The sequence below is a fragment of the Sanguibacter biliveldensis genome, from assembly GCF_033798665.1.
GTDB classification, from domain to species: domain Bacteria; phylum Actinomycetota; class Actinomycetes; order Actinomycetales; family Cellulomonadaceae; genus Sanguibacter; species Sanguibacter inulinus.
In genome coordinates this window covers 2,292,298-2,349,968 of record NZ_CP138359.1, presented here as the reverse complement: position 1 = coordinate 2,349,968, position 57,671 = coordinate 2,292,298, and the positions used below count along the sequence as shown (strand labels likewise).

Sequence of the window (57,671 nt, the reverse complement as noted above, 5' to 3'; positions counted from 1 at the left end):
GCCGTCCTCGACCACGAACCATCGCGCCTCGGCGCGGGCGACGGCCGAGCCGGGTGTGGTCTCGTGCCAGCCGTCGGAGACGCGCTCGACGGTGCGACGGACGGAGACCGGGGGCTGTGGGCTGACCATGCCTGCATTCTGGACCACGCACGGCGCGGCGCGCGCCCGGTCGGCGACGTCGTACGGGACCGACCGCACACCCAGCGGGCGGGCGCCTGGGGGTGCCCGGCTCGGGATACTGTTGGACCGTGCTCACCTGGCCTGCCCCACAGATCCCCGAACTCCCCGGCCGCGGCGACGTCGTCCGCGTCCACGACAGCTCGACCGGCCGGCTGGTCGTCGCCTCGCAGGGGCCGTCGGCGTCGCTGTACGTCTGCGGCATCACCCCCTATGACGCGACCCACATCGGGCACGCCGCCACCTATGTCGCCTTCGACCTCCTCGGGCGGGCGTGGCGCGACGCCGGTCAGGACGTCACCTACGCGTCCAACGTCACCGACGTCGACGACCCGCTGCTCGAGCGTGCGACGGCGACAGGTGTCGACTGGCGCGACCTCGCCGTCGAGCAGACTGCGCTCTTCGCCGAGGACATGACGGCGCTCGGCGTGATCCCCCCTGACGTGTACCTCGGGGCCGTCGAGACCATTCCGCCGGTGGCCGCCGCGGTCGAAGAGCTCGTCGCTGCCGGAGCCGCGTACAGGGTGCCGCTCGAGGACGGCGCGGGCGGCGACGCCCCCGAGCTCGGAGACGTCTACGCCGACGTGACCGCCGACAGCGCCTTCGGCCAGGTGTCACGCCTCGACGAGGCGACGATGCTCGAGCTCTTCGCCGAGCGCGGGGGCGACCCCGAGCGTGCCGGCAAGCGCAACGCCCTCGACCCGCTGCTGTGGCGCCGTGAGCGTCCGGGCGAGCCGGCCTGGGAGGCCGGGAGCCTCGGGACCGGGCGCCCTGGGTGGCACATCGAGTGTGCCGTGATCGCTCGTGCAGGGCTCGGGCTGCCCTTCGACGTCCAGGGCGGTGGTTCCGACCTGCTGTTCCCGCACCACGAGATGAGCACGTCGCACGCCCGCCTCATCGGCGACGGCGAGGTCCACGGAGCCGGTGCGGCCACGCACGTCCACGCCGGGCTCGTCGCCTACCAGGGCGAGAAGATGAGCAAGTCTCGCGGCAACCTCGTGTTCGTGTCGCGCCTGCGCGCCGAGGGCGTCGAGCCGATGGCCATCCGTCTCGCTCTTCTCGCCCACCACTACCGCTCCGACTGGGAGTGGACCGACGCGAGCCTCACCGAGGGTGTGCAGCGTTTCGAGACGTGGCGCTCGGCTGTCTCGGGCAACGGCGGCCCCGACGCCGACGCGACGCTCGCGGAGATCCGCGCGGCGCTGGCGGACGACCTCGACGCGCCCCGCGCGCTGGCCGCCGTCGACAGGTGGGCCGAGCTGTCGCTCGCCGGCACCGCCGAGCCTGTCGAGGGCGCGCCCGGAGTGATCTCACGAGCGGTCAACGCGCTGCTCGGCGTCCGGCTCTGACGCGCCGCACGACGTCATCGCCGAACGACGACATCGCCGAACGACGACATCGCCGCACGAGGTCACCGCTGGATAACTGACGCGGACAGACGACGAGCCGGGACCCGCCTCTGGGTCCCGGCTCGTGGCGTCTATGCGTCACTCCCTGCGTGAGGAGCTGCTGCTCCCCGCGAGGGACGTCGCTCAGAGATCCTTGTCGCGTCGCTTGAGGTACTGCTCGAACTCCCGCGCGATCGCCTCGCCGCTCGCCTCGGGAAGCTCGGCGGTGTCCTTCGCCTCTTCGAGCTGCTTCACGTACTCCGCGATCTCGGTGTCCTCGGTCATGAGCTTGTCGACACCGTTCTGCCACGCCTCCGCGTCTTCCTCGAGGTCCTTGAGGGCGACGGGCTCGGCGAGGAAGGCCTCGAGACGTCCGAGGATCGCCGCCGTGGCCTTGGGCGACGGTGGGTGCGCGACGTAGTGCGGCACGGCGGCCCACACGCTGAGCGAGTGGAAGCCGGCCTCGTGCGCGGCGCTGTGCAGCACCCCGACGATCCCCGTCGGACCCTCGTAGGTGTTCGCCTCGACCTCGAGCAGGTGCTGGACAGCCGGGTCGTCGGAGGTCACCGACACCGGGATCGGCCGGGTGTGCGGCACGTCGGCGAGCAGCGCGCCGAGGGTCACGACTGTCGTCACACCGAGGCTCTGGGCGATCTCGAGCAGCTCGGTGCAGTAGGACTTCCAGCGCAGCGACGGCTCGATCCCGTGGACCAGGACCACCCGGCGGCGGGTCATGGGCGGCTCGACGACCGAGATCGTGGTCGTCGGCCAGGCGAGGTGCCGGGTGCCGTCGGCCGCGGTCGAGACCATCGGCCGGTTCTCCTGGAAGTCGTGGTACTCCTCAGGGTCTAGCTCGTCGATCTTCTCGGCGCCCCACACGTCGATGAGGTGCAGCAGGGCCGAGCTCGCAGCGCTGCCGGCGTCGTTCCAGCCCTCGAAGGCCGCGAACATGATGGCGTCTTCTGCAGGGCTCGCGTCGCCGGTGTCGGGGGTGGCCTCGGAGGGGGTCTCGTCCGTCATCCCACCAGCGTAGTTGGCCCGCGCCGCCAGGACCGCGCCGGCCGCCGCCCAGCCCGCCCGGACCGACCAGCCTGCCCAGGCTGACCCGCCCGGACCACCCGACCCGTGCTGCTCAGGGCCACCCCACCCAGAGACCGCCGATACGATGGACGGGTGCCCCCCTCACCTGATCTGAGTCCTGTCCCCGCGCCTGCCGCCGCCCCGTCCGCAGCTGCCTCCACGTCTGCGACCTCCGCCACGTCTGACATCGCGGAGGCCTCCGCCGAGGCCCGTGACGCTGCCGGCAGCGAGGTCGTGCTGCCCGCGGCCGTCCTGTGGGACATGGACGGCACGCTCATCAACTCCGAGCCGTACTGGATGGCGGCCGAGGGTGAGCTCACCCGTGAGCACGGCGTCCCGTGGACGCACGAGGACGGTCTGCAGCTGGTCGGACGTGCCCTCGTCGACTCTGCGGCGATCATGCAGCGCGCCGGTGTGCGCCTGGAGGTCCCGGAGATCATCGAGTACCTCATCTCACGGGTGATCGCCCAGGTGAAGATCGAGGTCCCGTGGCAGGACGGCGCCGTCGAGACCCTGGCGTCGGTCCGGGCTGCTGGCATCCCGTGCGCTCTCGTGACCATGTCCTACAGGTCCTTCGCTGACGCCTTCGTCGCGCAGGCTGCCGAGGGCACCTTCGACGTGATCGTGACGGGTGACGAGGTCGCTCGCGGCAAGCCCGACCCCGAGGCCTACCTGCGGGCCGCGCAGATGCTCGGGGTCCGCATCGAGGACTGCGTCGTGGTCGAAGACTCTCCGTCCGGCATCGCGTCGGGTCTCGCATCAGGCGCACCGACCGTCGGCATCGAGGTCATGGTGCCCGTCGAGCCGCAGCCCGGGCTGAGCCGCATCCGGTCTCTGCGCTCGCTCACGCTCGAGACCCTCGGTCGGCTCGCAGCCGGTGAGGTCATCGACGAGATCGGCGTGCCCGAGACTGCCTCTCGAGCCTGAGCGCACGCTGGCACCGCGCCTCGGCTGACCGGGGCTGGAGGGGTGACAGACCTGGTCTGGCACCCGGCCCGTCCCGTTCTGATCGGGGACCGGCCTGGTCCTCGATTCTCGCTGGTCTCGACCTGGCCCGGGACCCATCCCGGCCGCGCTGTCAGGCGGCCGGGCGCACACCTGTCGCGCGCTCGACGGCGTCCGGGTCGATCTCGGGCGGCGTCCCGCCGAACTCGGGGCAGATGCTCTGGTGCGCGCACCACCCGCACAGCTTGGACCGACGCGGTGCCCAGGTCCCGGTGGTCGCGGCGGTCTCGATGCTCGACCAGATCGTCCGCACCTTCTGCTCGGTCGCGAGCAGCTCACGCTCGGTCGGCTCGCTGCGCAGCACCTGCCCGTCGCCCAGGTAGACGAGCTGGAGCATCTTGGGCATCTCGCCGCGCTCGCGCCACAGGACCAGACCGTAGAACCGCATCTGGAACACCGCTGAGCTCTCGTACCCCGGCCGGGGAGACTTGCCAGACTTGTAGTCGACCACCCGCACGGCGCCGTTCGGGGCCACGTCGACGCGGTCGACGATGCCCCGCATCAGCGGCCCGCCGTCGAGCTGGGACTCCACGAACATCTCGCGCGACTCCGGCTCGAGCCTGTTCGGGTCTTCGAGGGTGAAGTATGTCGAGACCAGCCGGCCGGCGCTGTCGAGCCAGGTGTCGAGCGCAGCGGCGTCGGTGAAGAGCTCCGCGTACTCAGGTGACGCCTCGCGGAGCCTGTCCCACTCGCCCGGGATCATGCCCTGCGCGAGCTCGACGGTCCGCTCGCCGAGAGGTGCGTCGTAGAGCCTCTCGAGGACCGAGTGCACCAGGGTCCCGCGTGCTGCGGCAGAGCTGGGCGGCTCGGGGAGCTTGTCGACCACGCGGAACCTGAACAGCAGCGGGCACTGCATGAAGTCGTTGGCACGCGACGGCGAGAGCCCTGGCCGGCGCGGGGACCGGATGACCTCGGCGACCACCCCGTCCGCAGCAGGCACGACGGCTTGTCCGTCGACCGGAGCGGTGCCGACGGCGGACGGGAGTGCTGGGGGAGTGACCGAGTGCTGCATGGAGACGAGCCTAGGGTGCGTCACCGACAGCGGTGGCACGTAGGGTGACGCCTGTGGACAAGAGCACAGGATGGGTCGTCGGCCGGATCGCGGGAGCACCGGTCCTGCTCAAGCCCTCTGCCCTGGTCATGGTCGGGGTCCTCACGCTGCTGTTCGTCCCGACGGTCCGGACGGTGAGCCCCGAGCTCGGGTCGCAGACCCTCCTGGGTGCCTTCGTCGTGGTCGTCATGCTCATGGTGTCGGTGTTCTTGCACGAGCTCGCGCACGCCCTCGCGGCGCGCGCCCACGGCATGGTCGTCCAAGAGCTCGCCCTCACGCTCTGGGGCGGGCACACGGCCTACACGGACACGAGGTCCACGCCCCGCAGCTCAGCGGTCATCGCCGTGGTCGGCCCGCTCACCAACGTCGTCCTCGCCGGGCTCGCCTGGTTCGGCTACCAGGCACAGGCCGGGTCGTCGTCGGTCGCCCTGCTCCTCTACGTCTCCGCCTACGCCAACGCCGCCGTCGCGATCTTCAACCTGCTGCCCGGGCTCCCGCTCGACGGCGGGCAGGTCACCGAGGCGCTCGTCTGGGCTGTCACCGGCTCGCGGCTGCGCGGCACCGTCGTCGCGGCCTGGACGGGGCGGGTCCTCGCGGTCGCCCTCGTCGCAGCAGCCATCGCGGTCCCCAGCCTGAGCGGTCGCCGCGTCGAGCTCCTCATGGTCGTGTGGGCCGCGCTCATCGGTTCGTTCATGTGGAGCTCGGCCTCGGCGGCGCTGGCCCAGAGCCGCCGCCGCGCGAAGATCGACGCCCTCGACCCGCGCCTGCTGGCTCGTCCCGCGGTCGCCGTGAGTGCGGACGTCACCGTCGCGCAGGCCCGCCAGATCGCCGAGGACCTCGGCGGCGACGACGCCCAGGTCCAGCTCGTCCTCGTGGCCGGGCCACAGCCGACGGCGGGGGTCGCGACAGGACAGCCCGTCGGGCTCGTCGACCATCTCGCCCTCGCAGACGTCCCGGAGAACGCCGCCGCGACGGCGCCCGTCTGGTCGGTCTCCGTCGCCCTGCCGACGGTCGCCGTGGTCGACGCGGCCCTCGCGGGGGAGCAGCTGTTCTCGGCGGTCCTGCGCGCCGCCCCGCACGCCCCGGTGTGCATCCTCGTCCTCGGCGAGCACGTCGTCGGTGCCCTCTACGCCACGGACGTCGCCCGCGCGATCTAGACTGGCGCGTTGTGACCGACGAACTGAGCCCCGCCGCACCGAGCACCTCCGCCCCCTCCGCGCCTGGCGCACCGACCGCCGTCCCCGCCGGGACCAGCGCCACCGGGCGTCCTGAACCGACCGGAGCCCAGGTCCGCCGCGGTCCGTTCCGCCCGGGGGACCGTGTCCAGCTGACGGACCCGCGCGGCCGTCTGCACACCATCACCCTCACCGCGGGAGCTGCCTTCCACACGCACCGCGGGTACTTCCAGCACGACGAGATCATCGGCCAGACCGAGGGATCGGTCGTCACGACCACCTCGGGGATCGAGTACCTCGCCCTGCGCCCCCTGCTGAGCGACTACACGCTCTCCATGCCGCGCGGCGCCGCGGTGGTCTACCCCAAGGACGCGGGCCAGATCGTCGCGATGGCCGACATCTACCCCGGTGCGCGGGTGATCGAGGCCGGGGTCGGCTCCGGGGCGCTGACCCTGTCGCTGCTCCGTGCTGTCGGCGACGGCGGCTCGCTGCACTCGATCGAGCGTCGCGAGGACTTCGCCGACATCGCCCGAGCGAACGTCGAGCTGTTCTTCGGCGCCCCGCACCCCGCGTGGGAGCTCTCGATCGGCGACCTCTCCGACGTCCTCCCGACGGTCGCCGAGCCCGGCTCGGTCGACCGCGTGGTCCTCGACATGCTCGCCCCGTGGGAGAACCTCGAGGCCGTCGCGGGTGCGCTCGCGCCCGGCGGTGTCCTCGTCTGCTACGTCGCGACGACCACCCAGCTGTCCCGCCTCGCCGAAGACCTCCGCGACGACGGCCGCTTCACCGAGCCCGAGGCGTGGGAGACGATGGTGCGCGGCTGGCACCTCGAAGGACTCGCCGTCAGACCCCAGCACCGCATGGTCGGGCACACGGGCTTCTTGCTGACCACCCGCCGGATGGCTGACGGCATCGACGCGCCCGTGCGGCGTCGCCGCCCGTCCAAGGGCTCCTACCCTGTCGTCGAGGAGGAGTGGAGCGCCGAGGACCTCGGTGAGCGTGCCGTCTCGGACAAGAAGGTCCGCAGGGTCCGTCGTGACGTCACCGCGGCTGCCGCCGAGAGCGGCGTGACCGGATCGTCACAGGACGTCCCCGCGGACACAGGGGCGCACGACGACGATCTGTGACATCGTCGGACCTCACGCAGCGGAAGGGGCTCAGCATGAGCGACTCGACACCCGACACCCCCCGGAGCACACCTGAGGACACCGCCCGACGTCTTGCCGTGCTCTCTGCGCAGAACGAGCGCCTGGCCCAGGTGCTCGGCGAGGCCCGCGGCAAGATCGTCGAGCTCCAGCAGCAGATCGAGGAGTTCGCGAAGCCTCCGGGCACCTTCGCGGTGTTCCTGGAGGAGCACGGCGACGGCACCCTCGACGTCATGTCTGCGGGGCGCAAGATGCACGTCGGCGCCAGCCCGTCGGTCGACCTCTCGCAGCTGCGCCCCGGCCAGGAGGTCAGCCTCAACGAGGCCTTCGTCGTCGTGGCCGCCGGCGGGTACGAGCCCGTCGGCGAGATCGTGACCGTCAAAGAGCTGCTCGACGACGGCCGAGCCCTCGTGGTCGGCCGCTCGGACGAGGAGCGGGTCGTGCGTCTCGCCGGGTCGCTCGTGGGCGCGCCGCTGCGCGCGGGCGACGCGCTCACCGTCGACACGCGGTCGGGCTTCGTCTACGAGCGCATCCCGAAGGCCGAGGTCGAAGACCTCGTGCTCGAAGAGGTCCCGGACATCGACTACAGCGACATCGGCGGTCTCGGGCCGCAGATCGAGCAGATCCGCGACGCCGTCGAGCTGCCCTTCAACCACCCCGACCTCTTCCGCGAGCACGGGCTGCGCCCGCCCAAGGGCATCTTGCTCTACGGCCCGCCCGGCTGCGGCAAGACGCTCATCGCCAAGGCTGTCGCCAACTCCCTCGCTGCAGCCGTGGCACGACGCGCGGCGGCCGCAGCGGCAGACGGCCCGGTCGACGGTGTCCCGGCGATCGTCGAGACCGCCAACCAGGCGAAGAGCTATTTCCTCAACGTCAAGGGCCCCGAGCTGCTCAACAAGTACGTGGGGGAGACCGAGCGGCACATCCGGCTGATCTTCTCCCGTGCTCGCGAGAAGGCCTCGCAGGGCTACCCGGTCGTGGTGTTCTTCGACGAGATGGAGTCGCTGTTCCGCACCCGCGGGACGGGGCTGTCCTCGGACGTCGAGACGACGATCGTCCCGCAGCTGCTGAGCGAGATCGACGGCGTCGAGCGTCTCGACAACGTCATCGTCATCGGGGCGTCCAACCGTGAGGACATGATCGACCCGGCGATCCTGCGCCCCGGCCGCCTCGACGTGAAGATCAAGATCGAGAGGCCCGACCCTGAGGGTGCCCGCGAGATCTTCGCGAAGTACCTCACGAGCGACCTTCCGATCCACGCGGACGACCTCGCCGAGCACCAGGGCGACACGGCGGCCGTGGTCGACGGCATGATCCAGCGGGTCGTCGAGCGGATGTACGCCGACACCGAGGAGAACCAGTTCCTCGAGGTGACCTATGCCTCCGGGGACAAGGAGACGCTGTACTTCAAGGACTTCAACTCCGGCGCGATGATCCAGAACATCGTCGACAGGGCGAAGAAGTCGGCGATCAAGGACTTCCTCGCGACCGGGCAGCGCGGCATCCGCGTGGAGCACCTGGTGACGGCCTGCGTCGACGAGTTCAAGGAGAACGAAGACCTGCCCAACACCACCAACCCCGACGACTGGGCGCGGATCTCGGGCAAGAAGGGCGAGCGCATCGTCTTCATCCGCACGATCGTCCAGGACAAGAACGGCTCGGGTCGCACGGCTGCCGGCCGGACCATCGAGACGGCGACGAGCACCGGGCAGTACCTGTAGCGCGCCGACCCTGGCCCCGGCACCCCTGACCTGCGTGCCGGGGCTAGGGTTGGTCGCGTGACTGTGCGACGCGTGATGGGGATCGAGACCGAGTACGGCGTCCTCCAGCAGGGCAACCCGATGGCCAACCCGATGCTCATGTCGAGCCAGGTGGTGACCGCCTACAGGGCGATCAGCTCCTCGGCCCGCTCGAGGGCACGGTGGGACTACGACGACGAAGACCCCTTGCTCGACGCCCGGGGCTTCCACGTGCGCCGGGCCTCGGCGCACCCGTCGCTGCTCACCGACGACCCCAGCCGCCCCGCGCCGTCGGGCCCCACCGCGGGCGAGGCGCAGGTCCAGAGCATCGAGCGTCCGACCACCGAGGCCTACGACGACCCGAGCGCAGCGAACGCGATCCTCACCAACGGCGCCAGGCTGTACGTCGACCACGCGCACCCCGAGTACTCCTCGCCCGAGGTCACCAACCCTCTCGACGGCGTGCGCTGGGACGTGGCGGGGGAGCGCGTCATGGTCGCCGCCGCCCGCGAGGTCGCCGCGCACATGGGGGTCGACCTCCAGCTGTACAAGAACAACGTCGACGGCAAGGGCGCGAGCTACGGCACCCACGAGAACTATCTCGTCGACCGTCAGGTCCCCTTCGGCATCATCACCGAGCTGCTGACCACCTTCCTCGTCACGCGCACTGTGTTCACAGGCTCCGGTCGTGTGGGGCTGGGGCCCGTCGGCCAGGAGGCCGGCTTCCAGATGTCGCAGCGCGCGGACTACATGGAGGCCGAGGTCGGCCTCGAGACGACGCTGCGACGCCCGATCGTCAACACCCGCGACGAGCCGCACGCAGACCGCAGCCGATGGCGCCGTCTGCACCTGATCATCGGAGACGCGAACCTCTTCGAGACCGCGACGTACCTCAAGCTCGGCACGACGTCGGCTGTCCTGTGGGTGCTCGAGCACCTGGACGAGATCCCCGGCGCGCAGGCCGCGCTCGCCGCGCTGCGCCTCCGCGACCCCGTCGCCGCGGTCTCGCAGGTGAGCCGCGACCTCGAGCTCGGCTACGGGCTCGAGCTCGCGGACGGTCGGCGGATGACGGCCGTCGCGCTCCAGCACGCCTACCTCGAGGTGGTGAGGGCGGGTGTCGAGGCCCTCGGCTCTGGTGACACCGTGACCGACGACGTGCTCGACCGCTGGGGCAGCGTCCTGGACCGGCTCGTCACCGACAGGGCGTCGTGCGCCCGCGACGTCGAGTGGGTCGCGAAGCTGCGTCTGCTCGAAGGCCTGCGCCGACGCGACAACCTCGCCTGGGACCACCCCCGGCTGCGTGCGATGGACCTGCAGTGGTCGGACGTGCGCCCCGAGCGCAGCATCTACCACCGCCTGCTCGCCAAGGGCGCAGTCGAGCGCCTCGTCACGGAGGAGTCGGTCATGGCTGCGGTCGCACACCCGCCGACGGACACCCGCGCCTACTTCCGCGGAGAGGTCATGGCGCGCTTCCCCGCGATGGTCTCGGCGGCGAGCTGGGACTCCGTCATCTTCGACCTGCCCGGGTCCCCGTCCCTGCAGCGGGTCCCGATGATGGACCCGTGGCGTGGCACCGAGCAGCACGTCGGCCGGCTGTTCGCCGAGCGGCCCGACGCCGAGGAGTTCCTCGCCGCGCTGCTCGGCTGAGCCGCCGACCTGCGACGCCACCTGTGGACTCGCCGCTCGTCGGACGCGCTGATGTGGTGAGATGGGAGTCTGTCGACGCCCTCGGGGTGACGCACTGAGGCAAGGAGGACCACATGGCCGGCCAGGAACGCCAGCAGCACTCGCCGCAGGACCGCGAGCCCGACGACGCAGCACCGGCGCCAGCCCCCGCGGCGGCCCAGGCGCGCGACGCTGAGGTCGACGCGCTGCTCGACGAGATCGACGACGTGCTCGAGACGAACGCCGAGTCCTTCGTCCGTGGATTTGTGCAGAAGGGTGGGCAGTGACCCGCCATGACGGCTGAGCACCCTGCACGGCTCCCGAGCTCGTTCATGACGCCGGGCAGCTCGTCCTTCGTCGAGTTCCTCGCCGCGCACGACCCTTCGCTCCTGCCGTCGTCGCGCACGCTCCCGTCAGGTACTGCGCCGCCAGCGCCTCACGGGACGACCATCGTCGCCGCGTCCTTCGAGGGCGGCGTCGTCATGGCCGGGGACCGCCGCGCGACCGCCGGCTCGATGATCGCGCACCGCGAGATCGAGAAGGTGTTCCCTGCGGACGAGTACTCGGCCGTCGGGATCGCGGGGACCGCCGGGCTCGCCCTCGAGCTCGTCAGGCTGTTCCAGCTCGAGCTCGAGCACTACGAGAAGATCGAGGGCACGCTGCTCTCCCTCGACGGCAAGGCGAACCGCCTGTCGACCATGATCCGCGGCAACCTAGGGCTCGCGATGCAGGGCCTCGCCGTCGTGCCGCTCTTCGCAGGTTTTGACCTCGTCGCGCGTCGCGGCCGCATCTTCTCCTACGACGTCACCGGTGGACGGTACGAAGAGCTCGACCACCACAGCGTGGGGTCGGGCTCGGTGTTCGCCCGGGGGGCCCTGAAGAAGCTGTGGCGGCCCGGTCTCGACGCCCAGGGCGCCGTGCGGGTGGTCGTGGAGGCGCTCTTCGACGCCGCCGACGACGACTCGGCCACCGGGGGACCCGACGCGGTCCGCCAGATCTGGCCCGTGGTCGCCACGGTCAGCGAGGCGGGGTACCTGCGTCTGGCAGACGACGAGCTCGAGAGCGTCGTCGACGACATCTCGCTCGAGCGGACCAGGCAGGCCCGCTCGTCGCGCACCCGCCACGGATCGCTCGGAGGAGACCTGCGATGAGCATGCCGTTCTACGTCTCGCCCGAGCAGCTGATGAAGGACCGCGCGGACTACGCCCGCAAGGGCATCGCCCGCGGCAGGTCTGTCGTCGTCGCCGCCTACGAGGGTGGCATCGCCTTCGCGACCGAGAACCCCTCGCGTGCGCTGCACAAGATCTCCGAGATCTACGACCGCATCGCCTTCGCGGCCGTCGGCAAGTACAACGAGTTCGAGAACCTGCGGGTCGCCGGTGTCAGGTACGCAGACCTGCGCGGCTACTCCTACGACCGCTCGGACGTCGACGCGCGCGGCCTCGCCAACGCCTACGCCCAGACGCTCGGCACGGTGTTCACGACAGAGTCGAAACCCCTCGAGGTCGAGATCGTCGTCGCCCAGGTGGGGACGACCTCCGAGCACGACCAGATCTACAGGCTCTCCTACGACGGGTCGGTGGCCGACGAGCACGGGTTCGTCGTGATGGGCGGGCAGGCCGAGCAGCTCGGGACAGCGATGTCCGAGCGCTGGCGCCCGGGTCTGACCCTGGCCGAGGTCCTCGTGCTCGTGCGCGAGGTGCTCGGCGGGCCTGCTGCCCCTGACGGTGAGCCCCGCGAGATCCCCGCTGCTCACCTCGAGGTCGCGGTGCTCGACCGCAGCCGACCGCGCCGTGCCTTCCGCAGGCTCTCGGGCGACGTGCTCGACAACCTCCTGGCGGTCGAGGCGTCCCTCCCGGCAGGTGCTGGGCCTGATTCATCAGAACCGGCCGGACCGGCTCCCACGACCGACCCCTCAGGAGACCCCGCATGAGCACCCGCAGGATCTTCGGCCTCGAGACCGAGTACGGCATCACCTGCGCAGCGCCCGCAGGCCAGCAGGGACTCTCCGCGGACGAGGTGGCCCGCTACCTGTTCCGCAAGGTGGTCGCGTGGGGCCGGTCCTCGAACGTGTTCCTGCGCAACGGTTCCAGGCTCTACCTGGACGTCGGCTCGCACCCCGAGTACGCGACGGCCGAGTGCGACGACATCCGCCAGCTCATCACCTACGACCGCGGCGGGGAGCGCATCCTCGAAGGGCTCGTGGCGGACGCCCAGCAGCGCCTCGAGGTCGAGGGCATCCCGGGCTCGATCCACCTGTTCAAGAACAACACCGACTCGGCCGGCAACTCCTACGGCTGCCACGAGAACTACCTCGTGCGCCGGCAGGGGGACTTCACGCGCCTGGCTGACATCCTCGTGCCCTTCCTCATCACCCGGCAGGTCCTCACCGGTGCCGGCAAGATCCTCCCCACCCCGGGCGGCGCGACCTTCTGCCTGTCCCAGCGGGCCGACCACATCTGGGAGTCGGTGTCGAGCGCGACCACCCGGTCGCGGCCCATCATCAACACCCGCGACGAGCCGCACGCCGACGCCGAGCTGTACAGGCGCCTGCACGTGATCGTCGGCGACTCGACGATGGCCGAGCCCACGGCGATGCTCAAGGTCGGCGCGACCGACATGGTGCTGCGCATGATCGAGGCCGGCGTGCCGATGCGCGACATGGCGCTCGAGAACCCCATGCGTGCCATCCGTGAGATCAGCCACGACATGACGGGCAAGGCGCCCGTCACGCTGGCTTCGGGCCGGACCGTCACTGCGATCGACCTCCAGCAGGAATATCTCGTGCGGGTCCGCGACTTCGTCGAGGCGTCGGGGGAGATCTCCGAGACCGACCGCAAGGTCTTCGACCTCTGGGAGCGCGGGCTGCTCGCGCTCCAGTCGGGTGATCTCACGAGCGTCGAGCGCGAGCTCGACTGGGTGATCAAGCACAGGCTCATCCGCCGCTACCAGGAGAAGCACTCCCTTGAGTTGACCGATCCTCGCATCGCACGGCTCGACCTGGCGTACCACGACATCTCGCGCACCGAGGGACTGTACAACCTGCTGGCCGCACGTGGACTGGTCGAGCGCGTGACGAGCGACGTGGAGGTGCTCGAGTCGACGGCCGTCCCGCCGCAGACCACCCGGGCCAGGCTGCGCGGCGAGTTCGTCCGCAAGGCTCAGGAGGCCAAGCGCGACTACACGGTCGACTGGGTGCACCTCAAGCTCAACGACCAGGCGCAGCGCACCGTGCTGTGCAAGGACCCGTTCCAGAGCGTCGACGAGAGGGTCGACAGGCTCATCGAGAGCATGTGAGGGGAGCCACGTCCGCCGCAGCCGTCTGGGCAGGCGTGCTCCACGAGTCCTCCACGACCGCTCGATACGATGACGGGATGCCCCGAGACCACCGCCGCAGCACCACGTCCAGGATCCGTACCGCCTGGGCGGCGCCGGCCCTCGCCCTCGTGCTCGCACTCACGGCCTGCGGACCCGGCGACGACGAGGCCCCGGCACCCGTCCCGACCGCCGAGCCGACGATCGGTGTCACCGGGACCGGCGGCACCGTCCCCACGCTCGACTTCCAGGCCCCGCTGACACTCTCGGACCCCGTCGAAGAGGTCGTCTGGGAAGGCGCCGGCGACCCGTTGGTCGACGGAGGACCCGTCCTGCTCCGCGTGTACACGGTGAGCGGGACCGACGGCAGCGTCGTCCGGGACGACTTCGCGTCTGTGCCGGCCGCCTACCTCATGACCCCCGACTCGATCGGCTCCGAGCTCTACACGGTCCTCGAGGGGCACTCCGTCGGGGCGCGCATCATGTACGCCGCAGCGACCGACGGCACGCCGCTCGTCTCGACGATCGACATCTTGCCGACGAGCGCCTCGGGTGACATCAGCGACCCCGAGGCCGGTCTGCCGAGCGTCGAGCACGGTGAGGGTGGCGTCCCCACGGTGACCATCCCCGAGGGGACCGAGCCGCCTGCCGAGCCTGTCGTGCGCCAGATCATCCGCGGCACGGGTGGGCAGGTGGCGAGCGGCCAGCAGGTCGTCATCCAATTCGTCGCCGTGAAGTGGTCGACGGGTGAGGTCTTCGACACGACCTGGGGGGAGGGTCGCCTGCCCCAGACCGTCACGCTCGGCACCGACCAGCTGATCGAGGGCTTCGACGAGGGTCTTGTCGACCTGCCCGTCGGCAGCGAGGTCATGCTCGTCGTCCCGCCTGGCCTGGCCTTCGGCCCGAGCGGCAACGAGCTCGCGTCCGAGACCCTCGTCTACGTGGTCGATATACTCGCGGTGTCTCCTCCGGCCTGACCGCGGGAGCTGTCCGCGGCCCTGAGCCCGGACGAGTCCCCAGGAAGCAGGAGTGCATGTCTGTCTCGGTCCGCGTCATCCCGTGCCTCGACGTCGACGCCGGTCGTGTCGTCAAGGGAGTCAACTTCGAGAACCTGCGCGACGCCGGTGACCCCGTCGAGCTCGCGCGGACCTATGACGCCGCTGGTGCCGACGAGCTGACCTTCCTCGACGTCTCGGCGTCCTCGGGCAACCGCGAGACCACCTACGACGTGGTCCGCCGGACCGCCGAGCAGGTCTTCATCCCGTTGACGGTCGGCGGCGGCGTCCGCACGGTCGAGGACGTCGACAGGCTGCTGCGCGCCGGAGCGGACAAGGTCGGGGTGAACACTGCGGCGATCGCGCGTCCCGAGCTCATCTCCGAGATCGCCGACAGGTTCGGCAGCCAGGTCCTCGTGCTCTCGGTCGACGCACGACGCGTCCGCGACGGCGTCGAGACCGCCTCGGGCTACGAGGTGACCACGCACGGCGGCAGGCAGGGAACGGGCATCGACGCCGTCGAGTGGGCCGCACGCGCGGCGACGCTCGGTGCCGGCGAGATCTTGCTCAACTCGATGGACGCCGACGGCACCTACGACGGCTACGACCTCGAGATGTTCGCGCAGGTGCGGTCCGAGGTGCGCGTCCCGCTCATCGCGAGCGGCGGGGCGAGCAGCCCTGCAGACTTCTCGGCGGCGGCGAAGGCCGGGGCCGACGCCGTCCTGGCTGCGAGCGTCTTCCACTTCGGGCGGCTGACGATCGACCAGGTGAAGCAGGCCATGGCCGCGGACGGGGTCCCCGTCCGCCTGTGACCGCCGTGCCCCGGTGACGGTGGGCCAGAGACCACGACGAAGCCAGGATGCCCTCCCGCAGGTGGCTTCGTGCTTCGTGCTTCGTGCTTCGTGCTCAGGCTTGGCTCGACGTGCCGCCCGGCCCGGGGAACCTCGCGAGGAGCGCCCGGACGTCGGCGGCGTCCCCCTGGAAGGTCAGGTCTGTGCTGGTCCCGCGGCCGAAGGCGAAGAGGATCACGTCGGCCAGCTCTCCGGTCACGACCACGGTGCCGGCCCCCGACCGCGGCTTGCGCGCGACGACCCGCGGGCCGTCGGTCACGACGAGGACGACCCCGACAGGTGCCGGACGGAGCAGCAGCCTCGAGAACAGCCGGAACTGCTTCCACAGCGCCTTCGCGTAGTCGGGGGCGATCTCGGTCGACCGCGCGCCGTCAGGTCCGGCGCGGCGGACGTCCTCGGAGTGGACGAACAGCTCGAGCAGGTTCATCTGCTCGGAGAACCAGTACCCCGGGCTGAGGCGCCCGGGCCCCTCGGCGACCTGCGCGACCAGGGCGGCGTAGCCCTGCGGGTCGGCAGACGTCGCCGCGACAGACTCGAGCCGACCTGGGGACATCCGCCACGGGGTCCTGTCGCGGAGCACCAGGTGCGCGGCGAGGTGCTGCGTCTGCCAGCCCGCGCACAGCGTCGGGGCTCCGGGGCCCGCTGCGAGCAAGGTCTGGGCGAGGTCCGCGCGCTCGGTGGCGCTCCAGGTCTGGGTCATGGCCCCATCCTGGCACGACGCCCGCGGCCAGGCATGCTGCGGCGCCAGCCTGTGGACCCGCGTCGCAGCAGGTGGCGACGGTGACAGCCCTCGACCAGCCAGGGCCTGTGTCGGTGGCTTGTGAGAACATTGTTCACTCCCTCTGGAAGGACCCTCTCCGTGACCTCGCACGCCCTCACGGGTTCACGCACACGCCGTTCTGCCGTCCTCATCGGTCGCGGTCTGCGCACCGAACCCGTCGTCTACTTCTGGGCCATCGGGGCCTCGGCGCTCTTCGGCGGACTCACCGTCGCGATCAGCCAGGTCCTCGGACGGGTCACCGACACGATCGTCGTCCCGGCCCTCGACGGGTCGAGCCCGGCCGGCCGGGCCTGGATCGGTGGCCTCGTGCTCGCCGCCGTGGGCCTCGGTCTCGCGCTGAGCGTCGCGGCCCGCCGCATCTACGCGGGCATCGGGCTGTCCAACCTGCAGGCCCACCACAGGCGCGCGGTCACCCGGCGGTACCTCGAGCTGCCGATGTCCTGGCACCGGGCGCACCCCACGGGGCAGCTCTTGTCGAACGTCAGCTCCGACGTCGAGGCAGCCACAGGTGTCTTCACGCCGCTGCCCTTCGCACTCGGCGTCTGCGTGATGATCGTCATCGCCGCCGTAGCCCTGTTGAGCATCGACGTCTGGCTCGCCGCCGCAGCCCTCGTGGTGCTGCCTCTCGCGGTCCTGGTCAACCTCGTCTTCCAGAAGTACATGTCACCGGCGATCACCCGCGCGCAGCAGCTGCGCGCCGAGGTGGCCGACGTCGCCCACGAGAGCTTCGAGGCAGCGCTGCTCGTCAAGGCCCTGGGGACCGAAGACCGCGAAGAGGCACGCTTCGCCGAGAAGGCCGGCGAGCTGCGGGCCGCGAACATCAAGGTCGGCAAGGTCCGGGCGTCCTTCGACCCGATCATCGAGTTCTTGCCCTCTGTCGGCACCCTCCTCGTGCTCCTCGTGGGGACCTCGCGGGTCTCGGGCGGGTACGTCGACACGGGCCAGGTGGTCTCCGCGGCCTACCTGCTGACGATGATGGCTGTCCCGGTCCGAGCCTTCGGCTGGGTCCTCGGTGAGCTGCCGCGCGGGCTCGTCGGCCACGACCGCATCGCGCAGGTCCTCGACGCACCGGGCGCGCTCTCGGTCGGCACCAGGACCCGGCCTGCGCGGGCCACCGGCCCGGACGGCGCGCCGGCAGGGCTCCAGGTCCGCATGGACGGTGTCGGTGTCCAGGTCCCCGGCTCGAACGGACCGATCACCATCCTCGAGGGCGTCGACCTCGTGGTCGAGCCTGGGGAGACCCTCGCCGTGGTCGGACCGACAGGCTCGGGCAAGACGACCCTCGTGTCGCTGCTCAGCCGACTCTCCGACCCCAGCAGCGGACGCGTCCTGCTCGACGGCGTCGACGCCCGCGAGCTGACGGCCGAGGCCGTCACCGGAGCCGTCGCCTTCGTCTCGCAGACCACCTTCATCTTCGAAGACACGATCCGCGGCAACATCACGCTCGCCGAAGTGGGGGACCAGGGGTCCTACACCGACGACGAGGTGTGGCAGGCCCTCGAGCTGGCTCGTGTCGCCGACGTGGTGCGCGCGCTGCCCGGTGGCCTCGACGCCCCGCTCGGCGAGCGGGGCGCGAACCTCTCCGGCGGTCAGCGCCAGCGCGTCGCGATCGCGCGGGCTCTCGTGCGCCGACCGAGCCTCCTGGTGCTCGACGACGCGACGTCGGCCGTCGACCCCGAGGTCGAGCAGGCCATCCTCGCCGGTCTGCGGGCCGGCGCAGGGACGACCGTGGTCATGGTCGCCTACCGCATGTCGAGCGTCTCGCTCGCCGACAGGGTGGCCCACCTCGAGTCCGGGCGCGTCGTCGACGTCGGCACCGCGGCCGAGCTCCTGACCCGCGACGAAGGATTCCAAGACCTCGCACTCGCGTACCAGCGCGAGGCGACCCGACGAGAGGACGAGGCGTGAGCGCCGACAGCACGACGGGCGCCGGCTCGAGAGGGAAGGGCTCGAGACGGAAGGGCGCGACGGGGAAGAGTGCGGAGGAGCGGGGTTCCGAGGCACCGGTCTCCGGTGCTCCCGACTCCGACAGCCACAGCTCGATCGCCTCGGCCAGCGAGCTCGGGGTCTTCGCGACCCTGCGCCGCGGGGTCCAGGTCTCGCCCGAGATCCTGCACGGCGCGACGCTGACCTTCATCCTCGCCGTCTTCGCCGCGGCAGGACGCATCGTCGTCCCGCTCGCCGTCCAGCAGACCGTCGACACCGGCATCCTCGCGCCTGGCGGGGTCGACATGACCCGGGTGGTCTGGCTCGTCAGCGCCGCAGCGGTGGTCCTCGTCATCGCGGGCACCTGCTCCGCGCTCGTCAACGTGCGGCTCTTCACCAGCACCGAGACAGGTCTCGCCTCGCTGCGGGTCAAGGCCTTCAGGCACGTGCACGACCTCTCGGTCCTGTCTCAGAACACCGAGCGACGCGGTTCCCTCGTGTCTCGCGTGACCTCGGACGTCGACACCATCTCGCTGTTCGTGCAGTGGGGCGGCATCATGCTGCTCGTCTCGATGCTCCAGATCCTCGCGGCCACGGGCCTCATGCTCTGGTACTCGTGGCAGCTGACCATCGTCGTGTGGGTCTGCTTCGTGCCGCTGTTCTTCGTGCTGCGTCCGGCGCAGAAGAGGGTCAACCAGGCCTACACGGCTGTCCGCGCCAAGGTCGGCGCGATGCTCGGTGCGATCTCCGAGGCCGTCGTCGGTGCCGAGACCATCCGTGCCTACGGTGTCGGCCGCCGGACCGAGCGTCGCATCGACGCCTCGATCGACGACCACCGCCACGCGGCGATCCGCGCGCAGAAGCTCGTCTCGATCGTCTTCTCGAGCGGTGTCATGGTCGCCAACCTCGTGCTGAGCGCCGTCGTGGTGGCCGGGACGTACCTGGGCGTGGGCGGCGGTCTGAGCGTCGGTCAGCTCCTCGCCTTCCTCTTCCTCGTCCAGCTGTTCACAGGTCCGGTCCAGATGGCCACCGAGATTCTCAACGAGCTGCAGAACGCCGTCGCCGGCTGGCGCCGCGTGCTCGCCGTGCTGGAGACCCCGGTGATGGTCGCCGACCCGGGCGACGACGGGGTCCACAGCCCTCGTGGCGCTGCGGCCGTCGAGTTCCGCGGCGTGAGCTTCGCCTACCCGGGCGGGGCCCCGGTCCTGCACGGCGTCGACCTCGCGCTGCCCCCGCGCACCAAGGTCGCGGTGGTGGGTGCCACGGGATCGGGCAAGACGACGATCGCCAAGCTCGCCACCCGTCTCATGGACCCGACCGAGGGCACGGTGCTGCTCGACGGCACCGACGTCCGGACAATCCGGGCGGCGAGCCTGCGCCAGCGCATCGTCATGGTCCCGCAGGAGGGCTTCCTCTTCGACGGGACCCTCGCGGACAACATCGCCTACGGCCACAGGCCCGAGCTCGACGACCCTGACGCGCCCTTCTCGCACGACCACCTGCAGCCCGGCCGGTCGGCTGGTCGCGACAGGGACCCGCGCCTGGCCGCAGACCTGGAGCGTGCGGTGACCGAGCTCGGTCTGGCCGACTGGGTCGCAGACCTGCCCGACGGTCTCGACACCTCGGTCGGGCAGCGTGGAGAGTCGCTGTCGGCGGGGGAGCGCCAGCTCGTCGCGATCGCCCGCGCCTACCTCGCCCAGGCCGACCTGCTCGTGCTCGACGAGGCCACCAGCGCTGTCGACCCCGCGACCGAGGTCCGCATCGCGCGGGCCCTCGACTCGCTCACCCACGGCCGGAGCACGATCACCATCGCGCACAGGCTCTCGACGGCCGAGGCAGCCGACCTGGTGGTCGTGGTCGACGCGGGACGGATCGCGCAGGTCGGGCCGCACGCCGAGCTCGTCGAGGTCGACGGGCACTACGCCCGCATGCACGAGGCCTGGGTCTCCCAGGTTCGCTGACAGGCTGCCCGGCGGGCAGGCTGCCCGTCGCAGCGAGGGCGGCTGGCGGGCTCTGGCCGGTCGTGACGTGCAGGGGCTCGAGACGGGGGCCCGGTCTGTCCGCGAGACGCACCCGAGGCGCGGCGCGGCACCGCAGCATGGGAAGATGCTGCGGTGCCTGCCCAGTCTTCAGCCCCCGTCCCCACCAGCGCCCTCGACCCGGAGATCGCCGCCCGCCTCAAGCGCGACCCGGCCGGCCTCGTCGCCGCGATCGTGCAGCAGCACGACACCCGTGAGGTGCTCATGCTCGGCTGGATGGACGACGAGGCGCTGTCACGCACGCTGACCGAAGGACGCGTGACGTTCTACTCGCGGTCCCGGCAGGAGTACTGGCGCAAGGGCGACACCTCCGGCCACGTCCAGTGGGTCCGCTCGGTCTCGATCGACTGCGACGGCGACGCGCTGCTGGTCGAGGTCGACCAGGTCGGCGCAGCCTGCCACACGGGGGAGCGCACCTGCTTCATCAGCGGCGGCGACCTCGGCGCTGTCGTAGCCGGCGCGGCCGAGCCCACGGCCGCCGACCGCTCGGCCGACCTTTCGACAGACCACCCGGCCGACCTCACGACCAACCTCTCGACCCCTGCCGCGGCAGAGCAGACAACCCCAGGACGTCCCGACAGCAAGGAGACCTCGGCATGACCACGTCACCGCACCCCGTGAGCACCCCCCGTACCGTCGGGTCGCTGCCGTGGGGCCAGACGTGGCCGGGGCTCCCGGAGTTCCGCGAGCTCGCTGCCGACCGCCGCGTGGTGCCGGTCGTCCGCAGGCTGCTCGCCGACGACCTCACCCCTGTCGCGCTGTACCGCCGGCTGGCCCAGGGGCGTCCGGGGACCTTCATCATGGAGTCTGCCGAGATCGGTGGCGGATGGTCGCGCTACTCCTTCGTCGGGGTGACCTCGCGCGCCACGCTGACGGTCGCGGACGACCGCGCCGTGTGGCGCGGTGACGTGCCCGCTGGCATCCCGACGGACGGCGAGCCTCTCGAGGTCCTCGACGCGACGCTGCGCGTCCTGCACACCGAGGCGATCGACGGGCTGCCGCCTCTCACGGGTGGTCTTGTCGGAGCCCTCGGGTGGGACGTCGTGCGCCGCTGGGAGCCCACGCTGCCCAAGACGGCTCCTGACGAGCTCGGCGTCCCCGAGATGACGCTCTGCCTGGCCAGCGACCTCGCTGTCGTCGACCACGTGGACGGCTCGGTCTGGCTCATCGCCAACGCCATCAACTTCGACGCGAGCGACGAGCGCGTCGACGAGGCCCACGCCGATGCGGTGGCGCGGCTCGACGCGATGGAGGCCAGCCTCGTGGCGCCCCCGTCGCCCGCCGACGCCGCCGCGGTCCGTCGGGTGCTCGTCGACGAGCCCGAGCCGGCGCTGGCCTTCAGGACCGAGCGATCGACCTTCGAGCAGTCGGTCCTGGCCGGCAAAGAGGCCATCCGTGACGGCGAGGTCTTCCAGGTGGTGCTCTCGCAGCGCCTCGACCTCGAGTGCACGGCGGACCCTCTCGACGTCTACAGGGTGCTGCGCACGATCAACCCGAGCCCGTACATGTACTACTTCCAGCTCACGGACGCCGACGGCCACGACTTCGCGGTGGTCGGATCGAGCCCGGAGACCCTCGCCAAGGTCGCCGACCGTCGGGTCGTCACCTTCCCGATCGCCGGCTCGCGTCCCCGCGGCGCGACCCCCGAGGAGGACACCCGCCTGGCCGAAGAGCTGCTGGTCGACCCGAAGGAGTGCGCCGAGCACATCATGCTCGTCGATCTCTCGCGCAACGACCTGGCCAAGGTCTGCGACCCCACGAGCGTCGAGGTCGTCGAGTTCATGGCCATCAAGCGCTTCAGCCACATCATGCACATGAGCTCGACCGTGGTCGGTGCCCTGCGCCCCGAGGCGACGGCGCTCGGCGTCCTCACGGCGACCTTCCCGGCGGGCACGCTCTCCGGGGCGCCCAAGACGCGCGCGATCGCGCTCATCGACGAGATCGAGCCTGCGGGCCGCGGCATCTACGGCGGCACCGTCGGGTACTTCGGCTTCGACGGGACCATGGACATGGCCATCGCGATCCGCACGGCGCTCATCCGCGACGGACGGGCCAGCGTCCAGGCGGGCGGTGGCATCGTCGCCGACTCCGACCCCGCGCTCGAGTACGAAGAGTCGCGGAACAAGGCCGCGGCCGCCGTCCGCGCGGTCCAGGTCGCGAGCCGTCTGCGAGCCCGCCCGTGACCGGCCAGCGCGGCCAGACCGGCCCTGACAGCTCTGCCAGCGCTGACAGCCCTGACAGCACTGCCGCACGCCGCACGACGCCGCGACGGACCGTGGTGATGACGCTCCTGCTGCTCGGCGGGCTCAGCCTGCTGAGCGCCGTGCCCACGTGGCTCTCGACCACCGCATCGACCGCGCTCGATGCCTCGGTCGACGTCACGGTCTCGGGGACGACAGCCGCACCGGGGGTGAGTGCCGCAGCCCTCGTGGTCGTCGCGGCGGCCCTGTCCCTCGGGCTCGTCGGCCGCGCGGCCCGGTGGGTCTCGCTGCTCGTCGTGGCTCTCGGTGGCGCGGTCATCGGCGGCTCGGCGCTGTCCTTCGTCCTGTCCCCGGACGCGGCGGCCCGCTCCGGGGTCGCCGAGGCGACAGGCGTGGCCAGGTCGGGCGCGGCGGTCGACATCTCGGTCGCCCCCTACGTCACCGTCGTCCTCGGCGCTGTCGTGGTGGTCGTCGCAGCCTGGGCGGCCTTCGCCCCGGTCGACTGGGGCAAGCGGTCCCGCCGCTACGACGCCCCGTCGGCTCCGCACGGCAGCGGTCCGCAGGCTGCTCGACCAGGGGAGAAGAGCACCCAGGTCGCACCCGGCCATGCCTCAGGTGCCGCAGGCACCGCGACGACCCCGGCTGCCACCGATGCCCCAGGATCCCCCGTAGAGGACCAGACGACGTCTCCTGGGGCCTCCACCGCCCCGGCCCTCGACGAGCGTGACACCTGGGACTCGCTCACCCAGGGTGACGACCCCACCTGACCTCGCAGCTCTCCCTCCGACCCGCGCAGACGCCCCAGGACGTGCCAGACACGGCCGACAGACGCTCCGTGGCCACCTCGAGCACCAGCAGTGGTTAGGCTGGGACCACATTTTCGTGAAAGGCAGTTCCATGGCTGACAGCTCAGTGAAGCGTGACGACACCTACCTCCCGCCGTCCGCGCCCCCGACCAACCACGGTCACACCACCGCGGCGTGGTTCACCACGATCGTCGTGGTGCTCGGCGCCGCGGTCGCCGGGGTCGCGATGTGCTTCGCGCTCGTCTGGCTCGTGATCGTAGGGGCGGTCATCGTCGTCGCCGGTCTCGTGGGCGGCAAGCTCCTCTCGGTCGCCGGGCACGGACAGCCGGCTGCTGCAGGTCGCGGCGCCTCGCGCTCCTGACCCTTCGGGACGGTCACCCGTCTCACATGCGTGACGCCGGTCGGTGGACCCGCACGGCGGCTCTACGATGGCTGTGCAGGTGCCTCGACGGCGCGGACGACCCGCGCCAGAGGTGTCCCTGCTCGGTGCGGGTCCATGCTGCTGGGGAGAAGAGACGTCATGACGGTGCTCGACGACATCATCGCCGGGGTGCGTGAAGACCTTGCCGTGCGCGAGGCGGCCACCCCGCTCGCTGTGCTCAAGGAGAAGGCCCAGCGCCAGACGAACGCCCTCGAGTGCGTGAGCCGCCTGAGCGGTGAGGACGCTGTCGCGGTCATCGCCGAGGTCAAGCGCTCGAGCCCGAGCAAGGGATCGCTGGCCTCGATCGACGACCCTGCGGCGCTGGCCCGCGAGTACGAGAAGGGCGGCGCCTCGGTCATCTCCGTCCTCACAGAGGAACGGCGGTTCAAGGGCAGCCTGGCCGACCTGCGTGCTGTCCGCGCAGCCGTCGACATCCCTGTGCTCCGCAAGGACTTCGTGGTCACGCCCTACCAGGTGTGGGAGGCGCGGGCCTTCGGCGCCGACCTCGTCCTGCTCATCGTCGCGGCCCTCGAGCAGACTGTCCTCGAGTCGCTCCTCGACCGTGTGCACTCGCTCGGCATGACGGCGCTCGTCGAGGTCCACACCGTCGACGAGGTGACCCGCGCGGTCGACGCCGGCGCACGCCTCGTCGGTGTCAACGCCCGCAACCTCAAGACCCTCGAGGTCGACCGCACGACCTTCGCCAGGCTCGCCCCCGCGATCCCCGAGGGTGTCGTCCGCATCGCCGAGTCGGGTGTCCGCGGACCGCACGACGTCATGGACTACGCCCGCTCGGGTGCGCACGCCGTCCTCGTCGGCGAGGCCCTCGTCACGGGGGAGTCGCCGCGCTCCTCGGTCGCCGACCTCGTCGCCGCAGGCTCGCACCCGTCGCTGCGCGCCGTCCGCCACTAGAACCTGCTCCGGTCCCGCCCGCGCGTCTGCGCGGGCGCAGGACCCCTCTCACCGACATCCGCCCCGTGCGCGGCGACGAGCCCTGCTCGCCGTGGCGCCGGGGCGCTCAGCATCCCTCAGGAGGCCATCTCGTGCCCGAGTCCCTGCAGAACCTTCAAGGCCCGTACTTCGGTGAGTTCGGCGGCCGCTACGTCCCCGAGGCGCTCGTCGCCGCACTCGACGAGCTCGACGTCGCCTACCAGGCCGCCGTCGCCGACCCCGTCTTCCAGTCCCAGCTCGCCGAGCTGCACCGCTCCTACAGCGGCCGCCCGAGCATCATCACCGAGGTCCCGCGCTTCGCGGAGCACGCCGGTGGTGCCCGGGTCATCCTCAAGCGCGAAGACCTCAACCACACGGGCTCGCACAAGATCAACAACGTGCTCGGCCAGGCGCTGCTCACCAAGCGCATCGGCAAGAAGCGCGTCATCGCCGAGACCGGCGCCGGCCAGCACGGCGTGGCCACAGCGACCGCCGCTGCGCTCTTCGACCTCGAGTGCGTCGTCTACATGGGCGAAGAAGACACCCAGCGCCAGGCGCTCAACGTCGCCCGGATGCGCCTGCTCGGCGCCGAGGTCATCCCGGTGACCACGGGCTCGCGCACCCTCAAGGACGCGATCAACGAGGCCATGCGCGACTGGGTCACCAACGTCGACACGACCAACTACGTCTTCGGCACGGCTGCTGGCCCCCACCCGTTCCCAGCCATGGTCCGCGACTTCCAGCGCATCATCGGCGTCGAGGCACGCCAGCAGGTCCTCGACCTCGTCGGTCGCCTCCCTGACGTGGTGGCCGCGTGCGTCGGTGGCGGGTCCAACGCGATCGGCATCTTCGACGCCTTCCTGGACGACGAGTCGGTGCGTCTGGTCGGCCTCGAGGCCGGCGGCGACGGCGTCGAGACAGGTCGCCACGCCTCGAGCATCACCGGCGGCGCGACGGGTGTGCTCCACGGAGCGCGCTCCTACCTGCTGCAGGACGAGGACGGCCAGACGAAGGACAGCCACTCGATCTCGGCGGGCCTCGACTACCCGGGCGTCGGCCCGCAGCACTCCTTCCTGTCGAGCATCGGCCGGGCCGAGTACCAGCCCGTGACCGATACCGACGCCATGGAGGCGCTGCGTCTGCTGTGCCGCACCGAGGGCATCATCCCGGCCATCGAGTCGGCCCACGCCCTCGCCGGCGCGATCCGCCTCGGCAAGGAGGCTGCGGCCGCCGGCCGCACGGACGAGGTCATCCTCGTGAACCTCTCCGGGCGCGGGGACAAGGACGTCGCGACAGCGGCGCGCTGGTTCGAGCTGGTCGACGCGGACGCCGACCTCGGCGCAGAAGGAGCAGACGCGTGAGCGCCACCGAACGTCGTATCGACGAGCTCAAGGCCCAGGGGAGGGCGGCCCTCGTCGGCTACCTGCCTGTCGGCTTCCCGACGGTCGACCAGTCGATCGAGGCCGCACGCGCCCTCGTCGAGGCCGGGGCCGACATCGTCGAGCTCGGCATCCCGTACAGCGACCCCGTGATGGACGGGGCGATCATCCAGCAGGCCGTCGACCAGGCGCTGAGCTCGGGCGCCCGCGTGCGCGACGTGTTCAGGGTCGTCGAGGCCGTCGCCGACCTGGGTGCGCCCGTGCTGGTCATGACGTACTTCAACCCTGTCCTGCGCTACGGCGTCGACGCCTTCGCGCGCGACCTCGCGGCAGCCGGTGGCAGCGGCCTGATCACGCCGGACCTCATCCCCGACGAGGGCTCGGAGTGGATCGAGGCCGCGGACTCCCGCGACCTCGACAAGGTGTTCCTCGTCGCCCCGAGCTCGACCCCGGAGCGCCTCGAGATGACCGCCAAGGCCTCGCGCGGCTTCGTCTACGCAGCCTCGACCATGGGTGTCACGGGGGAGCGGGCGACTGTCGGGACGCGCGCTGAAGAGCTCGTCGCGGCGACCCGCGCCGCAGGAGCGTCCCGCGTCTGCGTCGGCCTCGGGGTGTCTCGCCCCGAGCAGGCCGCCGAGGTCGGCCGCTACGCGGACGGCGTCATCGTCGGCTCCGCCTTCGTCAAGCCTCTGCTCGGCGACACCCCCTTCGCCGACAGGGTGGCGAGCATGCAGTCGGTCGTCTCCGGTCTCGCCGCCGGTGTGCGCTCGGCCCGCTCTGGTGCGGCCGCGTCATGACCGGCGTCCTCGCCCAGGGGGTCGTGCTCGCCTCGATCCCCAGCCCGAGCACCGGGGTCTGGCACCTCGGTCCGCTCCCGCTGCGCGCCTACGCCTTCGCGATCCTCGCCGGCATCTTCGTCGCCGCCTGGATGACCGGGAAGCGCTGGGAGGCCCGCGGCGGCTCGATCGACGACATGTACACGATCGTCTACTGGGCCGTCCCCTTCGGGATCATCGGTGGACGGATCTACCACGTCATCAGCTCGCCCGACGCGTACTTCGGAGAGGGCGGTGACCCGCTCAAGGCCTTCGCGATCTGGGAAGGTGGCCTCGGCATCTGGGGTGCGATCGCCTTCGGTGCCGTCGGCGCCTACATCGGGTGCCGCCGGACGGGTGTGCGGTTCAGCTCCTTCGCGGACGCCGTCGCCCCGGGCCTGCTCGTCGCGCAGGCGATCGGCCGCCTCGGCAACTGGTTCAACCAGGAGCTCTTCGGCGGTCCGACGACCCTGCCCTGGGGCCTCGAGATCAGCCCGGACCGTCTCCCCGCAGGCTACGAGGTCGGTACGCTCTTCCACCCGACCTTCCTCTACGAGCTGCTGTGGAACCTCGCCGCCGCAGCGCTGCTCGTGTTCCTGGACAGGCGGTTCAGGCTCGGTCACGGACGCGTATTCTGGTTGTACGTCGTCTTCTACACGGTCGGCCGACTCTGGATCGAGCTCTTGCGGATCGACCCCGCAGAGCAGGTCTTCGGCCTCCGCCTCAACGTCTGGACCTCGATCCTCGTGGGTCTGGTCGGTGTCGCGGCCTTCGTGGTGCAGGGACGCCGGCACGCCGGACGCGAAGACTCGGTCTTCGTGGACGGGGACCGTCAAGTCCCCGCGCCGGTCGGAGCCGGCGCGAGCGCAGCAGGAGACGAAGCCGTCGTGACCGACCACCCCACCGGTCACGACGACCCGACGGACACCGTCGAAGAAGGTCAAGACCAGCCCAAGTTGTGACCCAGGTCACATCGGTTGGTAACGTCGTCGAAACACGAGCGACGTAGTGTCGTAATGTTTGGGCCGACGACGTCCCGCAACCCCCCAAGTCAAGTCAAGTCTGCGTCAAGCAGGCTCCCCGTGAGGACGGTGTCGATGACCACGCCGCTGCACAGCGCAACCAGCTCCGCGATGTCCGCGGCGCCCGCCGCCCAAGGCCTGTACGACCCCCGGGCCGAGCACGACGCGTGCGGTGTCGCCTTCGTCGCGACGCTGCGTGGTACCCCCGGCCGCGACATCGTCGACGCCGGTCTGACCGCACTGCTCAACCTCGACCACCGCGGCGCCGTCGGCGCCGAGGAGAACAGCGGCGACGGCGCAGGGATCCTCACCCAGATCCCCGACGCCTTCATCCGTGACGTCGTCGCGGTCGACCTGCCCCCTGTCGGCAGCTACGCGATCGGCATGGCCTTCCTCCCGCAGGACGCCGCCGAGGCGGCCGAGGTGGTCGGGGCCGTCGAGCTCATCGCAGCCCAGGAGCGCCTCGAGGTGCTCGCCTGGCGCGACGTCCCCGTGACGGCCGACCTCGTCGGCCCGAGCGCCCGGGCCTCGATGCCCACCTTCCGTCAGCTCGTGGTCGCCGACCCCGAGCGGAAGCTGTCCGGCATCGAGCTCGACCGCCGCACCTACAGGCTGCGCAAGCGCTCGGAGAACGAGCTCGGGCTCTTCTTCGCCTCGCTCTCCGCCCGCACCCTGACCTACAAGGGGATGCTCACGACGGCTCAGCTGGAGCCGTTCTTCCCCGACCTGTCAGACCCGCGCTACGCCTCCGAGCTCGCGCTCGTGCACTCGCGGTTCTCGACCAACACCTTCCCGTCCTGGCCGCTCGCCCAGCCCTTCCGGATGATCGCTCACAACGGTGAGATCAACACCGTCCGCGGCAACCGCAACTGGATGGCGGCGCGCCAGGGCAAGCTCGCGAGCGAGCACCTCGGCGACCTCGCCCCGCTGCTGCCCGTGTGCTCCGACGGTGCGAGCGACTCGGCGTCCTTCGACGAGGTCCTCGAGCTGCTGCACCTCGGTGGACGCTCGCTGCCGCACGCCGTGCTGATGATGGTGCCCGAGGCGTGGGAGAACCACGCCGAGATGTCGCCCGAGCGCCGTGCCTTCTACGAGTTCCACGCCAACCTCATCGAGGCGTGGGACGGGCCGGCCTGCCTCAACTTCACCGACGGCACCCTGATCGGGGCGGTCCTGGACCGCAACGGTCTGCGCCCGGGTCGCTTCTGGGTGACCGAGGACGGCCTCGTCGTCCTCGCGAGCGAGGCCGGCGTGCTCGACATCGACCCCGCGACTGTCGTGCAGAAGGGGCGCCTCGAACCCGGCCGCATGTTCCTCGTGGACACCGCCGCAGGCCGGATCGTCCCCGACGACGAGATCAAGTCCCAGCTCGCCGCGCAGCGCCCGTACAAGCAGTGGGTCGAGGAGAACTCCGTGTTCCTCGACGCGCTGCCCGACCGCGAGCACGTGGTCCACAGCCCGGCCTCGGTCCAGCGTCGCCAGCGCGCCTTCGGGTACACCGAGGAAGAGGTCAAGATCCTCCTCACCCCGATGGCCAACACGGCCGCCGAGCCCCTCGGCGCCATGGGCACGGACACCCCGATCGCGGTGCTGTCCTCGCGCCCGCGCCTGCTCTTCGACTACTTCACGCAGATGTTCGCCCAGGTGACGAACCCGCCGCTCGACGCCATCCGTGAAGAGCTGGTCACGTCGATCGGCGGGGCGATCGGCCCCGAGCCGAACCTGCTCTCCGACACCGCCGAGCACGCCCGCAAGGTCGTGCTCTCCTTCCCGGTCATCGACAACGACGACCTGGCGAAGATCATCAACATCCACAAGGCGCCCTCTCTCGGCGGCACCTTCGACGCGACGACCATCCGTGGTCTGTTCCGCGTCGACGGTGGCGGCGAGGGCCTGCGCGACAGGCTCGAGGAGATCTTCGACGAGGTCGACCTGGCGGTCGCCCAGGGCACGAGCTTCATCGTGCTCTCGGACCGCGACTCCTACCAGGACTACGCCCCGATCCCGTCGCTGCTGCTCGTCAGCGCCGTCCACCACCACCTCCTGCGCAAGCACACCCGCACCCAGGTGTCGCTCATCGTCGAGGCCGGGGACGTCCGCGAGGTGCACCACACCGCGCTGCTCATCGGCTACGGCGCGGCTGCGGTCAACCCGTACCTCGCGATGGAGACCGTCGAGGACCTCGCGAAGTCGGGCTACCTCGACGTCACGCCCGACAAGGCCGTGAAGAACCTCATCAAGGCGCTCGGCAAGGGCGTCCTCAAGGTGATGAGCAAGATGGGCATCTCGACGATGTCCTCCTACCGCGGCGCGCAGGTCTTCGAGGCCCTCGGTCTCTCGCACGAGCTCATCGGCGACTACTTCACGGGGACCACGAGCCGCCTCGGCGGCATCGGCCTCGACGTCATCGCGGCCGAGGTCGCGGCCCGTCACACCGAGGCGTACCCGTCGTCGGGCAACTTCCAGGCGCACCAGCGCCTCGCTGTCGGCGGCGAGTACCAGTGGCGCCGTGACGGGGAAGAGCACCTCTTCGACCCCGAGACGGTCTTCCGTCTGCAGCACTCGACCCGGACGCGGCAGTTCGACGTGTTCCGCGAGTACACGCAGCGGGTCGACGACCAGACGGCGCGTCTCATGACGCTCCGCGGGCTGCTCGAGTTCTCGGGTGACCGCACCCCGGTGCCGCTCGACGAGGTCGAGCCGGTCTCGGAGATCGTCAAGCGCTTCAACACCGGTGCGATGTCCTACGGGTCCATCTCGCAGGAGGCCCACGAGACCCTCGCGATCGCGATGAACCGTCTCGGCGCGCGCTCCAACACGGGGGAGGGCGGCGAAGACTCCGAGCGCCTCCACGACCCGGAGCGCCGCAGCAAGGTCAAGCAGATCGCGTCGGGCCGCTTCGGCGTCACCTCCGAGTACCTGACCTTCGCCGACGACATCCAGATCAAGCTCGCCCAGGGTGCCAAGCCCGGCGAGGGCGGTCAGCTGCCCGGCCACAAGGTCTACCCGTGGGTCGCCAAGACGCGTCACTCGACACCTGGTGTCGGGCTCATCTCGCCGCCGCCGCACCACGACATCTACTCGATCGAAGACCTCGCGCAGCTGATCCACGACGCGAAGAACGCCAACCCCTCGGCCCGCATCCACGTGAAGCTGGTCTCGGAGTTCGGTGTCGGGACCGTCGCGACGGGTGTCTCCAAGGCGCACGCCGACGTGGTCCTCATCTCCGGCCACGACGGCGGGACGGGCGCGAGCCCGCTCACCTCGCTCAAGCACGCCGGGACCCCGTGGGAGATCGGCCTGGCCGAGACCCAGCAGACCCTCGTGCTCAACAACCTGCGCGACCGCATCGTCGTGCAGGTCGACGGGCAGATGAAGACCGGGCGCGACGTCATCATCGGCGCTCTGCTCGGAGCCGAGGAGTTCGGCTTCGCGACGGCTCCGATGGTTGTGTCGGGGTGCATCATGATGCGCGTCTGCCACCTCGACACCTGCCCCGTCGGTGTCGCGACGCAGAACCCCGAGCTGCGCAAGCGCTTCACGGGCAAGCCGGAGTTCGTCGTGAACTTCTTCGAGTTCATCGCCGAGGAGGTCCGCGAGCACCTCGCAGCCCTCGGCTTCAGGACCCTCGAAGAGGCCGTCGGCCAGGTCCAGGCGCTCGACACCCGCAAGGCCGTCGACCACTGGAAGGCGCAGGGTCTCGACCTCGCGCCGGTGCTCGCCGTGCCCCAGCCCGTCGAGGGCTCGTCGCTGCGCAACACCACGACCCAGGACCACGGGCTCGCCCGGGCCCTGGACAACCAGCTCATCGCCTCGGCCGCTGCGGCCCTCGAGGACGGCACGCCGGTCTCGATCGACGTCCCGGTGCGCAACGTCAACCGGACTGTCGGCACCATGCTCGGCCACGAGGTGACCAAGCGCTACGGCGGCGACGGGCTGCCTGACGACACGATCGACGTGACCCTCACGGGGTCCGCGGGTCAGTCTCTCGGCGCCTTCCTGCCGCGCGGCATCACGCTGCGCCTCTTCGGAGACGCGAACGACTACGTCGGCAAGGGCCTCTCGGGTGGACGCATCGTCGTGCGCCCGGACCGCTCGGCCGTGCTGACGGGTGCGAGCAACGTCATCGCCGGCAACGTCATCGGCTACGGGGCCACCGGCGGGGAGATCTTCCTCCGCGGTCTCGTGGGTGAGCGCTTCGGTGTCCGCAACTCGGGCGCGACGCTGGTCGTCGAGGGTGTGGGCGACCACGGCTGCGAGTACATGACCGGTGGCACCGTGCTCGTCCTGGGCAACACCGGGCGCAACTTCGGCGCCGGGATGTCGGGCGGTACCGCCTACGTCCTGGACCTTCGCGAAGAAGCCCTCAACACCGTCGCGGCGACGACAGGCGAGCTCACGCTCTCCGGTCTCGACGACGACGACCTGGTCCTCGTCGAAGGTCTGCTCCGCCGCCATGCGGAGGAGACCGGCTCGCGGGTCGCCGAGGCACTGCTCGCCGACCTGCCCACCTCGCTCGCGCGCTTCACCAAGGTGCTGCCGACCGAGTACGCACGTATCCGCACCGCCCTCGCGAAGGCCGACGCCGACAGCGTCGACCTGAGCGTCCCCGGTGCCTGGGAAGAGATCTTGGAGGTGGCTCGTGGCTGACCCACGTGGATTCCTGAAGGTCCGGGAGCGCGAGCTCCCGGCCTACCGGCCGGTGCCGGTGCGACTGATGGACTGGCGCGAGGTGCACGAGCACCGCGCGGAGGACTCGGCGATCGTCAAGGTGCAGGCCGGACGCTGCATGGACTGCGGCATCCCCTTCTGCCACCAGGGCTGCCCGCTCGGGAACCTCATCCCGGACTGGAACGACCTCGTCTGGCGGGACCAGTGGGAGGACGCCATCGACAGGCTGCACGCCACGAACAACTTCCCCGAGTTCACGGGTCGTGTGTGCCCCGCGCCGTGCGAGTCGAGCTGTGTGCTCGGCATCAACCAGCCTGCGGTGACCATCAAGAACGTCGAGGTCTCGATCATCGACGAGGCCTTCGCCCGCGGCTACGTCGTCCCGCAGATCCCGCAGCGCCTCACCGGCAAGACCGTCGCGGTCGTCGGCTCGGGCCCCGCCGGGCTCGCGGCAGCCCAGCAGCTCACGCGTGCCGGGCACACCGTCGCGGTGTACGAGCGCGACGCCACCATCGGTGGTCTGCTGCGCTACGGCATCCCCGACTTCAAGCTCGAGAAGACCCACATCGACCGCCGTCTGGCGCAGATGGAGGCCGAGGGCACCCGCTTCAGGCCCGGGGTCGAGATCGGGGTGGACATCACCTGGGACGAGCTCCGCTCGCGCTTCGACGCCGTCGTGCTCGCGACAGGGGCGACCGTCCCGCGCGAGCTGCCGATCCCCGGCAACGACCTCGAGGGCGTGCACTACGCCATGGAGTTCTTGCCGCAGGCCAACGCCGTCGTCGCGGGGGAGACCGTCGAGGACCAGATCCTCGCGACAGGCAAGCACGTCGTGGTCATCGGAGGCGGTGACACCGGCTCGGACTGCATCGGTACCTCGCTGCGTCAGGGCGCGGCCTCGGTGACGACCCTGGCGATCGGCAAGAAGCCGCCGACGTCGCGCCCCGAGAACCAGCCGTGGCCGACCGACCCCCTGCTCTTCGAGGTCTCGAGCTCGCACGCCGAGGGTGGAGAGCGCGACTACCTCGCCTCGACCGTCGAGCTGATCGGCGACGAGCACGGCCACGTGACAGGGCTCAAGGTCGCCACGACCGAGTACCTGCCCGACGGTCGGCGCGTGCCGCAGGCCGGCACGGAGCGGATCATCCCCGCGGACCTCGTCCTCGTCGCGATGGGCTTCACAGGACCCGAGACCAGCCTGCTCGTCCAGCAGACCGGGGCGGGCCTCACCTCCCGCGGCCTCGTGGCCCGCAACGACGACTTCTCCTCGGCTCTGCCGGGGGTGTTCGTCACAGGAGACGCCGGGCGCGGTCAGTCGCTGATCGTGTGGGCCATCGCCGAAGGCCGGGCGACAGCGGCTACGGTAGACGCATACCTGCAAGGCACGACAGAGCTCCCGGCCCCGGTGCGTGCGACGACAGTCGCGCTCCGCCCGTGACCGACCGGCCCGCAGCACCTGATCTGCGGGCCGGGCAAGACCTTTGTCCCGTGAGCAGCACCTCAACAATCAACTAGGCTGGAGCCATGCGCAGAGCGAAGATCGTATGTACCATCGGGCCCGTCACGGCCTCCCCCGAGCAGATCCAGAACCTCGTCGACGCCGGTATGGACGTCGCACGGATCAACCGTAGCCACGGTGACCCTGAAGAGCACGAGGCGGTCTACCGCAACGTGCGCGCCGCAGCCGAGGCCTCTGGCCGCTCGGTCGCCGTGCTGGTCGACCTCCAGGGACCGAAGATCCGCCTCGGCCGGTTCGCCGGTGACGAGAAGCACTGGCTCAACGTCGGTGACACCTTCACCATCACGACCGAAGACGTCGTGGGCACCAAGGAGCTCGTCTCCACGACCCACAAGGGTCTGACGGACGACGCACGCGTCGGTGACCCCCTCCTCATCGACGACGGCCGCGTCCTCGTCCGCGTGACCGCCGTCGAGGGTCCGCGCGTCGTGACCCGCGTCGAGGTCTCCGGGCCTGTCTCCAACAACAAGGGCATCAACCTGCCCGGTGTCGCCGTCTCGGTCCCCGCCATGTCCGACAAGGACGAGGCCGACCTCCGCTGGGCCCTCAAGCTCGGCGCCGACATCATCGCGCTCTCCTTCGTGCGCAACGCCGCCGACTACGACGACGTCCGCCGCATCATGGAGGAGGAGGGCCGCGTCCTCCCCGTCATCGCCAAGGTCGAGAAGCCGCAGGCTGTCGAGAACCTCGCCGAGATCGTCGACGCCTTCGACGGCATCATGGTCGCCCGTGGCGACCTCGGCGTCGAGCTCCCGCTCGAGCAGGTCCCGCTCGTCCAGAAGCGCGCCGTCGAGCTCGCTCGTCGCGCCGCCAAGCCCGTCATCGTCGCGACCCAGGTGCTCGAGTCGATGATCTCGGCCCCGCGCCCGACCCGCGCCGAGGCCTCGGACTGCGCCAACGCCGTCCTCGACGGTGCAGACGCCGTCATGCTCTCCGGTGAGACCAGCGTCGGTGACTACCCGATCGAGGCCGTGCGCGTCATGGCCCGCATCATCGAGAGCACCGAAGAGCTCGGCCGCGAGCGGATCGCCCCCCTCGGGTCGACCCCGCACACCCGCGGTGGCGCGATCACCCGTGCCGCTGCTGAGATCGGTGAGATCCTCGGCGTCAAGTACCTCGTGACCTTCACGCAGTCGGGCGACTCGGCGCGCCGCATGTCGCGCCTCCGTTCGGCTCTGCCGCTCCTGGCCTTCACGCCTGACGCAGCAGTCCGCAACGTCCTGTCCCTCACCTGGGGCACGCAGTCGTACGAGGTCCCCTCGGTCGACAGCACGGACGCGATGGTCCGCCAGGTCGACACGACCCTCCAGGCCAACGGTCTCGCCGAGACGGGCGACCTCGTCGTCGTCGTCGCCGGTGCACCCGTCGGCGTCGCGGGCACGACCAACTCGATCCTCGTCCACCGCATCGGTGACGAGCTCTGATCGATCCGTCCTCCGTGACCAGGTCTGCGTGACCTGACACGAACGACCTCCACGGCCCCCGTCCTCCTCACCGGAGGGCGGGGGTCGTGTCGTGTGACGGGGAGAGCGCTCGGGTGCGGCGACCAGCGCCAGCGGCGGCCGGTCCAGCCGACGAGCGCTGGCGCGCAGCGGCTCGGCAGCCCGCCACAGGCTGCGGTCGGCGTGAGTCTTGGCGCTGCAAGACACTCACGTCCGGTGTCGACCGGCCGATGAGTCAGGTGTCCGGGACGCCCGGACCGCGGAACCCAGCGTCGGGAGCCGTGCCACGACGACGAGGGAGAGAGATGACCGAGAGCTATGGAGCGGGTGTCGATCTTGCCGTCGCCGAGCCCGTCCTCACGACTCCCGCAGCCCGCGTCTCCGCTGCCTCCGCCGCGTCCGCTGCCGCAGACTGTGCCTTCGCCGCAGCGATGGTCGACGCGGCGATCGGTGACCTCGACCTGGTGCTGGACCTCGATCTCGACACCGCAGGCTCGGCCCTTCCCGAGGTGCTCGAGCAGCCCAGCACCGGACGGGCCGAGATCAGCCCGCTCGTCTCGTCGCTCGTGCAGGCCTACGCCCGACGCCGAGGGATGCCCGTCGGTGCTGTCATGCTCGCCTATCCTCTGCACGACGTCCGCGTCGTCGAGAGGCTCGTGGCAGACCTCGCCCGTGCCCAGGGCACGAGCGAGGCCGTGGTCCGGCTGGCCTTCGGTCAGCCCACCCCGAGGTAGGCCTCCTTGATCGCCGGGTCGGCGAGGAGCGCCTTGCCCTCGCCGGTCCGCACGACCGACCCTGTCTCGAGCACGTAGGCCCTGTCAGACCTGGAGAGCGCCTGCTGGGCGTTCTGCTCCACGAGGAGCACCGTGGTGCCCTGCGCGTTGATCTCCGAGATGATCCGGAAGATCTGCTGGATGATCATCGGTGCCAGGCCCATCGACGGCTCGTCGAGCAGCAGCACCCGCGGCCTGGCCATGAGCGCCCGACCGATCGCGAGCATCTGCTGCTCGCCGCCGGACATGGTCCCGCCGAGCTGGGTGCGTCGTTCCGCGAGGCGCGGGAAGAAGGTGAACACCCTCTCGACGGTCTCGTCGTGCTCGGCCTTGGAGTCGAAGGGCCTGGCGAAGCACCCCATCTCCAGGTTCTCCATGACGGTCATGCCGGCGAACACGCCGCGGCCCTCGGGGGCCTGGACGATCCCCGCGGCCACCCTCAGGTGCGGCTTCATGCGGGTGATGTCCTTGCCGTCGAAGACGATCGTGCCGCGCGACAGCGGCCGCACGCCCGACAGCGCCCGCATGGTCGTGGTCTTCCCGGCACCGTTGGCGCCGATGAGCGTGACGAGCTCCCCGGTCTCGACGGTGATGGACACGTCGCGGATGGCCTCGATGCGCCCGTAGGCGACGGTCATCCCTGAGATCTCAAGCAGTGGCATCGTCGGGTACCCCCAGATAGGCGGCGATGACCGCCGGGTCGCTCGTGACGGCGTCAGGGGTGCCCTGCGCGATCACCTTGCCGAACTCCAGGACGACGATGCGGTCTGTCACGCCGCGCACGAGCTTCATGTCGTGCTCGATGAGCAGGACCGTGTACCCGTCGTCCCTGATCTGCCGGATGAGGTCCATGAGGGACTCCTTCTCGGCCGGGTTGAAGCCTGCGGCCGGCTCGTCGAGGCAGAGCAGCTTGGGCTCGGTGGCCAGTGCACGGGCGATCTCGAGGCGACGCTGGTCCCCGTAGGAGAGGTTGCGGGCCTTGTCGGTCGCCCTGCCGCCGACGCCGACGAACTCGAGCAGCGCCATCGCGCGGTCGATGCCCTCGCGTTCTTCTCGTCGGTGCCGGGGCGTGCGGAAGACGGCGCCGGGGACCGAGGTGCGGTGCCGCGCGTCTGTCCCCACCACGACGTTCTCGAGGGCTGTCATCTCGTTGAAGAGCCGGATGTTCTGGAAGGTCCGGGCGATCCCCAGCTGGGTGATCTGGTAGCGCTTCTTGCGGCCGACGGGCTCGCCGTCGAAGACCACAGTCCCCGACGTCGGCCTGTACACCCCTGTCATCGCGTTGAAGCAGGTGGTCTTCCCCGCTCCGTTGGGCCCGATCAGACCGAGGATCTCCCCGCGGCGGATGTCGAAGGTCACGCCGTCGACGGCCGTGAGACCACCGAACTGGACCGTGACGTCGTCCATGCGCAGCAGCGGTTCGCCGACGGCCGTGTGGACCTCGCGGTCCGAGGCGACCTTCTCGGCGACGACGGTCGGGTCGGCCAGCTCGGGGTGGACGTCGGCGACGTCCACGACGACGGGTTCTTCGACCCCTCCGCCGGGCAGGTCTTTCTCCGCGGGTCCTGTACCGGCGCCCTGGGCAGGGTTGCGGAGCTCTTCGCCGTGCTCGGCGCCCGCGCCGATGCCGCCGGGCTCGTGGCTGCTCATGCCTGCTCCTTCGCTGTGCTGTCGTGCCCCGTGCTGTCGTGCCCCGTGCTGTCGTGACCGGTGCTGCCACGACCCGCGCGGTGGTGCGAGCCGTCGTGGAGCTCGCTGTCCTGCGCCTTGATGGTGCGGCGGGCCGCGACGTACAGCTCGCGGCCGTAGGTGAGGAGCTTCTGCCGCACAGGCAGGAGTCCTTGCGGCCTGAAGACCATGAGCACCATGAGGGCGATGCCGAAGAACAGGTACCTGTACTCCGCGATCTGGGTGCCGTCGATCGGGATGCTGAAGATCTCGGTCCGGCCGAGGAAGAAGTTCGGCAGGTAGACGATGACGAAGGCCCCGAGGATCACGCCGAGCTTGTTGCCCTGGCCCCCGAGCACGACGGCGCAGAGGAACAGGACCGAGTTGATGACGTTGAAGTTCGTGGGGTTCACGAACTGCACCTGACCGGCGTAGAGGGCGCCGGAGGCCCCGCCGATCGAGGCGCCGATGACAAAGGCCCAGAGCTTGAACCTGAAGGTCGGCACGCCCATGATCTCGGCGGCGTCCTCGTCCTCGCGGATCGCGACCCACGAGCGACCGACGCGTGAGCGCTCGAGGTTCCCGACGAACAGCAGCGCGATGACGATGAGCACGATGCTCAGCCAGTACCACCACACCCCGGAGTTGAGGGCCCCGGAGCCTGAGCCGGCCGAGAAGACGCCGTTGGGGTTCGTCTCGCTCACCCCGGCTCGCGGGTAGGCGACCTGGGCGAGGCCGCGACCGCCGCCGGTGATGCCGTCGAGGTTGTCGGCCAGCAGCCTGACGATCTCGCCGAAGCCGAGCGTGACGATCGCGAGGTAGTCGCCGCGCAGGCGCAGCGTGGGGGAGCCGATGAGCAGCCCGGAGAGCGCTGTGATCGCGACGGCGATCGGCAGCGCCGCGAGCCACGCCCAGTCCTGGGAGAGCCATCCGCCGTCGCCGGTCTGGTTCCAGGGGCTCGACGGGCTGGTGAGCAGGGCGACGGTGTACGCGCCGATCGCGTAGAAGCCGATGTAGCCGAGGTCGAGCAGCCCCGCCTGGCCGACGACCACGTTGAGGCCGATCGCGATGAGCGCGTACATGCCGAACTGGGCCATGACACCGCCGAAGTTGGTGCCGACTGTCGTCAGGACGGGGATCTGCAGGATCGGCAGGAGGGCGATGACGATCAGCAGGGGGAGCCCGAGGGCCCACTGGGTGGGCCTGGCCTGGGCGTCCCACCAGAGGCGGACGGCGTCGCCCACACCGGAGTGGGGTCGCAGGCCTGTCGTCGTGCTGTGTCCGGGTGTGGGTGCGTTCGGGGTCGTCATGCGCGTGCCCTCCCGAGAGACTCGCCGAGGATGCCCGTGGGCCTGACCATGAGGACGAGGATCAGCAGGACGAAGGCGACGACGTCGCGCCACTCGGTGCCGAAGACGACCTGTCCGTAGTTCTCCATGACCCCGAGCAGCAGCCCGCCGAGGAGCGCGCCGCGCAGGTTGCCGATGCCACCGAGCACCGCGGCGCAGAAGGCCTTGATGCCGAGGATGAAGCCGCCCGAGTAGACGATGCCGTTGGGGACGCGGAGCGTGTAGAGCAGCGCTGCGGCGCCGGCGAGGATGCCGCCGATGAGGAAGGTGAGCATGATGATGCGCTCCCGCGAGACCCCCATGAGGGTGGCCGTCACGGGGTCCTGCGCGACGGCACGGATGCCGCGGCCGAACTTGGTGCGGTTGATGAACTGGTCGGTCGCGAGGGCCAGCAGCAGTGCGGAGACCACGATGATGAGGGTCACGTTGGTGACGTTGGCGGAGCCGATCTGGAACTGCACCTCGGGCTCGACGAGCCGGATGGGCTGCTGGGCGTTGACGCCGCCGAGCGTGCCGCCGGTGAGGCGGGGGAGCACGAAGTGCACGAACTCCTGCAGCACGAAGGACGCGCCGATCGCGGTGATGAGGAAGACGAGCGACGGCGCGCCGCGCTTGCGCAGCGGCCTGTAGGCGACCCGCTCCAGGCCGACGGCCACGCCGCCGGAGATGGCCATGCCGCCGATCATGGCGGCTCCGAGGTAGAGGACCGTCATGACGATCCCCATGTCGTACGCGTCGCCGTTCGGGCCGAAGCCGAGCAGCATGAGTGCCGCGTACTGCCCGAACATCCCGAGCATGAACACCTCGGAGTGCGCGAAGTTGATGAGGCGCAGGACGCCGTACACGAGGGTGTAGCCGACGGCGACGAGGGCGTACACGGACCCGTAGGTCAGCCCGTCGACGGTCAGCGCCCAGAAGTTCCGCCCGAGGGCCGCGACGTCGAACCCGATGAGGGGTTCCGCCACGACCATGGTGTGGAGAAGACCACCTGTCATGTGCTGCACTCTCTCTTTCCTGTGCTGGACGTCCGTCGTGGTGCGCCCCGCAAGCAGCCCGCGCTCCCGGTCCGCCGTGTTGGCGGGCCGGGAGCGCGAGGTCAGCTGCCGGCGGTGCGGCGGGTGCTACTCGACGTCGTAGATCCAGATGAGTGCGGAGGTGAGCTCGCCGGTGTCGGTCCACGAGTAGTTCCGGGCGAGGCCGGCACCGTCGTAGCTGGCGACGAAGTCGAGCAGTCCGGCTCGGTCGGTGATGCCCGAGTCGATGCCCGCGAGCATGATCGTCATGAGGTCGTAGCCCTCGACGGAGTAGACACCGGGGGCTGCCGAGAAGGCGGTCTCGTACTCGGTCGCGAAGGCGTCAGGTGCCGGGCCGCACGGGCAGGAGAGCACGGCGCCGTCGGAGGCCGAGCCTGCCTGCTCGACGAACTGCGGGTCGTTGGTGCCGTCGGCCGAGACGAAGGTGGTGTCGACCCCGGCGTCACGCAGCTGCTGGACGAAGGGCGCTGCCTCGGCGTAGTAGCCGGCGTAGAAGACCGCGTCGGCCTCGGCACCGCTGATGATCTGGACGGCCGCGGCGAAGTCTTTGTCACCGGTCTTGACCGAGGCGGAGCACGAGGAGTCTGCGGCGTCGCCGAGGCCCGCGGTGATCTGCTCGGCGAGACCGATGCCGTAGTCGGAGTTGTCGGCCACGACGCAGACCTTTGCGTAGCCGAGGGTGTCGACCATGTACTTGGCGACGGCCGGACCCTGGACGGCGTCGTTGGCGAGACCGCGGTAGAAGGTCTTCCACCCGAGGGTGGTGAGGTCAGGGTTGGTGGCCGAGGCGGAGAGCGAGAGCAAGCCCGCCTGGTTGAAGATGTCGCCGGTCGCCTTGGTCTCGCCCGAGAACGCGGGGCCGAGGAGGCCGAGGACGTTCGCGTCGCCGACGATCTGCGGTGCGACCTGGGTGGCCTTCTGCGGGTCTCCCTCGGTGTCGAAGGACTTGAGGACGACCTGGCAGTCGGCGTTGGCCTCGTTGTGCTTGTCGAGCGCGAGCTGTGCGCCGTTGAGGATGTTCTGCCCGAGCGCGGCGTTCGGACCGGTCAGCGCACCGGCCATCGCGATGGTGGTGGTGGCGGCGCAGGTGGCGCTCCCGTCACCCGCGGGGTCGACGGCGTCGCCGCCTGTCGCGGACTCGACCTCGACTCCGTCGGGGTCGATCTGGACCATCGGCACGATGGCCAGGTCGGCAGAGGCTGACTCGCTGGAACCTGACGCGGCTCCTGTCTCGTCGTCGGTGGACTTCTGCCCGCATGCGGTGAGGGCGACGGCTACGGCGAGGGCGATCGCCAGGCCTGGTGTTGTACGGCGAGCATGTGAACGCATCTCGTGACCTCCGGCTGTGGGCCCCCTGGACCCGGATGATGAGTGGAGCTGTGGGGTGGATCGGTCGGTGGTGGGTGGTGGAGCCGCGGGGGAGGGATGCGACGGTGCACTCGTCCTGGTCCTGCGGTACCCACACCTTGGTGGCCTGGTGTTACGGCCGACTGCGATCGGTGTTGCGTCAGTGTTACGGAAAAGGCACGCTTCTGCACGCATGACTGTTCTGCCAGAGGTGCGGCAATCGTCAAGAGATCACAAAATCTGCAGGTCAGATTTGTGACTTGGGTCACTGAACATATGTCCACGGAGTGAGCGCGACGGCGCGCCGTACGGTCCTGGCGTCGCCCCGGTGCCAGAGAACTTCACCTGGTCTCCATCGGGGAGCATTGTGTGCGCTATCGAAGGTCGATAGGTTATGACCGTTGATCGATAGAGAAGAGCTGCCATGAGCACGATCGTCGTCCCCACCCTGCGCGCTGTGCTCGCCGTAGCCTTCGCAGGGTCTCTCGCTGTCCTCGGAGTGATGGTCCCGCTGCTCGCAGCCGACCTCGAAGACCTCTCGACTGAGGCCGAGCACCTGCGCGTGCCGGTCCTGGTGATCGTCGTGCTCGGGATCCTCACAGTCCAGGTCGTCCTGGTGTGCGTCTGGCGGCTCTTGTCGATGGTGCGCGCAGGCACGGTGTTCTCCCACGCGTCCTTCCGCTACGTGGACATCGTCATCGGTGCCGTGACTGCCGCCGCCCTGCTGGTCTTCGCCCTCGGAGTCGTCCTCGCCCCTGGTGAGGCTGTCGCCCCTGGGGTCGTCCTGCTCGTCGGAGGTGTCGGGCTCCTCGTCGTGCTCGCCGCGCTCGTCGTCCTCGTCCTGCGGATGCTCCTCGCCCAGGCTGTCGCACGCGACGCGCAGGCGAAAGACCTCGAGGCCGAGCTCGAGCAGGTGGTGTGATGCCGGTGGTCGTCGACATCGACGTGATGATGGCGCGCCGCAAGATCACGGTGGGAGCGCTCGCGGACCTCGTCGGCATCACGCCGGCCAACCTGGCAGTGCTCAAGAACGGTCGCGCGAAGGCCGTGCGGTTCAGCACCCTCGAGGCGCTGTGCGAGGCCCTCGACTGCCAGCCCGGGGACCTGCTCCGCTGGGAGCCTGTCAGTCCCGAGACGTAAGATCTCCTGCCCGGCCAGCCGCGCCCGGGCTCTGTCCGGGACCGGCCTGGCACCCGTCCGGCTCGCGCTCGGCACGGTCTCAGTCCGGCGTGGTCCCAGCCCAGCCCAGCGCGGTCCCAGCGAAGGAGGGTGTCCAGCCGTGCCCCTCGACCGCTCTCGCAGCATCCCTGCAGCGCAGGCCGCGCTGAACGCGATGCGTGCTCCGCAGATGCGTCCCCGTCCGACGGTCGCGCACCTCGACGCCGACGCGTTCTTCGCGAGCGTCGAGCAGCACCAGAGGCCTTCGTTGCGCGGACGACCCGTCCTGGTCGGGGGCGTGGGGCCGCGCGGCGTGGTGGCGACAGCGTCGTACGAGGCGCGGGCCTTCGGCGCGCGGTCGGCCATGCCGATGGAGCAGGCCCGGCGGCTGTGCCCGACGGCCACCGTCGTCGTGCCGCGCTTCCTCGCCTACTCCGCCTACTCGGCGCAGATCATGGCCGTCCTGCGCGAGGTCACGGAGCAGGTCGAGGCCATCAGCATCGACGAGGCCTTCGCCGAGCTCGACCACCTGCCCGGCTCGAGCGCGGACCTCGAGACTCTGGCCCACGAGCTCCGCGCCCGAGCGTACGCACGGACCGGCCTGTCGGTCTCCCTGGGCCTCGGTCGCTCCAAGCTCGTCGCCAAGCTGGCCTCCGAGGCGGCCAAGCCGGGCGGCGTGCGGGTCGTGGACCCTGCCGACGAAGACGAGTTCTTGCTCGCCCTCCCGGTCCGCGCCCTGTGGGGTGTCGGACCGGTGTCGGCAGCCAGGCTCGACCAGCTGGGCGTGCGGACCGTCGAAGACCTGCGGGCCCAGCCTCTGGACACCCTCGTCATGACCGCCGGCGAGGCGGCCGGTGCCAACCTCTACAGGGTGGCCCGGGGCTGGGACGACAGGCCGGTGACGACGGTCCGGGAGCGCAAGTCCGCGGGGGCCGAGCACACCTTCGACGACGACCTGCACGGACGGACGGCGATCGCCGCCGCGCTGGACGCCGTGACCGACTCGGCCCTGCGCCGCCTGGAGCGGCATGCTGTCGCCGCCCGGACCGTGGTGGTCAAGGTGCGGGTCGCGTCGTTCACGACGATCACCCGCTCGGTCACGCTGAGCCGGCCCACCTCCGACGTGGCTGCGCTGCGGCAGGCCGCGCAGCGGGCCCTCGCCCTCGCCGAGGTGGTCGAGCCCGTCCGGTTGCTCGGGGTGTCCTTCCACGGTCTGTCCGAGCACTCCCAGCTGATGCTCCCGCTCGGGATGGACGTCGGGGTCGACGACGCTGGGCCCGAGAACGACGGACCCTTCGGCGGCAGGCATGCCGGGAACGACGAGACCGGGCGGCTCGCTGTCGACGACGCCGACGCTGACGACCAGGGTTCCCAGGGCGGCGACGGTGACCAGGACGGTGTCGACGCGACCCGCTCCGGACCGGTCCGGGCGACCGCCGCGGCCCTCGCCCCGGGGCTGGACGTGCAGACCTCGAGGGACGGCCGGGGCTGGGTGGTCCACCTCGGTGACGACGGGCGGGTCGCGGTGCGCTTCGAGACAGCCGCGACAGGGCCTGGCTACCAGCGCTGGGTGGACCCGGAGGTCGAAGAGCTCGTGCTCGTCGACCCGCTGGGCCCCGACGGTCTGGAGCTCGCCGCTGCGGCGGAGCCAGCGGAGACGGCGGAGGTACAGGGGGAGTAGGTCCACCGCTGCGCCGCCGGTCACCGGCGGCTCGGCTCTCGACCCGCGCCGTGGCGCAGGGACGCGTAGCGTGCGAAGGGTCATCTTCTTCCCCCGAGCCCCACGGAGCGTGCCCTATGAGCAGTCGTCGACACCATGACGTGGTCATCGTCGGAGGGGGCAACGCCGGGCTGTCGCTCGCGGGCCGTCTCCGCAGGGACGGTGCGAAGGACGTCGTGGTGGTCGAGCCTGCGCGGGTGCACCACTACCGCCCGATGCTGTCCTACGTCGCCGGTGGTCAGGCGACGCTCGACCAGCTGCGCCGCCCGCAGGACCGCGTCACGCCGTCGGGGGTGCGCTGGTACGTCGACGAGGTGGTGTCGGTCGACCCCGTCACCTCGACCGTGCACCTCGCCGGTGGTGACGAGATCGAGTACGGGGACCTTGCCGTGTGCCCAGGGTCCCAGGTCGACTGGGACGCGATCCCGGGGTCTGAGGCAGCTGTGCAGACCCCGCACGCGGCCACGAGCTATCTGCCCGGCTCGGCTGTCGACACCTGGACGATGCTCTCGACCCTCACGTCGGGACGTGCGGTCTTCGTCGTCTCGGACCGGCACGTGCCGTGCGCCCCGGTCGGTCTCAAGCCGATGTTCCTCGCCCTCGACCACTGGCGGCGCACGGGTGTGCGGGACGCGATCGAGGTCGAGCTGCTGGTCGAGGGCGACCGCCTGGTCGACCTCGACAGGGCAGACCAGCGTCTGCGGGCCGAGGCGGCCGAGCAGGGGGTCACGGTGACCTTCGGTGCCACGGTGACGTCGGTCGACGCGGTATCCCGACGGCTCGTCGTGGACGTGGCTGGCACGGGGGTCCCATCGTCGTCGACGCTGACCTACGACGCGCTCTATCTCGCCCCGCCGCACCGCGCCCCGGCGTGGGTCGCAGGCAGCGGCCTCGCCTCCGAGGGGGACGGTGGCTTCCTCAGGGTCGACCCGTCCACGCTGCAGCACCCGGAGCACCCTCGCGTGTGGGGTCTGGGTGACGTCGCGGACCTCGACGCGCTGCCGTCGGGCGGGGCGCTGCGCAAGCAGGTGCCTGTCGTCGCCCGCAACATCGCGGCCCGTCGGACAGGGGCGCCGATGCGCACCTACGACGGGTACTCGATCGCCCCGGTGACCACGTCGAGGCGCAGCCTGCTGCTCGCCGAGTTCGACAGGGACGGACGCCCCGAGCCGAGCGTGCCAGTCGTGGACCTCGTCAGGCCGCGTCTGCTCACCTGGGCCTTCGACAGGTACGTCGAGCCCCAGGTGTACTTCCGCCGCCTGCTCCAGGGAAAGGTGTCCTGAGCGCGTTCCGGTCGGTCGTGTCGCCCGCCGCCGTCTCGTCTCCAGCCGTCACAGCCGGGACGGCGTGCGCTGAGCGACCCTGAGCCCCGGAGGACGCGCCTGTGCGGGGTCTCGTGAGCGGGCGACCTGGCCACGCTTGACATCAGGAGCACGACGTCAGGCAGTGCGTCATGGGGGGACGCGGTGTCCACGACCAGGCGAACCACCTAACTCCACGGTGTCGTCACTCAGAGGTCCACCCACCACAGGCGCGGCGATCGCCCGGCACTCAGGGGAGCGCTACGCCGCTGGTTCCGTATGGGAGGCCCCCCGGACCAGTACGCAGCGCAGGTCGCAGGGGCGGGCCCCCAGTCGCCCAGCACCGCACGAGTCGTCGAGCCCGTGTCGAGGGCGCGCCCACGACCTCTCGAGGAGACGCGTGACCATGGACGGAACGATCGCACGCCTGATGACCGCTGCTCGCCGCCGATCGGTGCCTCCCGAGGCGCTCCCCTCTGCAGCGTCGAGAGGAGCCGGCAGCCGCGTTCGCTCTGCTCTCGCGGTCGTCGTCGCCGGCGGTCTGGTCTGCGCAGTCGGCGGTCCGGCGGCAGGCGTCGTGAAGGCCCCCGTGACTCTTCCACCCGGAGTGGTCTACATGTCCTCAGGGACGACTCTCTCGACCCCGCTCTCCGCTGGGACACGGACCGGCTCGTCGCTCGCTTTCTCACCTGTCGGTGCCGGCACCCCTGGAGACGCGGCTCACCAGGGGCTCGCCTCCAGGGCGAGCGACGGCAGGCTCTACGCCGTCGAGATCTCCGACGGACAGGCAGATGCCCGTCTCGTCGTGCTCGACGCAGCAGGGGCGATCACGCGCCTCGGTGCGCTCGCCAGCCTGGCCGGCCAGCATGGCACCGTCACCGGCGGGACCTTCGGCGAGGGCGTGTACTCCGAGACCTACCTGGCTGTGGTCAGAGACGTGCCAGACGCCGGCGGGCGAGACGTCCTGCTCGCTGTCGACATCGCCGCAGACGGGACCTTCGCCGAGACCATGACTCCGCTGGACCTGCCCGCTGGCACCAGGCTCGGCGACGTCGCTCCGTCCGGCGGGTATCTCTGGGGTGCCTACGGGCAGACGATCGTCCGGGTCGACCCCGCCGACGGTTCTGCGACGGCCTGGACGTTGCCGGAGGGGACCGTCGGACCCGGGACCGACACGGTGTTCGGGGTCGCGTGGTCGACAGGTGACGGACAGCTGGCCTTCGGTTCCCACGCGCACGGCGAGATCACCGAGGTCAGCGTCTCGGACCAGGCCTCGGCCACCCCCACCTTCGAGGTCGTCGCTCGACACAGCACCCCGATCGGTCAGCAGAGCGACGGGACCTTCGTGCCCTCTGAGGCACCTGTCGAGATCCCGGCGGCAGGTGCCCCCACCCTCGGTCCGCGACAGCCGAGCGCGCCTGAGATCGACCCGACCGACGGGACACGGTTCGCCGGGCACGGGGTCCCCGGGCACACCGTCACCGTCGCCTTCCCCGACGGCTCGACGTCCCAGACGACAGTCGACGACGACGGGGCCTGGGTCGTCCAGCCTCCAGCCATGGACTTCGTCCACGGGCACCTCGTCGAGGCCACGGCGACAGACCTCACCGGAACCACCTCGGAGACCTCCTGCACGACGGTCGACCTCTTCCGAGCCCAGGACCCCGCGCCCGAAGACGGCGCAGGGCGGCACCTCACCTCGGCGAGCCAGCGCGGTGGGCACCAGTGACGACCGACGCGCACCTGGGAGGGTTCGTGACCTCGGCCACCACCGACGAAGATCTCCTGGTCAGCGTCCGTGCCGGCGAGAGGGACGCGTACGGTGAGCTCTGGCGCAGGCACGTGCGCGTCGCGCTCGCGGTCGCGGGCCGGTACTCGACGATCGCGGACCCCGAGGACATCGTCCAAGAGGCGTTCCAGGCCGTGTTCACAGCGGTCTGCGAGGGCGGCGGTCCCACGCGCGGTTTCCGCCCCTACCTGGCTCGGACGGTGCGCAACGTCGCGGTCAGCATCTCCCGTCGTCGCCGTGCCGAGCCTGTCGGCGGGCTGACCGAGCTCGCCGACAGGCTCGACATGTCGGTCCCCGGCCACGACGAGCAGAGTGCCGACAGGGTGGTCTTGGTGAAGGCCTTCCAGTCCTTGCCCGAGAGGTGGCGTGCGATCCTCTGGATGACAGAGGTCGAGGACATACCTGTCCAGGATGCTGCTGACAGGCTCGGGATAGCCCCGAACGCCGGGGCTGCCCTCGTCCGGCGTGCGCGGGAAGGGCTGCGCCGGTCGTGGCTCGCAGCGCATGTCGGGGGCAGCGAGCGGGGCATGGAGTGCCGCTGGGTCGTCGAGCACCTCCCGCTCTCTGAGCGTGGCGACGCGACCCCACGCCATCAGGACCGCATCGAGGCCCACACCGCCACGTGCCAGGACTGCGCTCGCACCGCGACCGAGATCGCCGCCGTCGCTCGGAGGCTTCCCGCGGTCCTCCTGCCGGTCTTCTTCACCGGGGGAGCGGCGGCCGAGCATCTGCTCGCGGGGGTCCCGGTCGCGCTGCCGGTCGACGTGGGGCCTGTCGGCGGTGCTGTTGTCGACCATCTGCCGGTCAGATACGTGCCAGGCCGCACGGATCCGGGCAAGGCGTCGTCCGGCCCCTCGTGGAGGATGACGTCGCTGTCGGTGAGCCAGCGGGTCGTGGCCGTCGTGGCCGTGGTGGTGATGACAGCCGCCGCAGTCGGCGCCGGGGTCGTCCTCCTCGACCGCAGCCCGTCCTCGGCATCGGATCGCGCAGCGAGGGGATCCGCCGACCCGGCTCGGGCCGTGGCGACGCCCTCGGCCTCGGACGGTCCTGCTACCGAGAGCGGGAGAGATACCGGAGCGCCACCCGTGGACTCGCCCGCACCTGGCTCTACGTCCACGCCCTCCGCACCGCGTGGCCCCACACCGTCGTCCGAGGTGGCTGTGCCACCGCCGCCGCGCGACGCAGTGACGTCGTCTCCCGATGCAGACGTACCGCTCGGCGTGACTGGCGCGCCAGCGTCCGGCCTGAAGGAATGGGTGCCCGTGATCAGCGGGACCGGGACGTCCGGGGCGACGGTCGAGGCCGTGCTGGCCGACGGGTCGCTCGTCGGCTCGGCCCAGGTCGCCGACGGGGCCTGGTCGATCACGCTCGACGCCTCCCTCACAGCGGACGTCGAGCACGCGGTCGCTGTCCGCTACGAGGGTGACCGGCACCTGGTCGACGTCGGCCGGTACACGGTCGTCGCGCCGCTGGTGACCGGTGTCGAGGTCGTCGAGAGCCGGCCCGGCGTCCACGACGTGATCGTCCTCGTGACCGGGACCTGCGGGCAGCCGGTCGAGGCGTCGGTGGTCGGGACTGCCAGTGCAGCGTCTGTGGTGCTCGGGAGCTGCACGACGCGGGTCCCGCTGCCAGCAGTCACGCCTGGGACCCACAGCGTCGAGCTGCGGTATGTCGATCCTGTGCAGGGCCGCGCTGGGGCCGTGCGGACGATCACCGTCACCGTCTGACTGACGGGCTCACGGACCGTCTGACCACATCGCCGGATGGACTTCTGGCGGTCTGGCGGTCTGGCGGTCTGGCCTTCCGGCAGTCTGGCCGCCGAGTCGCCGAGTCGCCGAGCCGTCTCACCGCTCGGCCGAGCCGTTCGTGAGGTCATGCCGACGAGCGGCGGACTCACGCTGTCCCGACCCCGGCGCGGCCAGGCATCACCTGTGAGGCGCATCACACCACAAATCGTCGATCGGCACATCTTTCGCCGTCATGACGGAGCGTGCCGAGAGCGTCTTGTCACCGAGAGCACATCACCGCACCGAAGGACGGACCGATCCAGTGAGAGCACCACGCAGAGGCCGAGCACCCGTGAGCGGCGGCACCACCACCCTGGCCACCCGTGGCGGTCGACCCGTCCTGGCCGCAACGGTAGCGACCCTGTCCGTCGTCGCGTCTCTGCTCACAGCTGGCGGCGTCCAGGCAGCCGGCGAGGTCTCAGAGCAGCGTCTCGAGCTCGCGTCGGGCCCAGGGTGGTCGTCTGATGCCTACAACGCGAGTGAGCTCGGGCAGGCCTTCGCTGGGGAGTGGACGCCTTCGGCAGACAGCAGGACCGCGTCTGCGCCGCTCCCTGGCGGTGTCGGGAGCGTCTCGGTCGCCGTTCCGTCATCGGATCTGGTCATGGCCGAGAGAGCAGGACAGATGGTCCGTGCGCTGGACACCCCGGTGGCCTACATCCACTACAAGGACCTGCTGCGTGCCAACAGCAGCGACAACCCTGCGACCGTCGACTGCCTGGCTGAGATCCCTCGTCCCCCAGCACAGCAGCCGTCAGCCGGCTATCTGAAGACCTGCGGTGAACGTGAGATCACCGTGACCTTCGATCGGCCGACGGTCGACCCGATCCTCTGGCTCAGCCTGGGATGGTTCTACCCGATCTACATTCCCCCGGATGCCACCGCGGCGTGCTACCTGACGTGGCTGAACGCCGAGGTCGTGAGGGTGGACGGTGGTGCGGCTGGGGCGCGTCAGCTCGATCACGTCAGCTCTGCGCAGAATCTCGCCGTCGCGAGCAACGGAGCAGTGCGCCTCGACGGGATCGGCACCGGGCTGAGCCCTACCAGCTGCGAACCCATCGGGGTGGACACCCCGCGCGGCTATCCCGCCATCCAGGTGTCCGGCCTCGTGTCGAGCGTGACGATCAGTCTGGATCACGTCGTGCAGATCAGTCGGCTCAACACCCGTACGGGCGAGATCCCTCGGGGCGCAGTCGGGCAGCCACCTCTCGCTCTCACGACGAGTGCTGAGGTGGCCGACCTGGGCGTCTCGACGTCTGCCCCCGCAGCTGTCGCACCGGGAAGGACCTTCGAGTGGACGCTGGAAGCGACGAATCTCGGACCAGCGGCCTCTCATGGCTTCATCGTCGCTGACGCCGTCCCGGAGGCCGTGACGGGCGTCTCTCTCGTCGACGCACCGGACGGGTGCGTCCTGGACGGCCGAGACCTCTCGTGCTCGGTCGCCTCACCGGGGTGGACGGTCAGCCAGGACGCCGTGATGCCGACGCTCGCGAACCTCTCCGGCGGGGATCCCTCGGCAGTCGGTGCGGTCCTCGGTGCCGGGGAGAGCTTCGGCCCGATCACCCTGCGGGGCACGGCGCCGGTGACGCCGGGCACGGAGATCGTCACGAACGCCTCGGTGTCCGGCGTGGACTCCGACCTCGACCTGACCAACAACACAGCCCAGACCCTCACCACCGTCGGTGCGGCAGACTGGTCGGTCGCCAAGACGGTGACGAGCTCGGGGGACACCACCTACCCATCACCCGGTGACACCCTCACCTACACGGTCACGGCCACGAGCACGACGGGTGATGTCGCAGACGTCGTGCTGACCGACGACCTCACGGCCGTGCTCGCCCATGCCGACCTCGTCCCTGGCTCGGTCCGGTACACGGTCGGGTCCGAGCCCGGAGAGCAGCTGGCAGACCCGACAGCGCAGGACCCCGTCGTCGTGGCAGGCCCGACGTCACTCAGCGCAGGCAGCACGGCGACGCTCAGCTATTCCGTCGTGGTCCACGACGACGCGTGGAGCACCGAGCTCGCCAACACCGTCACCGCCACGGGCTCGACCCCGCCGTCCACCTGCGCTGCGGGATCCTCGGCGCTCGACCCTGCCTGCTCCACCTCGACGACGACAGCAGCGCGTCTCGAGCTGCTCAAGCAGGGTGAGGTCAACGATGAGCTCGTCGCTCTGGACGGCGCAGCCTTCGAGGTGGTCGCCGACGCGGAGGGGGCGCTCGGCGAGGTCGTCGACTCTCTGCCCGTGTCACCGGTCGCCGACAGCCCTGGGGCCTTCGAGATCTCGGGCATCGCGCCGGGCACCTACTGGCTCCGAGAGACGGTCGCCCCGCCAGGGCACGAGCTCCTCGCGACCGCCGTGAGGTTCGACGTGGCGGCAGACGGCACCGTCACGCTGCCCGACCCGGCCTCCGCCCCCCAGGTCGCGGCCTCGGGCGGACGGCTCACGGTCACCGACGTCCCCACCTTCCACATGCCCGAGACCGGGTCGGCGGGCGCAGGGCGCCTCGTCACGGTCGGGCTCCTGCTGCTCGCAGGTGCTGTCGCAGCGACAGCCGTCCCCGGGCCCCGAAGCCACCCCCTGCCCCTCACCGCCCTCCGGAAGCGGAGGCGCTGACGACGACACGCAGAGCCCGACAGACTCCGCCAGGTCTCACGACCGGGCGCCAGCACGACACCGGACCTTCATGGTCCTCGAGAATCATCAGGAGCACATCACACATGGCACTCACCTTCCGCGGATCTGCGCTCGTCGCAGCACTCGCACTGGCTGCCGTCGGCGTCGGCGGTTCTCCCGCCGTCGCGGCAACCACCATCGACCCGGAATCCGTCGCGTCGCTGTCGATCCACAAGTTCCAGCACCCCGAGACCGCGACCGGCCTGCCCACGTCGAACGGGACCGAGATCGACCCGTCTGCCCTCTCCGGGCTCACCGCGCTCGAAGGGGTCGGCTTCACGGTCACCCAGGTGCCCGGGATCGACCTGACGACCAACGCCGGGTGGTCCTCGGCCGCCGAGCTGACGGTCGACACGGCTGCCTCCGCGGTCGCAGGCCTCCCCGGTCTCAGCGGCGTGACCGCTGCCGACGGTCTGCTGACCTTCTCCGACCTCCCGCTCGGTCTGTACTACGTCGAGGAGACACTCACCCCGGCTGGTGCGCGCGCCGCTGCACCGTTCCTCGTCACGCTCCCGCTCACCGACCCGGTGACCTCGGGTGAGTGGCTGTACGACGTGCACGTCTACCCGAAGAACGTCATCACCACGGCGGGCAAGACCGTCACCGACGCTGGCACCAAGGTCGGCGACGTCGTGACGTGGACCATCACCGGCGACATCCCTGTCGGCGGACGGACCGATGCCTACAGGGTCGTCGATCCTCTCGACTCTCGGCTCGAGCACGTGTCCACCACGGCGACCCTCACCAACGGCACGACGCTGACCGAGGGTGTGCACTACACCTCCGTGCTCGACGTCGCGACGAACACCGTGACCGTCGACTTCACAGCAGCGGGCCTCGACGTCCTCGCAGCCAACGAGGGCGCACAGGTCCAGGTGGTCATCGAGACGACGGTCCTCGAGGCCGGCGAGATCGAGAACATCGCCTCGATCTTCCCGAACCAGCCCAGCATCGACGAGGGGAACCCTGTCGTCACCCCGCCGGCAGTCACGAAGTTCGGCGCGATGACCGCGCAGAAGGTGAACTCCGAGGGTCAGGTTCTCGCTGGCGCTCAGTTCCAGGTCTTCACCTCTCTCGAGAACGCTCGGACCCGCACCCAGCCGGTCACCCTCGGGGGCGTCAGCACGTGGACCAGCGCGCAGGACGGCCTGCTCACGATCTCGGGGCTCGGTTACTCGAACATCGTCGACAACGTCGTGATCGACGACCCGGCCGACTGGGTCCAGTACTACCTCGTCGAGGTCGTCGCCCCGTCCGGGTACGAGCTGCTGGCAGAGCCGATCGCCTTCACTGTGACGAGCGACGACACCACCGTCGACCTCACGATCGAGAACACCGAGGCGAACGGCGGCTTCGAGCTCCCCATGACAGGTGCTCAGGGCGTCACGACCATCATCGCCGCAGGCGTCCTGCTGCTCGTCGGCGCCGCCACGCTCAGTATCCGTTCGCGTCGTTCGTCGCGCTCGGACCGCTGATCGAGGTAGCCGTCAGCCGCCCGTAGGTGCCCTTTACGGCACCTACGGACGGCAGCCGCAAGGAGTCACCTCCTGCCGGCAGGCGCACGTCGCCAGCTCCGGACGGGAGGCGACAGCAGTCGCCACCAGACGAGCGGCACGCGACGTGCAGTGTTCACGGAGAGGGTGCGCGGGCACGAGCCCCGCACCCTCTCACCTACGACAGGACGGACGGTCTGACGTGGCCAAGCGACCACCACGTGCAGCAAGCCATCGAGCGCCCCGTCGGGCACCCCGGCGCAGCGCGGGGGACGTCCAGCGCTCGCAGACGCGCGCGCCCCGAGCGATGGTCGTCCGTCGGTCGCTCGTCGCGCTCCTCGCCGTCGCCGGCGCATCGGTCCTCCTCTATCCCTCGGCGGGGAACTGGTTCTCGGACCGGGCCCACGCGGCGGAGGTGTCCGGGTACACCGAGACTGTCGACTCGCTGCCTGCGGGCGAACGGTCAGAGATCCTCGACCGGGCTCACGACTACAACCGGTCGCTCGCGACCGACCGCATCGAAGACCCGTACGGGTTGGCCGCAGCGACAGCCGCGGCCCCGGCCCGCGAGTCCGAGCAGGAGTCAGGAGGACCCGAGACGACCGGCGCTTCCGGCGACCCGGCAGCGCCTGACCCGGCAGCGCCTGACCAGACAGCGACTGGCCCGGCAGACTCCGCCAGCCCGTCGGACGGCACACGGCTCGGCTACCTCGACCAGCTGCGGCTCGGGAGCTCCGACACGATGGCGCGGCTCCGCATCCCGACCATCGGTGCGTCGCTCCCCGTCTTCCACGGCACGAGCGACGAGACGCTCGAACGTGGTGTCGGGCACCTTCAAGGATCAGCCCTGCCCGTCGGAGGCGCCGGCACCAACAGCGTCTTGACCGGTCACAGCGGGATCCCGCAGTCACGGCTCTTCACAGACCTCCACGACCTGGTCGCCGGTGACGTGGTGACCGTCGAGGTGGTGGGGGAGACCCTCACCTACAGGGTGGAACGGATCGCCACTGTGCTGCCCACCGAGACCGACCTGCTCCAACCGGTCCCTGGGGCCGACCTGCTGACGCTCGTCACCTGCACGCCGATCGGTGTCAACACCCACAGGTTGCTGGTGCAGGCGCACCGCGTGGACGAGGCAGACCTGCCCGCAGCCGTGATCGTCGCGGGCGCTGCTGGCGCAGGGTTCCCGTGGTGGGGGCTGGTGTGGTCCGGCGCGCTCACGTGGGGGCTGTGGTTCGCCGTCAGACCTGCGGCCCTGACCCGCGCCGGAGCAGTCGGCCGCCACCGGGTGCCCGCCCGTGGTGGACGCCGAGGGTCGGCGCTGCGCCGACGACGTCGACCGAGCCAGGTGCGCTAGCGTTCCTCTGTGATCATCTGGCTCAACGGACCCTTCGGAGCGGGCAAGACCACCACCGTACGAGAGCTCCTGAAGGCATCTCCTGGCCTGGTCGAGCTCGACACCGAGCTGCTCGGGTACGCGCTCAGACCAGCCTTGGCGAGCAGGCACCCTGTCGGCGACTTCCAGGAGTGGCCCGCCTGGAGACGCCTCGTGGTGACGGCTCTGACCGAGCTCGCGCGCGCAGACGTCGGTGACGTGGTCGTGCCCCAGACCGTCGTGGTCGAGGAGTACTGGGACGAGATCACCGGGACGCTCGTCGACCGCGGGATCCAGGTCGCCGCCGTCACCCTGCACGTCGACCTGGCAGAGCACCTGCGCAGGATCGAGACCGACATGCTCTCTCGCCCCGAGGACGACGCCGGTCGGGTCCCCGCAGCCCGGTGGCGGCGCGAGCGCCGCCGAGACTACGACAGCGCCCTGCCCTGGCTCCGAGCCAAGACCTACGTGCTCGACACGACGGCGATCAGTCCAGAAGACGTCGCCGAGGCTGTCCTCGCTGCCGTCCCGCGGGGGCTTCAGCACCAACCTCAGGTGTAGCCAGCCCTCGCGGCCCCGGTGACCTACGCTCCGAGTGGCCCTCTAGGTGCCGCGAGAGGACGACCAGCCGACGCGGCACGGGCTGCCACAGCCAGCGCGTCTGCCGGTGGTCGGTCCAGCAGCCTGGTGAGATCTTCGCTCGAGCCGCTCAAGAACCTGTGGCGCACGCTCGAGGCGATCGACAGGAGCATGGGCGGCTGGAACGGCAGCAGCGAGGGGTCCGCGAGGAGCCGTGCACGGTACTCGCCGAGGCCGAGGCTCCGGTAGGGGACGTCCAGCCGCTCTGCGACCTCGCCGACAGTGATCGGGCGACCGACGAGCTCGTAGGTCGCACCGGCGTGGGCGGAGGGCTGAGCCGCGACGACGGCTGCGACCGCTGCGAGATCGGCCCGGGCCACAGCCGCCAGCGCACCGTCGCCGAAGGGCGACTCCAGGACGTCCGGGCCCCAGGTCAGCAGCCCACCGAAGAGCTCCGCGTAGAGGCCGTTGCGCAAGATCGTCCAGTCGAGACCGCTGCCCCTCACCAGGTCCTCGGTGGCCCGGTGGGCGAGCGCGAAGCCGAGGTGGTCACCCGCGCCGGTCAGGCTCGTGTAGACCACATGGGTCACGCCGTCGCGGGCCGCAGCGCCGAGGAGGGCTGCGTGCCGGGCGATCACCTGGTCGTCCTCGGCATAGCCGGCCGAGACGAGCACCAGCGTCGAGACGCCTGTGAGGTCGAGGCTCGCCGGGTCGTCGAAGTCGAGGAGGCGCTGCCCGTCGATGGGCGTCCTCGTGCCTGCGAGAGCCGGCACCCCTCGAGCGCTCAGCTCGTGGAGCGTGAGAGAGGCGAGCTGTCCGGTCGCTCCGGTCACCATGATCATCGCGGTCGAGTCTCCTGTCGTGGTCGTGCCCAGCGGATACGGTGATCCTCGACCCGCCGCGACCACCCCACAAGGAGGCACTTCGATGTCACTCACGCACACCGGTGTGACTGCTGGACCCGCCGAGCTCGATCCCTGCGGGCAGCCTGAGCACCCCGACTGCGGGATCCGTGACCTCCTCGACCGTGTGGGCGACACCTGGTCGGTCTTCGTGATCGTCGAGCTCGCCAACGGGCCGCGGCGCTTCGGCGAGCTCCAGCGCGCCATCGACGGCATCTCCCAGCGGATGCTCACCCTGACCGTGCGCAGGCTGGAGCGCGACGGTCTCGTGACCCGGACGGTGTACGCGACGGTCCCAGCGCAGGTCGACTACAGGCTGACGGAGACCGGGGCGAGCCTCACCCACCTGGTCAAGGCGCTGGCCGACTGGTCGCTCGCGCACCGCGAGGTCATCGCCGACGCGCGGTCGGCCTACGACGCCCAGCACCCGGACAACGTCATGCGTCGGGGGCAGTCCTCGTCGTGACGGACTCGTGGGCGAAGCTCCAGGTCCATGAAGACGTCGGCCCGCTCGTAGGGCGACGGTTCGCGCCGGTCCGCAGGGACGTGCTCGAAGCCGACGGACTCGTAGAGCCGCACCGCCGCGACGAGAGCCGTGTTGCTCTCCAGGACGAGCCGGCTGAAGCCCATCGCGCGAGCCGTCTCGATGGCTGCCGTGATGAGCGCACGCCCGAGGCCCGTCCCGCGGCGGTCCTGCGCGACGGTCATCTTCGCCAGCTCGGCGACGCCGGGACCGTGCGGGAGCAGCGCGACGCACCCGATGCGCGCCTCTCCGTCGCGGGCGATCAGGACAGCACCCCCGGCGTCGACGACCGCGGTCTGCGGGTCGAGCATCACGGCGAGGTCGGTCTCCTCGAGGGCGAAGTGCTGGGTGATCCATCCGGCGTTGAGGTCGTGGAAGGCGCGCGCGTCGGCTGCGCCGTCCATCGGGGCGATGGACACGGAAGCCGGTGCCGGTGCCCGTGCTGAGTCTGGAGCTGGAGCTGGAGCTGGAGCTGGAGCTGGAGCCAGTGCTGGTCGCGGCGTGGAGGTCGTCGAGGTCATGACGTCAGTCTCCGACCTCAGATGGGTGCACGTCCAAGATGAGAATCGGCATATCGATAAACTCTGTGCATGGATCTCGAGCCGCGCGCCCTCCGTCCCTTCCTTGCGGTCGCCGACCTGCTGCACTTCGGCCGTGCCGC

48 protein-coding genes and 1 pseudogene (2 of these 49 only partly in view) are annotated in these 57,671 nt (G+C 70.6%); 38 read left to right on the top strand and 11 right to left on the bottom strand.

The genetic code is table 11. From position 1 onward, the window contains the following. Window positions 1-129 carry the start of a magnesium and cobalt transport protein CorA gene (locus tag SANBI_RS10250; protein ID WP_319154711.1) on the bottom strand. It extends 864 nt beyond the left edge of the window, so only the first 129 of its 993 coding nucleotides appear in the window; its start codon is at window positions 127-129; its stop codon lies off the left edge, out of view. 119 nt (window positions 130-248) lie between these two features. Here SANBI_RS10250 and mshC point away from each other — a divergent pair, with 119 nt between their 5' ends. Next, the gene (mshC, locus tag SANBI_RS10245) at window positions 249-1,526 is read left to right on the top strand and encodes a cysteine--1-D-myo-inosityl 2-amino-2-deoxy-alpha-D-glucopyranoside ligase (RefSeq protein WP_319154709.1); all 1,278 of its coding nucleotides are present in this window, start codon (window positions 249-251) and stop codon (window positions 1,524-1,526) included. Between the two features lie 183 nt (window positions 1,527-1,709). On the opposite strand, the gene SANBI_RS10240 is transcribed toward mshC, so the two are convergent. Beyond that, window positions 1,710-2,585 (bottom strand): PAC2 family protein, encoded by an 876-nt coding sequence (locus tag SANBI_RS10240; RefSeq protein WP_319154707.1) that lies wholly within the window; start codon window positions 2,583-2,585, stop codon window positions 1,710-1,712. A gap of 153 nt (window positions 2,586-2,738) precedes the next feature. Here SANBI_RS10240 and SANBI_RS10235 point away from each other — a divergent pair, with 153 nt between their 5' ends. Continuing rightward, window positions 2,739-3,572, top strand: a complete 834-nt coding sequence (locus SANBI_RS10235; protein WP_319154705.1) for an HAD family hydrolase — start codon at window positions 2,739-2,741, stop codon at window positions 3,570-3,572. 151 nt (window positions 3,573-3,723) lie between these two features. Here SANBI_RS10235 and SANBI_RS10230 read toward each other — a convergent pair whose 3' ends face one another. Then, window positions 3,724-4,662 (bottom strand): RecB family exonuclease, encoded by a 939-nt coding sequence (locus SANBI_RS10230; protein WP_319154702.1) that lies wholly within the window; start codon window positions 4,660-4,662, stop codon window positions 3,724-3,726. Window positions 4,663-4,715: 53 nt separating this feature from the next. On the opposite strand from SANBI_RS10230, the gene SANBI_RS10225 reads away from it, so the two are divergent. The 10 genes from SANBI_RS10225 to hisF all read left to right on the top strand — a co-directional run bounded on the left by SANBI_RS10225 (window position 4,716) and on the right by hisF (window position 15,547). After that, window positions 4,716-5,858: a site-2 protease family protein gene (locus SANBI_RS10225; RefSeq protein WP_319154699.1), complete on the top strand. Its 1,143-nt coding sequence runs from the start codon at window positions 4,716-4,718 to the stop codon at window positions 5,856-5,858. Between the two features lie 11 nt (window positions 5,859-5,869). Next, on the top strand, window positions 5,870-7,003 hold the full coding sequence (locus SANBI_RS10220; RefSeq protein ID WP_319154697.1) for a class I SAM-dependent methyltransferase: 1,134 nt from the start codon (window positions 5,870-5,872) through the stop codon (window positions 7,001-7,003). Window positions 7,004-7,038: 35 nt separating this feature from the next. Continuing rightward, window positions 7,039-8,742 (top strand): proteasome ATPase, encoded by a 1,704-nt coding sequence (arc, locus tag SANBI_RS10215; RefSeq protein WP_319154695.1) that lies wholly within the window; start codon window positions 7,039-7,041, stop codon window positions 8,740-8,742. A 75-nt stretch (window positions 8,743-8,817) separates the two neighbouring features. Next, window positions 8,818-10,407: a depupylase/deamidase Dop gene (gene dop, locus SANBI_RS10210; protein WP_319161251.1), complete on the top strand. Its 1,590-nt coding sequence runs from the start codon at window positions 8,818-8,820 to the stop codon at window positions 10,405-10,407. Between the two features lie 113 nt (window positions 10,408-10,520). Then, the gene (locus SANBI_RS10205) at window positions 10,521-10,712 is read left to right on the top strand and encodes a ubiquitin-like protein Pup (protein WP_056133564.1); all 192 of its coding nucleotides are present in this window, start codon (window positions 10,521-10,523) and stop codon (window positions 10,710-10,712) included. A gap of 6 nt (window positions 10,713-10,718) precedes the next feature. Next, on the top strand, window positions 10,719-11,576 hold the full coding sequence (prcB, locus tag SANBI_RS10200) for a proteasome subunit beta (RefSeq protein ID WP_319154692.1): 858 nt from the start codon (window positions 10,719-10,721) through the stop codon (window positions 11,574-11,576). Then, window positions 11,573-12,358 carry a proteasome subunit alpha gene (gene prcA, locus SANBI_RS10195; RefSeq protein ID WP_319154689.1) on the top strand — a complete coding sequence of 262 codons (786 nt, stop codon included), beginning with the start codon at window positions 11,573-11,575 and terminating at the stop codon, window positions 12,356-12,358. The genes prcB and prcA overlap by 4 nt, the downstream gene beginning before the upstream one ends. After that, window positions 12,355-13,722 (top strand): Pup--protein ligase, encoded by a 1,368-nt coding sequence (gene pafA / locus SANBI_RS10190; protein ID WP_056133556.1) that lies wholly within the window; start codon window positions 12,355-12,357, stop codon window positions 13,720-13,722. Before prcA ends, pafA begins: the two co-directional genes overlap by 4 nt. A 77-nt stretch (window positions 13,723-13,799) precedes the next feature. Then, window positions 13,800-14,717 carry an FKBP-type peptidyl-prolyl cis-trans isomerase gene (locus SANBI_RS10185; RefSeq protein WP_319154686.1) on the top strand — a complete coding sequence of 306 codons (918 nt, stop codon included), beginning with the start codon at window positions 13,800-13,802 and terminating at the stop codon, window positions 14,715-14,717. Between the two features lie 56 nt (window positions 14,718-14,773). After that, window positions 14,774-15,547 (top strand): imidazole glycerol phosphate synthase subunit HisF, encoded by a 774-nt coding sequence (gene hisF / locus SANBI_RS10180; RefSeq protein WP_056133550.1) that lies wholly within the window; start codon window positions 14,774-14,776, stop codon window positions 15,545-15,547. A gap of 94 nt (window positions 15,548-15,641) precedes the next feature. On the opposite strand, the gene SANBI_RS10175 is transcribed toward hisF, so the two are convergent. Next, window positions 15,642-16,286 (bottom strand): TIGR03085 family metal-binding protein, encoded by a 645-nt coding sequence (locus SANBI_RS10175; protein WP_319154683.1) that lies wholly within the window; start codon window positions 16,284-16,286, stop codon window positions 15,642-15,644. A 159-nt stretch (window positions 16,287-16,445) separates the two neighbouring features. Here SANBI_RS10175 and SANBI_RS10170 point away from each other — a divergent pair, with 159 nt between their 5' ends. The 14 genes and pseudogenes from SANBI_RS10170 (at window position 16,446) to SANBI_RS10105 (ending at window position 36,272) form a co-directional block, all read left to right on the top strand. Further along, window positions 16,446-18,275, top strand: coding sequence for an ABC transporter ATP-binding protein (locus SANBI_RS10170; protein WP_319154681.1), 1,830 nt, complete (start codon window positions 16,446-16,448; stop codon window positions 18,273-18,275). A gap of 134 nt (window positions 18,276-18,409) precedes the next feature. Next, the gene (locus tag SANBI_RS10165; RefSeq protein ID WP_319161248.1) at window positions 18,410-20,254 is read left to right on the top strand and encodes an ABC transporter ATP-binding protein; all 1,845 of its coding nucleotides are present in this window, start codon (window positions 18,410-18,412) and stop codon (window positions 20,252-20,254) included. Window positions 20,255-20,407: 153 nt separating this feature from the next. After that, window positions 20,408-20,797, top strand: a pseudogene (hisI, locus tag SANBI_RS10160) (phosphoribosyl-AMP cyclohydrolase); the annotation flags it as partial. Between the two features lie 131 nt (window positions 20,798-20,928). Continuing rightward, on the top strand, window positions 20,929-22,515 hold the full coding sequence (locus SANBI_RS10155) for an anthranilate synthase component I (RefSeq protein ID WP_319154679.1): 1,587 nt from the start codon (window positions 20,929-20,931) through the stop codon (window positions 22,513-22,515). Between the two features lie 98 nt (window positions 22,516-22,613). Continuing rightward, window positions 22,614-23,300, top strand: a complete 687-nt coding sequence (locus tag SANBI_RS10150; protein WP_319154677.1) for a Trp biosynthesis-associated membrane protein — start codon at window positions 22,614-22,616, stop codon at window positions 23,298-23,300. A gap of 130 nt (window positions 23,301-23,430) precedes the next feature. Next, window positions 23,431-23,700, top strand: a complete 270-nt coding sequence (locus SANBI_RS10145; protein WP_056133536.1) for an HGxxPAAW family protein — start codon at window positions 23,431-23,433, stop codon at window positions 23,698-23,700. Between the two features lie 159 nt (window positions 23,701-23,859). Further along, a complete protein-coding gene (trpC, locus tag SANBI_RS10140; protein ID WP_319154675.1) occupies window positions 23,860-24,672 on the top strand; it encodes an indole-3-glycerol phosphate synthase TrpC in 813 nt (270 codons plus the stop codon). 131 nt (window positions 24,673-24,803) lie between these two features. Beyond that, window positions 24,804-26,051 carry a tryptophan synthase subunit beta gene (gene trpB, locus SANBI_RS10135; protein WP_056133528.1) on the top strand — a complete coding sequence of 416 codons (1,248 nt, stop codon included), beginning with the start codon at window positions 24,804-24,806 and terminating at the stop codon, window positions 26,049-26,051. After that, a complete protein-coding gene (trpA, locus tag SANBI_RS10130; RefSeq protein ID WP_319154672.1) occupies window positions 26,048-26,866 on the top strand; it encodes a tryptophan synthase subunit alpha in 819 nt (272 codons plus the stop codon). Before trpB ends, trpA begins: the two co-directional genes overlap by 4 nt. Next, the gene (lgt, locus tag SANBI_RS10125) at window positions 26,863-27,846 is read left to right on the top strand and encodes a prolipoprotein diacylglyceryl transferase (RefSeq protein ID WP_319154670.1); all 984 of its coding nucleotides are present in this window, start codon (window positions 26,863-26,865) and stop codon (window positions 27,844-27,846) included. The genes trpA and lgt overlap by 4 nt, the downstream gene beginning before the upstream one ends. Before the next feature lie 135 nt (window positions 27,847-27,981). Next, window positions 27,982-32,556 (top strand): glutamate synthase large subunit, encoded by a 4,575-nt coding sequence (gene gltB, locus SANBI_RS10120; protein ID WP_319154668.1) that lies wholly within the window; start codon window positions 27,982-27,984, stop codon window positions 32,554-32,556. Continuing rightward, window positions 32,549-34,015, top strand: coding sequence for a glutamate synthase subunit beta (locus SANBI_RS10115; RefSeq protein ID WP_319154666.1), 1,467 nt, complete (start codon window positions 32,549-32,551; stop codon window positions 34,013-34,015). Before gltB ends, SANBI_RS10115 begins: the two co-directional genes overlap by 8 nt. 86 nt (window positions 34,016-34,101) lie before the next feature. Further along, on the top strand, window positions 34,102-35,520 hold the full coding sequence (gene pyk, locus SANBI_RS10110) for a pyruvate kinase (protein ID WP_056133515.1): 1,419 nt from the start codon (window positions 34,102-34,104) through the stop codon (window positions 35,518-35,520). Between the two features lie 323 nt (window positions 35,521-35,843). Then, window positions 35,844-36,272: a hypothetical protein gene (locus tag SANBI_RS10105; RefSeq protein WP_319154663.1), complete on the top strand. Its 429-nt coding sequence runs from the start codon at window positions 35,844-35,846 to the stop codon at window positions 36,270-36,272. Here SANBI_RS10105 and SANBI_RS10100 read toward each other — a convergent pair. From SANBI_RS10100 to SANBI_RS10080, 5 genes are all read right to left on the bottom strand, one after another. Continuing rightward, window positions 36,254-36,973 carry an ABC transporter ATP-binding protein gene (locus SANBI_RS10100; RefSeq protein WP_056133509.1) on the bottom strand — a complete coding sequence of 240 codons (720 nt, stop codon included), beginning with the start codon at window positions 36,971-36,973 and terminating at the stop codon, window positions 36,254-36,256. The genes SANBI_RS10105 and SANBI_RS10100 overlap by 19 nt on opposite strands. Beyond that, window positions 36,960-37,961 (bottom strand): ABC transporter ATP-binding protein, encoded by a 1,002-nt coding sequence (locus SANBI_RS10095; protein ID WP_319154661.1) that lies wholly within the window; start codon window positions 37,959-37,961, stop codon window positions 36,960-36,962. The genes SANBI_RS10100 and SANBI_RS10095 overlap by 14 nt, the downstream gene beginning before the upstream one ends. Beyond that, entirely contained in the window at window positions 37,958-39,289 is a 1,332-nt protein-coding gene (locus SANBI_RS10090; protein ID WP_319154659.1) for a branched-chain amino acid ABC transporter permease, read from the bottom strand. Before SANBI_RS10090 ends, SANBI_RS10095 begins: the two co-directional genes overlap by 4 nt. Continuing rightward, entirely contained in the window at window positions 39,286-40,323 is a 1,038-nt protein-coding gene (locus SANBI_RS10085) for a branched-chain amino acid ABC transporter permease (RefSeq protein WP_056133504.1), read from the bottom strand. The genes SANBI_RS10090 and SANBI_RS10085 overlap by 4 nt, the downstream gene beginning before the upstream one ends. Window positions 40,324-40,449: 126 nt before the next feature. Next, window positions 40,450-41,691, bottom strand: a complete 1,242-nt coding sequence (locus SANBI_RS10080; RefSeq protein WP_319154656.1) for a branched-chain amino acid ABC transporter substrate-binding protein — start codon at window positions 41,689-41,691, stop codon at window positions 40,450-40,452. 442 nt (window positions 41,692-42,133) lie between these two features. Between SANBI_RS10080 and SANBI_RS10075 the strand changes: the two genes are divergently transcribed. The 10 genes from SANBI_RS10075 to SANBI_RS10030 all read left to right on the top strand — a co-directional run bounded on the left by SANBI_RS10075 (window position 42,134) and on the right by SANBI_RS10030 (window position 55,567). Next, a complete protein-coding gene (locus tag SANBI_RS10075) occupies window positions 42,134-42,631 on the top strand; it encodes a DUF2975 domain-containing protein (protein WP_319154653.1) in 498 nt (165 codons plus the stop codon). Further along, complete coding sequence (locus tag SANBI_RS10070) at window positions 42,631-42,849, top strand: helix-turn-helix domain-containing protein (protein ID WP_056133498.1); 219 nt, start codon at window positions 42,631-42,633, stop codon at window positions 42,847-42,849. Before SANBI_RS10075 ends, SANBI_RS10070 begins: the two co-directional genes overlap by 1 nt. A 139-nt stretch (window positions 42,850-42,988) precedes the next feature. Further along, window positions 42,989-44,548, top strand: coding sequence for a DNA polymerase IV (locus SANBI_RS10065; protein WP_319154650.1), 1,560 nt, complete (start codon window positions 42,989-42,991; stop codon window positions 44,546-44,548). Window positions 44,549-44,664: 116 nt separating this feature from the next. Beyond that, entirely contained in the window at window positions 44,665-45,870 is a 1,206-nt protein-coding gene (locus SANBI_RS10060) for an NAD(P)/FAD-dependent oxidoreductase (RefSeq protein WP_319154647.1), read from the top strand. 607 nt (window positions 45,871-46,477) lie between these two features. Beyond that, on the top strand, window positions 46,478-47,617 hold the full coding sequence (locus tag SANBI_RS10055; RefSeq protein ID WP_319154645.1) for a DUF6923 family protein: 1,140 nt from the start codon (window positions 46,478-46,480) through the stop codon (window positions 47,615-47,617). 26 nt (window positions 47,618-47,643) lie between these two features. Beyond that, window positions 47,644-49,404, top strand: coding sequence for a sigma-70 family RNA polymerase sigma factor (locus SANBI_RS10050; protein WP_319154643.1), 1,761 nt, complete (start codon window positions 47,644-47,646; stop codon window positions 49,402-49,404). Window positions 49,405-50,065: 661 nt separating this feature from the next. Then, on the top strand, window positions 50,066-52,078 hold the full coding sequence (locus tag SANBI_RS10045; RefSeq protein WP_319154641.1) for a DUF7927 domain-containing protein: 2,013 nt from the start codon (window positions 50,066-50,068) through the stop codon (window positions 52,076-52,078). A 104-nt stretch (window positions 52,079-52,182) separates the two neighbouring features. Further along, window positions 52,183-53,613: a SpaH/EbpB family LPXTG-anchored major pilin gene (locus SANBI_RS10040; RefSeq protein ID WP_319154640.1), complete on the top strand. Its 1,431-nt coding sequence runs from the start codon at window positions 52,183-52,185 to the stop codon at window positions 53,611-53,613. Between the two features lie 325 nt (window positions 53,614-53,938). Continuing rightward, entirely contained in the window at window positions 53,939-54,988 is a 1,050-nt protein-coding gene (locus SANBI_RS10035; RefSeq protein ID WP_319154638.1) for a class C sortase, read from the top strand. Between the two features lie 9 nt (window positions 54,989-54,997). Further along, on the top strand, window positions 54,998-55,567 hold the full coding sequence (locus SANBI_RS10030; protein WP_319154637.1) for an AAA family ATPase: 570 nt from the start codon (window positions 54,998-55,000) through the stop codon (window positions 55,565-55,567). Window positions 55,568-55,590: 23 nt separating this feature from the next. On the opposite strand, the gene SANBI_RS10025 is transcribed toward SANBI_RS10030, so the two are convergent. Beyond that, the gene (locus tag SANBI_RS10025; RefSeq protein ID WP_319154635.1) at window positions 55,591-56,427 is read right to left on the bottom strand and encodes an NAD(P)H-binding protein; all 837 of its coding nucleotides are present in this window, start codon (window positions 56,425-56,427) and stop codon (window positions 55,591-55,593) included. A gap of 85 nt (window positions 56,428-56,512) precedes the next feature. On the opposite strand from SANBI_RS10025, the gene SANBI_RS10020 reads away from it, so the two are divergent. Beyond that, window positions 56,513-56,953, top strand: a complete 441-nt coding sequence (locus SANBI_RS10020) for a winged helix-turn-helix transcriptional regulator (RefSeq protein WP_319154633.1) — start codon at window positions 56,513-56,515, stop codon at window positions 56,951-56,953. On the opposite strand, the gene SANBI_RS10015 is transcribed toward SANBI_RS10020, so the two are convergent. Further along, on the bottom strand, window positions 56,899-57,531 hold the full coding sequence (locus SANBI_RS10015) for a GNAT family N-acetyltransferase (protein ID WP_319154630.1): 633 nt from the start codon (window positions 57,529-57,531) through the stop codon (window positions 56,899-56,901). The two genes, SANBI_RS10020 and SANBI_RS10015, sit on opposite strands and share 55 nt — an antisense overlap. Window positions 57,532-57,600: 69 nt before the next feature. Between SANBI_RS10015 and SANBI_RS10010 the strand changes: the two genes are divergently transcribed. Beyond that, window positions 57,601-57,671, top strand: partial view of a LysR substrate-binding domain-containing protein gene (locus SANBI_RS10010; RefSeq protein WP_319154628.1) — the start only. It continues 802 nt past the right edge of the window; the window shows 71 of its 873 coding nt (coding positions 1-71); it begins with the start codon at window positions 57,601-57,603; its stop codon lies beyond the right edge, outside the window.

Coding starts and splice junctions, on each gene's coding strand:
- prcB (WP_319154692.1), top strand. CDS start 10,719: ATGACGGCTGAGCACCCTGCACGGCTCCCGAGCTCGTTCATGACGCCG.
- hisF (WP_056133550.1), top strand. CDS start 14,774: ATGTCTGTCTCGGTCCGCGTCATCCCGTGCCTCGACGTCGACGCCGGT.
- SANBI_RS10175 (WP_319154683.1), bottom strand. CDS start 16,286: ATGACCCAGACCTGGAGCGCCACCGAGCGCGCGGACCTCGCCCAGACC.
- SANBI_RS10155 (WP_319154679.1), top strand. CDS start 20,929: ATGACCACGTCACCGCACCCCGTGAGCACCCCCCGTACCGTCGGGTCG.
- SANBI_RS10090 (WP_319154659.1), bottom strand. CDS start 39,289: ATGACGACCCCGAACGCACCCACACCCGGACACAGCACGACGACAGGC.
- SANBI_RS10035 (WP_319154638.1), top strand. CDS start 53,939: ATGGTCGTCCGTCGGTCGCTCGTCGCGCTCCTCGCCGTCGCCGGCGCA.
- dop (WP_319161251.1), top strand. CDS start 8,818: ATGGGGATCGAGACCGAGTACGGCGTCCTCCAGCAGGGCAACCCGATG.
- SANBI_RS10185 (WP_319154686.1), top strand. CDS start 13,800: ATGCCCCGAGACCACCGCCGCAGCACCACGTCCAGGATCCGTACCGCC.
- lgt (WP_319154670.1), top strand. CDS start 26,863: ATGACCGGCGTCCTCGCCCAGGGGGTCGTGCTCGCCTCGATCCCCAGC.
- SANBI_RS10015 (WP_319154630.1), bottom strand. CDS start 57,531: ATGACCTCGACGACCTCCACGCCGCGACCAGCACTGGCTCCAGCTCCA.
- SANBI_RS10070 (WP_056133498.1), top strand. CDS start 42,631: ATGCCGGTGGTCGTCGACATCGACGTGATGATGGCGCGCCGCAAGATC.
- SANBI_RS10240 (WP_319154707.1), bottom strand. CDS start 2,585: ATGACGGACGAGACCCCCTCCGAGGCCACCCCCGACACCGGCGACGCG.
- SANBI_RS10095 (WP_319154661.1), bottom strand. CDS start 37,961: ATGAGCAGCCACGAGCCCGGCGGCATCGGCGCGGGCGCCGAGCACGGC.
- SANBI_RS10040 (WP_319154640.1), top strand. CDS start 52,183: ATGGCACTCACCTTCCGCGGATCTGCGCTCGTCGCAGCACTCGCACTG.
- SANBI_RS10100 (WP_056133509.1), bottom strand. CDS start 36,973: ATGCCACTGCTTGAGATCTCAGGGATGACCGTCGCCTACGGGCGCATC.
- SANBI_RS10075 (WP_319154653.1), top strand. CDS start 42,134: ATGAGCACGATCGTCGTCCCCACCCTGCGCGCTGTGCTCGCCGTAGCC.
- SANBI_RS10020 (WP_319154633.1), top strand. CDS start 56,513: ATGTCACTCACGCACACCGGTGTGACTGCTGGACCCGCCGAGCTCGAT.
- SANBI_RS10230 (WP_319154702.1), bottom strand. CDS start 4,662: ATGCAGCACTCGGTCACTCCCCCAGCACTCCCGTCCGCCGTCGGCACC.
- SANBI_RS10045 (WP_319154641.1), top strand. CDS start 50,066: ATGGCCGAGAGAGCAGGACAGATGGTCCGTGCGCTGGACACCCCGGTG.
- SANBI_RS10025 (WP_319154635.1), bottom strand. CDS start 56,427: ATGATCATGGTGACCGGAGCGACCGGACAGCTCGCCTCTCTCACGCTC.
- SANBI_RS10060 (WP_319154647.1), top strand. CDS start 44,665: ATGAGCAGTCGTCGACACCATGACGTGGTCATCGTCGGAGGGGGCAAC.
- SANBI_RS10105 (WP_319154663.1), top strand. CDS start 35,844: ATGACCGAGAGCTATGGAGCGGGTGTCGATCTTGCCGTCGCCGAGCCC.
- SANBI_RS10085 (WP_056133504.1), bottom strand. CDS start 40,323: ATGACAGGTGGTCTTCTCCACACCATGGTCGTGGCGGAACCCCTCATC.
- SANBI_RS10145 (WP_056133536.1), top strand. CDS start 23,431: ATGGCTGACAGCTCAGTGAAGCGTGACGACACCTACCTCCCGCCGTCC.
- prcA (WP_319154689.1), top strand. CDS start 11,573: ATGAGCATGCCGTTCTACGTCTCGCCCGAGCAGCTGATGAAGGACCGC.
- SANBI_RS10150 (WP_319154677.1), top strand. CDS start 22,614: ATGACGCTCCTGCTGCTCGGCGGGCTCAGCCTGCTGAGCGCCGTGCCC.
- gltB (WP_319154668.1), top strand. CDS start 27,982: ATGACCACGCCGCTGCACAGCGCAACCAGCTCCGCGATGTCCGCGGCG.
- arc (WP_319154695.1), top strand. CDS start 7,039: ATGAGCGACTCGACACCCGACACCCCCCGGAGCACACCTGAGGACACC.
- SANBI_RS10080 (WP_319154656.1), bottom strand. CDS start 41,691: ATGCGTTCACATGCTCGCCGTACAACACCAGGCCTGGCGATCGCCCTC.
- pafA (WP_056133556.1), top strand. CDS start 12,355: ATGAGCACCCGCAGGATCTTCGGCCTCGAGACCGAGTACGGCATCACC.
- pyk (WP_056133515.1), top strand. CDS start 34,102: ATGCGCAGAGCGAAGATCGTATGTACCATCGGGCCCGTCACGGCCTCC.
- trpC (WP_319154675.1), top strand. CDS start 23,860: ATGACGGTGCTCGACGACATCATCGCCGGGGTGCGTGAAGACCTTGCC.
- SANBI_RS10205 (WP_056133564.1), top strand. CDS start 10,521: ATGGCCGGCCAGGAACGCCAGCAGCACTCGCCGCAGGACCGCGAGCCC.